The 40804-nt window shown below is 73.6% G+C and carries 36 protein-coding genes; 9 read left to right on the top strand and 27 right to left on the bottom strand.

From position 1 onward, the window contains the following. Positions 1-456: 456 nt before the first annotated feature. Positions 457-1464: a tryptophan--tRNA ligase gene (gene trpS / locus Sfr03f_RS28255; RefSeq protein ID WP_108957039.1), complete on the top strand. Its 1008-nt coding sequence runs from the start codon at positions 457-459 to the stop codon at positions 1462-1464. A gap of 72 nt (positions 1465-1536) precedes the next feature. Here the strand turns inward: trpS and proC are convergent, their stop codons facing one another. The 8 genes from proC to Sfr03f_RS28215 form a co-directional block, all read right to left on the bottom strand. After that, positions 1537-2349: a pyrroline-5-carboxylate reductase gene (proC, locus tag Sfr03f_RS28250; RefSeq protein ID WP_108957038.1), complete on the bottom strand. Its 813-nt coding sequence runs from the start codon at positions 2347-2349 to the stop codon at positions 1537-1539. A gap of 230 nt (positions 2350-2579) precedes the next feature. Beyond that, complete coding sequence (locus Sfr03f_RS28245; protein ID WP_108957037.1) at positions 2580-3332, bottom strand: ABC transporter permease; 753 nt, start codon at positions 3330-3332, stop codon at positions 2580-2582. Further along, positions 3329-4126, bottom strand: a complete 798-nt coding sequence (locus tag Sfr03f_RS28240) for an ABC transporter ATP-binding protein (protein ID WP_108957036.1) — start codon at positions 4124-4126, stop codon at positions 3329-3331. Before Sfr03f_RS28240 ends, Sfr03f_RS28245 begins: the two co-directional genes overlap by 4 nt. Positions 4127-4288: 162 nt before the next feature. Next, positions 4289-5116 (bottom strand): class I SAM-dependent methyltransferase, encoded by an 828-nt coding sequence (locus Sfr03f_RS28235; protein WP_108957035.1) that lies wholly within the window; start codon positions 5114-5116, stop codon positions 4289-4291. A 200-nt stretch (positions 5117-5316) separates the two neighbouring features. Next, positions 5317-7170, bottom strand: coding sequence for a dihydroxy-acid dehydratase (gene ilvD / locus Sfr03f_RS28230; protein WP_108957034.1), 1854 nt, complete (start codon positions 7168-7170; stop codon positions 5317-5319). A gap of 106 nt (positions 7171-7276) precedes the next feature. After that, entirely contained in the window at positions 7277-7924 is a 648-nt protein-coding gene (locus Sfr03f_RS28225; protein WP_108957033.1) for a TetR/AcrR family transcriptional regulator, read from the bottom strand. After that, positions 7921-8745, bottom strand: coding sequence for a sugar phosphate isomerase/epimerase family protein (locus Sfr03f_RS28220; RefSeq protein ID WP_108957032.1), 825 nt, complete (start codon positions 8743-8745; stop codon positions 7921-7923). The genes Sfr03f_RS28225 and Sfr03f_RS28220 overlap by 4 nt, the downstream gene beginning before the upstream one ends. 184 nt (positions 8746-8929) lie before the next feature. Then, positions 8930-9868 carry a Ppx/GppA family phosphatase gene (locus Sfr03f_RS28215; RefSeq protein ID WP_108957031.1) on the bottom strand — a complete coding sequence of 313 codons (939 nt, stop codon included), beginning with the start codon at positions 9866-9868 and terminating at the stop codon, positions 8930-8932. A 129-nt stretch (positions 9869-9997) separates the two neighbouring features. Here Sfr03f_RS28215 and Sfr03f_RS28210 point away from each other — a divergent pair, with 129 nt between their 5' ends. Next, entirely contained in the window at positions 9998-10837 is an 840-nt protein-coding gene (locus Sfr03f_RS28210; protein ID WP_108957030.1) for a DUF3109 family protein, read from the top strand. Positions 10838-10938: 101 nt separating this feature from the next. Here Sfr03f_RS28210 and Sfr03f_RS28205 read toward each other — a convergent pair whose 3' ends face one another. Further along, on the bottom strand, positions 10939-12780 hold the full coding sequence (locus Sfr03f_RS28205) for an RNA polymerase sigma factor (RefSeq protein WP_245967807.1): 1842 nt from the start codon (positions 12778-12780) through the stop codon (positions 10939-10941). 190 nt (positions 12781-12970) lie between these two features. On the opposite strand from Sfr03f_RS28205, the gene radA reads away from it, so the two are divergent. From radA to Sfr03f_RS28185, 4 genes are all read left to right on the top strand, one after another. Further along, complete coding sequence (radA, locus tag Sfr03f_RS28200; protein ID WP_108957028.1) at positions 12971-14383, top strand: DNA repair protein RadA; 1413 nt, start codon at positions 12971-12973, stop codon at positions 14381-14383. A gap of 81 nt (positions 14384-14464) precedes the next feature. After that, positions 14465-15589 carry a DNA integrity scanning diadenylate cyclase DisA gene (gene disA / locus Sfr03f_RS28195; RefSeq protein ID WP_108957027.1) on the top strand — a complete coding sequence of 375 codons (1125 nt, stop codon included), beginning with the start codon at positions 14465-14467 and terminating at the stop codon, positions 15587-15589. Between the two features lie 157 nt (positions 15590-15746). Continuing rightward, positions 15747-16547 carry a MerR family transcriptional regulator gene (locus Sfr03f_RS28190; RefSeq protein ID WP_108957026.1) on the top strand — a complete coding sequence of 267 codons (801 nt, stop codon included), beginning with the start codon at positions 15747-15749 and terminating at the stop codon, positions 16545-16547. Beyond that, on the top strand, positions 16544-17758 hold the full coding sequence (locus Sfr03f_RS28185) for a glycosyltransferase (protein ID WP_108957025.1): 1215 nt from the start codon (positions 16544-16546) through the stop codon (positions 17756-17758). The genes Sfr03f_RS28190 and Sfr03f_RS28185 overlap by 4 nt, the downstream gene beginning before the upstream one ends. A 21-nt stretch (positions 17759-17779) precedes the next feature. On the opposite strand, the gene Sfr03f_RS28180 is transcribed toward Sfr03f_RS28185, so the two are convergent. Then, complete coding sequence (locus tag Sfr03f_RS28180; RefSeq protein ID WP_108957024.1) at positions 17780-18655, bottom strand: hypothetical protein; 876 nt, start codon at positions 18653-18655, stop codon at positions 17780-17782. Positions 18656-18827: 172 nt separating this feature from the next. Between Sfr03f_RS28180 and Sfr03f_RS28175 the strand changes: the two genes are divergently transcribed. After that, the gene (locus tag Sfr03f_RS28175) at positions 18828-19784 is read left to right on the top strand and encodes an iron-sulfur binding domain-containing protein (RefSeq protein ID WP_108957023.1); all 957 of its coding nucleotides are present in this window, start codon (positions 18828-18830) and stop codon (positions 19782-19784) included. Between the two features lie 125 nt (positions 19785-19909). Here the strand turns inward: Sfr03f_RS28175 and Sfr03f_RS28170 are convergent, their stop codons facing one another. From Sfr03f_RS28170 to Sfr03f_RS28110, 12 genes are all read right to left on the bottom strand, one after another. Further along, positions 19910-20512, bottom strand: coding sequence for a M23 family metallopeptidase (locus Sfr03f_RS28170; protein ID WP_108957022.1), 603 nt, complete (start codon positions 20510-20512; stop codon positions 19910-19912). Positions 20513-20949: 437 nt separating this feature from the next. After that, positions 20950-23475, bottom strand: coding sequence for an ATP-dependent Clp protease ATP-binding subunit (locus tag Sfr03f_RS28165; protein ID WP_108957021.1), 2526 nt, complete (start codon positions 23473-23475; stop codon positions 20950-20952). A gap of 548 nt (positions 23476-24023) precedes the next feature. Beyond that, positions 24024-24359 (bottom strand): histone-like nucleoid-structuring protein Lsr2, encoded by a 336-nt coding sequence (locus tag Sfr03f_RS28155; RefSeq protein WP_108957019.1) that lies wholly within the window; start codon positions 24357-24359, stop codon positions 24024-24026. A 336-nt stretch (positions 24360-24695) separates the two neighbouring features. Further along, entirely contained in the window at positions 24696-25229 is a 534-nt protein-coding gene (locus tag Sfr03f_RS28150; protein WP_108957018.1) for an amino-acid N-acetyltransferase, read from the bottom strand. A gap of 9 nt (positions 25230-25238) precedes the next feature. After that, entirely contained in the window at positions 25239-25658 is a 420-nt protein-coding gene (locus Sfr03f_RS28145) for a BlaI/MecI/CopY family transcriptional regulator (protein ID WP_174721669.1), read from the bottom strand. 37 nt (positions 25659-25695) lie between these two features. Beyond that, on the bottom strand, positions 25696-25866 hold the full coding sequence (locus Sfr03f_RS28140) for a hypothetical protein (RefSeq protein WP_108957017.1): 171 nt from the start codon (positions 25864-25866) through the stop codon (positions 25696-25698). Between the two features lie 26 nt (positions 25867-25892). Beyond that, a complete protein-coding gene (locus Sfr03f_RS28135) occupies positions 25893-26693 on the bottom strand; it encodes a hypothetical protein (protein WP_108957016.1) in 801 nt (266 codons plus the stop codon). 199 nt (positions 26694-26892) lie between these two features. After that, positions 26893-27690 carry a type III pantothenate kinase gene (locus Sfr03f_RS28130; RefSeq protein WP_108957015.1) on the bottom strand — a complete coding sequence of 266 codons (798 nt, stop codon included), beginning with the start codon at positions 27688-27690 and terminating at the stop codon, positions 26893-26895. Positions 27691-27701: 11 nt separating this feature from the next. Next, a complete protein-coding gene (gene nadC, locus Sfr03f_RS28125) occupies positions 27702-28751 on the bottom strand; it encodes a carboxylating nicotinate-nucleotide diphosphorylase (RefSeq protein WP_245967806.1) in 1050 nt (349 codons plus the stop codon). Continuing rightward, entirely contained in the window at positions 28748-30493 is a 1746-nt protein-coding gene (locus Sfr03f_RS28120) for an L-aspartate oxidase (RefSeq protein ID WP_108957013.1), read from the bottom strand. The genes nadC and Sfr03f_RS28120 overlap by 4 nt, the downstream gene beginning before the upstream one ends. After that, complete coding sequence (gene panC, locus Sfr03f_RS28115; protein WP_108957012.1) at positions 30490-31536, bottom strand: pantoate--beta-alanine ligase; 1047 nt, start codon at positions 31534-31536, stop codon at positions 30490-30492. The genes Sfr03f_RS28120 and panC overlap by 4 nt, the downstream gene beginning before the upstream one ends. Next, complete coding sequence (locus Sfr03f_RS28110; protein ID WP_108957011.1) at positions 31533-32507, bottom strand: Rossmann-like and DUF2520 domain-containing protein; 975 nt, start codon at positions 32505-32507, stop codon at positions 31533-31535. Before Sfr03f_RS28110 ends, panC begins: the two co-directional genes overlap by 4 nt. A 179-nt stretch (positions 32508-32686) precedes the next feature. Between Sfr03f_RS28110 and Sfr03f_RS28105 the strand changes: the two genes are divergently transcribed. Continuing rightward, positions 32687-33841 carry a threonine aldolase family protein gene (locus Sfr03f_RS28105; protein ID WP_245967805.1) on the top strand — a complete coding sequence of 385 codons (1155 nt, stop codon included), beginning with the start codon at positions 32687-32689 and terminating at the stop codon, positions 33839-33841. 41 nt (positions 33842-33882) lie between these two features. Here Sfr03f_RS28105 and Sfr03f_RS28100 read toward each other — a convergent pair whose 3' ends face one another. The 3 genes from Sfr03f_RS28100 to Sfr03f_RS28090 form a co-directional block, all read right to left on the bottom strand. Beyond that, entirely contained in the window at positions 33883-34515 is a 633-nt protein-coding gene (locus Sfr03f_RS28100) for an AAA family ATPase (RefSeq protein ID WP_108957009.1), read from the bottom strand. Between the two features lie 81 nt (positions 34516-34596). Further along, complete coding sequence (locus Sfr03f_RS28095) at positions 34597-35277, bottom strand: response regulator (protein WP_108957008.1); 681 nt, start codon at positions 35275-35277, stop codon at positions 34597-34599. A 39-nt stretch (positions 35278-35316) separates the two neighbouring features. Further along, positions 35317-36516, bottom strand: coding sequence for a sensor histidine kinase (locus tag Sfr03f_RS28090; protein WP_108957007.1), 1200 nt, complete (start codon positions 36514-36516; stop codon positions 35317-35319). 145 nt (positions 36517-36661) lie between these two features. On the opposite strand from Sfr03f_RS28090, the gene Sfr03f_RS28085 reads away from it, so the two are divergent. Beyond that, positions 36662-37660 (top strand): SAM-dependent methyltransferase, encoded by a 999-nt coding sequence (locus Sfr03f_RS28085; protein WP_108957006.1) that lies wholly within the window; start codon positions 36662-36664, stop codon positions 37658-37660. Between the two features lie 41 nt (positions 37661-37701). On the opposite strand, the gene Sfr03f_RS28080 is transcribed toward Sfr03f_RS28085, so the two are convergent. Beyond that, entirely contained in the window at positions 37702-38853 is a 1152-nt protein-coding gene (locus tag Sfr03f_RS28080; protein WP_108957005.1) for an NADH-quinone oxidoreductase subunit D, read from the bottom strand. 83 nt (positions 38854-38936) lie between these two features. After that, positions 38937-40664 (bottom strand): hypothetical protein, encoded by a 1728-nt coding sequence (locus tag Sfr03f_RS30845; RefSeq protein WP_174721668.1) that lies wholly within the window; start codon positions 40662-40664, stop codon positions 38937-38939. Positions 40665-40804: the final 140 nt, after the last annotated feature.

Here is a 40804-nt window from a genome sequence, read left to right as displayed (position 1 = left end):
CCTTCCGGGCTGTTCGCCCTTCCGACCGGTGAGACATTAGCGGATTCATGGCCCCCGAAGCCAATCCGGGGTCTCGCTCTCGCGAACGAGAAGGAATCCTGCAATCCGCAATGCACGCGCCGGCACGCACGGCAGTGATACGCCGTGGCTGGCTGGTCGGTGTTTGTGGATTGGCTGTCCGGGGCCGACCGGAGTCGGTGCTCACGTCGGACAACTCGGAGAACCTTACGGATCGCGCCGGGCGCTGTCAAACCGCCTGCGCAGAGGCCCTCGAGGACCTAGCCTGTCCTCGTGACCACAGCGCATGCGTGCACCCAGAGCTGGTGGGCCGCCTGACGGCGGCCCGTCCTCACGCATGCGATCAGCAGCGGCCGCCGGGATCCGGCGGCCGTTTCTCGTATCTCCCTCCCGAGGCGGCCACCGGGACCGCGGCCCGGACGACCGGGAGGTCGAGCGATGAAGCGAGTGTTCAGCGGGGTCCAGCCGTCGGGGCATCTGACCCTGGGCAACTACCTCGGGGCCGTGCGCCGGTGGGCGGCCGTCGAGCAGCACCAGGCGGACGCGCTGTTCTGCGTGGTCGATCTGCACGCCCTGACCGTGGAGCACGACCCGGCGCGGCTGCGCCGGCTGACCCGGCAGACGGCCACCCTGCTGCTGGCCTCCGGTCTCGCCCCGGACGTCTGCACGCTCTTCGTGCAGAGCCACGTCGACGAGCACGCCCGGCTGTCCTACCTCCTGGAGTGCGTGGCCACCGACGGTGAGATGCGGCGGATGATCCAGTACAAGGAGAAGGCCCGGCGCCAGCAGGAGCGGGGGGCCGGTGTCCGTCTGTCCCTGCTCACCTATCCGGTGCTGATGGCGGCGGACGTCCTGGCCTACGCCACCGACGAGGTGCCGGTGGGTGAGGACCAGAAGCAGCACGTCGAACTGGCGCGCACGCTCGCGGAGCGGTTCAACCAGCGCTACGGCCACACCTTCGTCGTCCCGAAGGTCACGCTGCCCCGGGTCGGGGCGCGGGTGATGAACCTGCAGGAGCCCGGATCGAAGATGGGGAAGTCCGACGTGTCCGGGCAGGGGGTGGTGCGGCTGCTGGACGAGCCGGAGGTGGTGCGGCAGAAGGTGATGCGGGCGGTCACCGACAGCGGGCCCGGTGGCCGGCAGGTCGAGTACGACCGGGCGGAACGGCCCGGGGTGGCCAACCTGCTGGACATCCTCGCCGCCTGCACCGGGGAGGAGCCGGTCACGCTGGCCGGGAAGTACACCGGATACGGGCAGCTGAAGAAGGACGTCGCCGAGGCCGTCGTGGAGGCACTGCGGCCGGTGCGGGAGCGGCACGCCGAGCTGTGCGCGGACCCGGCGTACGTCGACGGCGTCCTGCGGGCCGGTGCCGAGCGGGCCCGGGCGATGGCGCGGCCCGTGGTGGACACGGCGTACCGGGCGATCGGGCTGCTGCCGGCTGCCTGAAGGCTGCGGGCGTCCCGGGGGGCGGACCGGTCGTCCGCCTCCCCGGACGCCGCAGTGGTGCGTCGGTGCGCGTCAGTTGCCGTTGCCGGAGGCGAGTTCGCGGCTTCGGTCGCGAGCGGCCTCCAGCGCGGCGATCAGGGCGGCGCGGACGCCGTGGTTCTCCAGTTCGCGGATGGCGCTGATGGTGGTGCCCGCGGGGGAGGTGACGTTCTCGCGGAGCTTCACGGGGTGTTCGCCGCTGTCCCGGAGCATGACGGCGGCTCCGATGGCGGACTGGACGATCAGGTCGTGCGCCTTGTCCCGGGGCAGGCCGAGCAGGATGCCCGCGTCGGTCATGGCCTCGACGAGGTAGTAGAAGTACGCCGGGCCGGAGCCGGAGAGGGCCGTGCAGGCGTCCTGCTGCGACTCGGGGACGCGGAGCGTCTGGCCCACGGAGCCGAAGATCTGCTCGGCGGTCTCGATGTGCGCGGCGGTGGCGTGGCTGCCCGCGGAGATCACGGACATGGCCTCGTCGACCAGGGCCGGCGTGTTGGGCATGACGCGGACCACCGGGACGCCGGCCGGGAGGCGCTCCTCCAGGAAGGCGGTCGTGATGCCGGCGGCACCGCTGATGACCAGGCGGTCGGCGGGGACGTGCGGAGCGAGCTCCTCGACCAGGGCGCCCATGTCCTGCGGCTTGACCGTCAGGATCAGGGTGTCGGCCGACTTGGCGGCCTCGGGGTTGCCGACCGGGGTGACGCCGTAGCGGGTGCGGAGCTCCTCCGCGCGCTCGGGGCGGCGGGCGGTGACCAGCAGGTCGGACGGGTTCCAGCCGCCCCGGATCATTCCGCTGAGCAGGGCTTCGCCGATCTTGCCGGTGCCGAGGACTGCGACTTTCTGGCTCATGTGGGTGGTGCCCTCCGGGGAGTTGCGCGTCGTCCCTGGCCATCCTCGCACCGGGGCCGGGGGAACACCGCGCACGTCCGCCAGGCGGAACGGCCGGGCGGACGTGCTCCCCCGAGCGGCGACGGCCCTCCCCGAGGTGGCGACCGCCTCCCCGAGGTGGCGACCGCCTGCCCGAAGCCGTGGCCGGCCCGTCCCGCACCGGTGGCCGGTCCTCCCCGCAGCGGCGCGCGTCAGGCCGTGCGGCGGCGGAGGGTCGCGGCGCCGACGGCGAGCACCAGGAGCGCGCAGCCCACCATGACGAGCACGTCGCGGACGAAGTCGCCGGTCACCCCGGCGTGCTGCTGGACCTCGTTCATGCCGTCGACGGCGTAGGACATGGGCAGCACGTCGGAGACCGCCTCGAGGACCGGCTGCATCTGGTCGCGCGGGGTGAACAGGCCGCACAGCAGGAGCTGGGGGAAGATCACGGCCGGCATGAACTGGACGGCCTGGAACTCCGAGGCGGCGAAGGCGGAGACGAAGAGGCCGAGGGCGGTGCCCAGGATCGCGTCGAGCAGGGCCACCAGGAGCAGCAGCCAGGGCGAGCCGGTGACGTCGAGGCCCAGGCCCCAGACGGCGAGGCCGGTGGTGAGCAGCGACTGGACGACGGCCAGGGTGCCGAAGGCGAGGGCGTAGCCGGCGATGAAGTCGGCCTTGCCGAGCGGCATGGCGAGGAGCCGCTCCAGGGTGCCGGAGGTGCGTTCGCGCAGGGTGGCGATGCTGGTGACCAGGAACATCGTGATCAGCGGGAAGATGCCGAGCAGCGAGGCGCCGATGTCGTCGAAGGTCTGCGGGCTGCCGTCGAAGACGTAGCGGAGCAGGAGCAGCAGGAGACAGGGCACCAGGAGCAGCAGGGCGATGGTGCGGGGGTCGTTGCGCAGCTGGCGCAGGACGCGGGCGGCGGTGGCGACGGTCCTGGCGGGGCTGAGGGGCGGGGTGCTCATCGGGACGTCTCCTGGCTGTGGGACCGGGTGGCCGCGGTGGCGGCTTCGGCGGCCTGGTCGATCAGGGTGAGGAAGGCCGCCTCGACGGTGTCGGCGCCGGTCCGGGCCCTCAGGTCGTCGGGGCTGTCCTGGGCGAGGATCTCGCCCTCGCGCATGAGCAGGAGCCCGTGGCAGCGCTCGGCCTCGTCCATGACGTGGGAGGAGATCAGCAGGCCGGCGCCGCGGTCGGCGGCGAGGGCGTGGAAGAGGTCCCAGAGGTCGCGGCGCAGCACCGGGTCGAGGCCGACGGTGGGTTCGTCGAGGACCAGGAGTTCGGGGGAGCCGAGCAGGGCGACGGCGAGGGAGACGCGGCTGCGCTGGCCCCCGGAGAGGTGGGCGGCCAGGGCGTCGGCGTGGCTGGTGAGGTCCACGTCGCGGATGGCGCGGGTGACGTTCTCCTCGCGGCGGGCGGCGGCGCGCCGGCCGGGGTCGAGGACGGCCGCGAAGTACTCCAGGTTCTGCCGGACGGTGAGGTCGGCGAAGACCGCGGGAGCCTGGGTGACGTAGCCGATGCGGGCGCGCAGGGAGGGGTGGCCGGCCGGCAGGCCGAGGACCCGCAGGTCTCCGGCGACCTTGGCCTGGGTGCCCATGACGGCGCGCATCAGGGTGGACTTCCCGCAGCCCGAGGGGCCGAGGAGGCCGGTGACGCGGCCGGCGGGCACGGTGAAGTCGAGGTCGCGCAGCACGGTGCGGGGGCCCCGGACGGCGGTCAGGCCGGTGGCCCGGATCGCCGGACCGGGCTCTTTATTCATCATGTGGTGAATAATTCTCCGCCGGTCCGGACACGTCAAGGCCGCCGCACGAGTTCACGCGGCGGCCTGGGGGTGAAGGTGGCGGGTGGACCTGGGGAGGTGGCACGGCGGGCGGGTCCCCGCGGCCCGGGTGTCGGGGCGCGCCCGGCTGCCCGTCCGGGGCACTCAGGGCGCGGTGACGACCAGGAGCAGGACGTCGTAGGTCTCCTCGACGACGCCGTCCGGGAAGGTCTCCTGGAGGCAGGCGCGCTCCTGGTCCAGGAAGGCCCGGGTCATTTCCTCACCGTGCAGGATGAAGAGGGAGTGGCTGGCGATGTTGGCCAGGTGGGTGTCGACCGGGACCCGGCGGCTCCAGCGCACGACGCGGCGGCCGATCCGGTCGGGGGCGGGCGGGAACGGGGCGCCGGCGAAGTGCATGCCGTTGCCGAGGGTGCGGGTGCCGCCGCCGGACTTGTTGGCGCGGGCGTCGCCGAAGTGCTGCCTGATGCGGTCGGCCTGCTCGGCGATCCACGGGATGTCCTGGGCGTCGGTGTTCCACCAGAGGGCGAGCGCGCCGCCGGGTCGCAGGACGCGCATGGCCTCGGGGAAGGAGAGCGCGGGGTCGGTCCAGTGCCAGGACTGGGCGTAGGTGATCAGGTCCACGGACCCGGAGGCCAGCGGGAGGTGGTTGCCGTCCCCCCTGACCAGCGGCGCGTCGGGGAGGGCGACGCGGAACTGGGCGGCCATGCCGTCGCCCGGCTCCACGGCCACGACACGGGCACCGCGGGCACGCAGGATCGTGGTGGAGATGCCGGTCCCGGCGCCCACGTCGGCCACATCGGCTCCCTCGACGGGACGGCCCGCCAGTTCTTCGACGGCGTCCAGCAGCGCGGGCGGGTAGGACGGACGCGCGGCGGCGTAGACGGCGGCCGCGCCGTTGAAGGAGCGGGCCCGCTCGGCGTGGGCCTGGACCAGGGAGTCGTGGGGCAGGGGGCGCGCGGTGGGCGAGGTCATGTGCCCATGGTGGGGAAGCCGGTGGGGGCCCGAGGCCGTTTTCCCGGGGTTGGGATGGCTGGGGCGGAAGTCTCGCAATTCCTGCGCGGGAATTCCTCATTCCGGATTCCGGCACATGACGCGCGCCGGGCCGGTGGGACGGGCCGGCGGGACGAACCGGCGGCGCGACCCCCTCCGGGAACCGCGCCGCCGGAACGGTGTCAGCCGAGGCGGGTGACGTCGCGGACGGCGCCCTGGTCGGCGCTGGTGGCCATCGCCGCGTAGGCGCGGAGCGCCGCGGACACCTTGCGGTCGCGGGCACGCGGCGCGTACCGCCCGCCCAGCGCCTCCTCGCGGCGGGCCAGCTCCTCGTCGGGGACGAGCAGCTCGATGGACCGGTTGGGGATGTCGATGCGGATCCGGTCGCCGTTCTGGACGAGGGCGATCGTGCCTCCGGACGCCGCCTCCGGGGAGGCGTGCCCGATGGACAGCCCGGAGGTGCCGCCGGAGAAGCGGCCGTCGGTGATCAGCGCGCAGGTCTTGCCCAGGCCGCGGCCCTTGAGGAAGGACGTCGGGTAGAGCATCTCCTGCATGCCGGGACCGCCCTTGGGGCCCTCGTAGCGGATGACGACCACGTCGCCGTCGGTGACCTGCTTGTTCAGGATCTTCTCGACGGCCTCCTCCTGCGAGTCGCAGACCACCGCGGGACCCTCGAAGGTCCAGATGGACTCGTCGACGCCGGCCGTCTTGACCACGCAGCCGTCGACCGCGAGGTTGCCGCGCAGCACGGCGAGGCCGCCGTCCTTGGAGTAGGCGTGGGCCGCGGAGCGGATGCAGCCGCCCTCCGCGTCGACGTCCAGCGCCTCCCAGCGCTCGGACTGGGAGAACGCCTCGGCGGAGCGGACGCAGCCGGGGGCGGCGTGCCAGAGCTCGACGGCCTCGGCGGACGGGGAGCCGCCCCGCACGTCCCAGGTCTTCAGCCAGTCGTCCAGCGACGGGCTGTGCACGGAGTGCACGTCCTCGTTGAGCAGACCGGCCCGGTGCAGCTCGCCGAGCAGGGCGGGGATGCCGCCGGCGCGGTGCACGTCCTCCATGTAGTACGTGCGGTCCTTCGCCACGTTCGGCGCGACCTTGGCGAGGCAGGGGACGCGGCGGGAGACGGCGTCGATCTGCTCCAGCCCGAACGGGACGCCGGCCTCGTGGGCGGCGGCAAGCAGGTGGAGGATCGTGTTGGTGGAGCCGCCCATGGCGATGTCGAGCGCCATCGCGTTCTCGAAGGCCGAGAAGGTGGCGATGCTGCGCGGCAGGGCCGTCTCGTCGTCCTGGCCGTAGTAGCGGTCCACCAGGTCCATCACCGTGCTCGCGGCCCTCTCGTAGAGGGCGCGGCGGGCGGTGTGGGTGGCGAGGACGGAGCCGTTGCCCGGCAGGGAGAGGCCGATGGCCTCGGTCAGGCAGTTCATCGAGTTGGCCGTGAACATGCCGGAACAGCTGCCGCAGGTGGGGCAGGCGGACTCCTCGATGCGCAAGATGTCCTCGTCGGAGACCTTGTCGTTGACCGCCTCGGAGATGGCGTCGACCAGGTCCAGGGTGCGCACGGTGCCGTCGACCAGGGTGGCCCGGCCGGACTCCATGGGGCCGCCGGAGACGAACACGGTGGGGATGTTCAGCCGCAGGGCGGCCATCAGCATGCCCGGGGTGATCTTGTCGCAGTTGGAGACGCAGATCATCGCGTCGGCGCAGTGGGCCTCGACCATGTACTCCACGCTGTCCGCGATCAGGTCGCGGGAGGGCAGGGAGTACAGCATGCCACCGTGGCCCATGGCGATGCCGTCGTCCACGGCGATGGTGTTGAACTCGCGCGGGATGCCGCCGGCCGCCTTGACGGCCTCACTGATGATGCGGCCGACCGGCTGCAGGTGGGTGTGTCCCGGCACGAACTCCGTGAAGGAGTTGGCGATGGCGATGATCGGCTTCCGGCCGATGTCCGCACCCGGTACACCGGAGGCCCGCATAAGGGCGCGGGCGCCCGCCATGTTGCGGCCGTGGGTGACTGTGCGGGACCTCAGCTCGGGCATCGTCGCTCGCTCCTTAGGGAAGTACTGGCCCTGACGAGAGTACGCCGGGCATCCACCGGTCGGACACGGTTGTCCGGAATGCGGGACGTGAGATGCGCCCGCCGGCTCAGCCGGCGGCCGGGCCGGCGCCGGTGGAGCCGGTGAGGTGGTGCTGGAGGACGGGGCCGAGGCGGGCGATCAGCTCCTCCGGGTCGGCGGAGGCGATCGGCTCGACCTTGATCACGTACCGCAGCATCACCACGCCGACCACCTGGGCGGCGGCCAGCTCGGCGCGCAGCTCCGCGTCGGGCGCGTCGAGCTCCTTGGCGACCTTGCTCAGCACCAGCCCGGCGACGAGCCGGCGGAAGATCGCGGCGGCGGCCTCGTTGCTGACCGCGGAGCGGATGATGGCGAGCAGCGGGGCCCGGGTCGCCGGGTTCTCCCAGATGCCGAGGAACATGCGGACGAACTGCTCCCCGGCGCGGTCCGGACGCAGCTCGGTCAGGGGCCGGGTGCGCAGCACGGGGGCGAAGGCGCCCTCCACGGCCGACTCGAAGACCTGCTCCTTGGTGCCGAAGTAGTGGTGCACCAGCGCGGGGTCCACGTCGGCCGCCTTGGCGATGCCGCGCACGCTGGCCTTCTCGTAGCCGCGCTCGGCGAACACCTCGCGGGCGGCGGCCAGGATGCGGTCGCGGGTGGCCGGGGTCTCGGCGGAGGCCGCGGCGCGGGGCGGGCGGCCACGGCCACGGCGTGGCCCGGTCGGCTGGGCGGTCACTGGCCCTTGACCCGCAGCGGGGAGGCGAGGTGGAGGCGGGTGAAGGCCAGCGCCTCGGCCAGGTCGGCCTCGCGTTCCGCGTTGGACATCGCGCGGCGGGTATTGACCTCGATGACGACGTGGCCGTCGAAGCCGGAGCCGGCGAGCCCTTCGAGGAGTTCGGCGCAGGGCTGGTCGCCGCGGCCGGGGACCAGGTGCTCGTCCTTGGCCGAGCCCTTCCCGTCGGCCAGGTGGACGTGACCGAGGCGGTCCCCCATGCGGCCGATCATCGCCATGGTGTCGGTGCGGGCCGTGGCGGTGTGGCTGAGATCGATCGTGAAGTGCCGGTAGTCCTCGTCGGTGGGGTCCCAGCCGGGGGCGTAGGCGAGCATCTCCCGGTCGCGGTAGCGCCAGGGGTACATGTTCTCCACGGCGAACCGGACGTCCGTCTCGTCGGCCATCCGCCAAATGCCGGAGACGAAGTCCCGCGCGTACTGGCGCTGCCAGCGGAACGGCGGGTGGACCACGACCGTGGTGGCGCCCAGCCGCTCGGCGGCCGAGCGGGCGCGCTGGAGCCGGACCCAGGGGTCGCTGGACCAGACCCGCTGCGTGATCAGCAGGCAGGGGGCGTGCACGGCGAGGATCGGGATCCGGTGGTGGTCGCTGAGGCGGCGCAGGCCCTCGATGTCCTGGCTCACCGGGTCGTTCCACACCATGACCTCGACGCCGTCGTAGCCCAGGCGCGCGGCGATCTCGAAGGCCGTCGCGGTGGACTCCGGATAGACGGAGGCGGTGGACAGCGCGACCTTCGCGTCGGGGATGCGGACGACTGGTTCTGCCACGGCAGCAAGAGTACGGGAGGTGCGCGGAAGCGGCGGGGGCTCGGGGGCGGTTCCCGGCCGCCCACGGGTCCGTTTCTCCGGTCGGGAGCCCGGGGAGCGGGACCCGGTCCTGGGTGAGGCGGGGCCGGTCTCGAGGGAGGCGGGGCCCGGTCTCGAGGAGAGGCGGGGTCCCGGGGAGCGGGCGTCAGCGGTCCAGGGGGTCGAGGTGGTCCAGGCGGCGCAGGATGACGCCCTCGCGCAGCGCCCAGGGGCAGATCTCCACCCGCCCGACGCCGAAGAGGTCCATGGCCGCCTCCGCCACCAGCGCGCCGGCGACCAGCTGGCCAGCCCGCCCCTCGGCGACACCGGGCAGTTCGGCACGCTCCTGCTCGGTCATCGCCGCCAGCTTGGGCACCCAGGCCTCCAGCGCGTCCCTGGTCAGCTCCCGCTGCACGTACAGGCCCTCGGCGGAGCGCGCGGCGCCCGCCAGGCGGGCCAGCTGGCGGAAGGTCTTGGAGGTGGCGACCACGTGGTCGGGGCTGCCGAGACGGGTGAACTCGCCCACCGTGCGGGCTATCTCGGTGCGGACGTGGCGGCGCAGTGCCCGTACCTCCTCGGGCGCCGGCGGGTCGCTCCGCAGCCAGGCGCCGGTGAGCCGGCCCGCGCCGAGCGGCAGCGAGACGGCGGCGTCGGGCTCCTCGTCGATGCCGTAGGCGATCTCCAGCGAGCCGCCGCCGATGTCCAGCACCAGCAGGCGCCCGGCCGACCAGCCGAACCAGCGGCGGGCGGCGAGGAAGGTGAGTTTCGCCTCGTCCTCCCCGGACAGCACCCGCAGGCTCACGCCGGTCTCCCGGTGCACGCGCTCCAGCACCTCGTCGGCGTTGCGGGCCTCGCGCACGGCGGAGGTGGCGAAGGGCAGCAGCGCCTCGACGCCCTTGTCCTCGGCCGCGCGGGCCGCGTCCCGGACCACCCCGATCAGCCGGTCGACGCCCGTGGGACCTATCGCCCCGTCGCCGTCGAGGAGTTGGGCGAGCCGGAGCTCCTCCTTCACCGAGTGGGCGGGGAGCGGGCACGCGCCGGGGTGGGCGTCGACCACCAGCAGGTGGACCGTGTTGGACCCCACGTCGAGCACACCAAGTCGCATACCGGGAAACGTAACCGGCCGCCGGTCCGGCAATCGTCCGAACTGTGGAGGAGGCGACTGTGAGGAACCCGACGTTTCGCGCAGCGCGGGGCCAGTGCGGTCGTGACGGCTCCACTTACTCTTGAACGCGTGCCCAAGACGAAGAAGGCGAAGGACCACAAGGCGGCCACGGCCAAGGCCTCGAAGCGGACGGCCCTGCCGCTGATCGAGGTGCCCGTCGCCGAGGACGACGAGAAGGGGCTCGACTTCCCGCGCGCGTGGGTGGAGTTCCCCGACCCGGCGGACGACGAGCAGGTCTTCCGCTGCGACCTGACGTGGCTGACCTCGCGCTGGAACTGCGTCTTCGGCAGCGGCTGCCACGGCATCCAGGCGGGCCGCGCCGCGGACGGCTGCTGCTCGCTGGGGGCGCACTTCTCCGACGAGGAGGACGAGCAGCGGGTGGCCGGATTCGTCGAGCGGCTCACCCCGGACATCTGGCAGCACCACGCGGAGGGCGTCCTCGGCGGCTGGGTCTCCGAGGACGACGAGGGCTCCCGGCAGACCCGGCCCTTCGAGGGCTCCTGCATCTTCCAGAACCGCCCCGGCTTCGAGGGCGGCGCGGGCTGCTCGCTGCACATCCTGGCCCTGCGCGAGGGGCGCGAGCCGCTGGAGACCAAGCCGGACGTGTGCTGGCAGCTGCCGGTGCGGCGGACCTTCGAGTGGATCGACCGGCCCGACGACACGCGGGTGCTGCAGGTCTCCATCGGTGAGTACGACCGGCGGGGCTGGGGGCCGGGCGGGCACGACCTGCACTGGTGGTGCACGTCGGCGACGTCGGCGCACGGGGCGGGGGAGCCGGTGTACGTCTCCTACCGGGCGGAGCTCACGGAGCTGATGGGCAAGGCGGGGTACGACCGCCTGGTCGAACTCTGCGAGGCCCGCCTCGCCGCCCCGCTCTTCGCCCCCCACCCGGCGGACCCGACGGTCTGACCCCGCCTGACGGACCCGACGGTCCGACCCCACCCGACGGACCCGGCCGACCGGCGGACCCGGCGGTTCGACGGCCTGCTACACCCGCCGACGCCGTTCGGTCAGCCGGGGGCCGTCGGGGCCTGGTCGGACGGGGCTGGTGGGGAGGAAGGCGGGGTCGGGGTGTCCTCCGGGGGTGGGCCGGAAGGGGACGGCGATGGTGCGGAGGGGTCGGGGGAAGAGGGCGTCGGGTCCGGGTCGACGGGAGGTGGCGGCGACGTCGGCCCCGGCGAGGACGGCGGCGGCTCCTCCGGCGGACGCCCGGGCCCCGGCTCCTCCGGAACAGGCCCCGGCCCCGGCGACATCGCCCCCGCCCCCCGGATCACGACCACCGCGTCCCCCGGCTCGACCCCCACCACGGCCCGCCACGCCCCGGCCGGCTCCCGCAGCGCGTCCACGTGGACCCGGACCGTCACCGACTCCCCCGCCCGCAGCACGCCCGAGGAACGGCTCAGGTACAGCCACGGCACCCCCGTGGACACCCGCCACCGCACCGAGGCGGCCCCCCGCCCGCCCCGCTCCGGCGCCGTGAGCGTGACGTACGTGACGTCGCCCGCGCCGACCACGGAGACCCGCAGCCCGCCCGCCGCGGCCCCCGCACCCGCGCCGCCGCCCGGCCGGCCCGGCGCCGGGGAGCCGATCACCTCGACCGAGACGTCCGGGCCCTCCTCCGGCGTGGCCGCCCCGCTGCCCGGCACCGCGTTGGCGGTGTTCGCGTAGCCGCGGTCGTCCGCCGCGCCGGCGCCCCCGGGGCCGGAGTCCGCCGCCGTGGCCGTCCGGCCGTCGGGGCTGCCGAAACCTTCCTCCACCCCTGCCGGGGACCCCCTGCCGGCTGCCCACATCGCGAGAACGGGCGCCGCCACCACCGTGGCGACCACCGTCGTGGTCACCGCCCGCGCCCGCATCCGGTGCCGGCGCGCCTCGCGGTCGGGAGGAGCGAGCGGGAACCCTCGCCGGTCGAACCGAGGGCCGCCGCCCGCCCCGCGCCGTCCCCCGGCGGCCCGCGCCGCCGCGTAGAGGGCGTCCCTCGGCGCCCGGAGCACCGGCAGCCGCTCGGGGGTGACCGAGGTCCCCGGCCAGCGCCCCGGCACCGCCCGCTCGGCGGCCCGGCGGCACCGCGGACAGTCGTCGACGTGACGGACCAGTTCCGTGCGCAGCGCCTCGCTCAGCACCCAGCCCTCGTCCTGCCCGGTCAGCCGGACGACGCCCGGGCACCGGCCGGACTCCGCGGCGCCCACCGCGGCGCGGGTGCGCTCCACCTCACAGGCGGCCGAGGCGAGCAGGTCCTGCGCGGCCGCCGGGGCGAGGCCCAGCACCGTGGCCACCTCCTCGGCGGTCAGCCCGTGCCGCACCGACAGCTCCAGCGCCTCGCGCTGCTCCGCGGAGGCGCCGGCCGCCTCGGGCCAGGCCAGCCGGGCCAGTTCGGCGCGGCGCCGCTCGCGCTCCTCGGGCGACGGCTCGCCCGCCGGCGTTCCGGCGACGGGCGCCGCACCCCGGCGGGCGCCGCGGTGCCCGTGCCGTCGCTTCTCGGTCAGCTCCCGCAGACAGGCCCAGCGGGCCAGCGCGTAGAGCCAGGCCCGCCGGTCCCCCTCGGGCGCCCGGCCGCCGCGCCGCTCGGCGACGGCGAGGACGGCGCCGACGGCCAAGACCGCCGCGTCCTGGTCGCAGAGCACCGACAGGCTGTACGTGTACAGCCCGTCCAGGTGCGGCTCGCACACCTGCGGGAAGGAGGCGTCCGCCCGGCGCGCGGGGAGACGCGGAGCGTCCACCCCTGCGTCCACCCCGCCGTCCGTCCCGGCGCCCGCCCCGCCGTCCGCCGCGGAGGGCACGGCCCGGTCGCGCTCCTCGCCGTGCGCCGGGTGCGCGCCGGTGATGCGGGTGGGGGTCTCCGGCCTGCTGCTCATCACCCGTGCGACCGTAGGGGCCCACGGACGACCGTTCCTGCGACCTTGAGCACTTTTAATCCATTCGGGTGAAACGATCCCTCATAAGGGGACGTGCGTTTACGTTTCTTCGCACCCTGCCCGACCGTTCCTGCCCGTTCGTGAACACGGCCGCACGGTGTTGTCGGTGCCGCCGGTTACGGTGTGCGGCATGGCTGCCCGTACCAAGTCGACCAAGGACCGTCCCTCCTACCGCTGCACCGAATGCGGCTGGCAGACGGCCAAATGGCTGGGCCGCTGCCCCGAATGCCACGCCTGGGGGACGGTCGAGGAGTACGGCAGCGCCCCCGCGGTCCGCACCACCGCCCCCGGCCGGGTCACCACCTCCGCCGTCCCCATCGGCCAGGTGGACGGCAAGCAGGCCACGGCCCGCACCACCGGCGTGCCCGAGCTGGACCGGGTGCTCGGCGGCGGCCTGGTCCCCGGTGCCGTGGTGCTGGTGGCGGGCGAGCCGGGCGTCGGCAAGTCCACGCTGCTGCTGGACGTCGCGGCCAAGTCGGCGAGCTCCGAGCACCGCACCCTCTACGTGACGGGTGAGGAGTCCGCCAGCCAGGTCCGGCTGCGCGCCGACCGCATCCACGCCATCCACGACGACCTCTACCTCGCCGCCGAGACGGACCTGTCCACGGTGCTCGGCCACATCGAGGCGGTCCAGCCGTCGCTGCTGATCCTCGACTCGGTGCAGACCGTCGCCTCCCCGGAGATCGACGGCGCGCCCGGCGGCATGGCCCAGGTCCGCGAGGTCGCGGGCGCGCTGATCCGCGCGTCCAAGGAGCGCGGCATGTCCACCCTGCTGGTCGGTCACGTCACCAAGGACGGCAACATCGCCGGCCCGCGTCTGCTGGAGCACCTGGTGGACGTGGTCCTCAACTTCGAGGGCGACCGGCACGCCCGGCTCCGGCTGGTGCGCGGCGTGAAGAACCGGTACGGGACGACCGACGAGGTGGGCTGCTTCGAGCTGCACGACGAGGGCATCACCGGCCTGGCCGACCCCTCCGGTCTCTTCCTCACCCGTCGGGACGAGCCCGTCCCCGGCACCTGCCTGACGGTCACGCTGGAGGGCCGCCGTCCCCTGGTCGCCGAGGTGCAGGCACTGACCGTGGACACCCAGATCCCCACACCGCGGCGCACCACCTCGGGCCTGGAGACCTCCCGGGTCTCGATGATGCTGGCCGTGCTGGAGCAGCGCGGCCGGATCAAGGCGCTGGGCAAGCAGGACATCTATTCGGCGACCGTGGGCGGGGTGCGGCTCTCCGAGCCCGCCGCGGACCTGGCGATCGCCCTCGCGCTGGCCTCCGCGGCCAGCGACACCCCGTTGCCCAAGAACCTCGTGGCGATCGGCGAGGTGGGCCTGGCCGGAGAGGTGAGGAGGGTCACCGGCGTGCAGCGGCGTCTGGCCGAAGCGCACCGCCTCGGATTCACCCATGCGCTGGTCCCGGCCGATCCGGGGAAGGTTCCTCAGGGAATGAAGGTGCTCGAAGTGGCCGACATGTCGGACGCGCTGAGGGCTCTGCCGCGCTCGCGTCGGCGAGAGCCCCGGCAGGAGGGTGAGGACCGCCGGTAGACTTTGCCCCGGTCTCGCCCGTCCGTGCGAAGTGTGTGCGTCGCGGGAGCGCCTGAAGAAGTCTGCGACCGGAGGAGAGCAGTGGCAGCCAACGACCGGGCCTCAGCTCCCGGAAAGTCCGGTGGGAGCTCCGGCGCCGACGGGCTGATGCGCGCCTCGCTGAGCGCGGTCGCGCCCGGCACCGCGCTGCGTGACGGCCTCGAACGGGTGCTGCGGGGCAACACCGGCGGCCTGATCGTGCTCGGCTTCGACAAGACCGTCGAGACGATGTGCACCGGCGGTTTCGTCCTGGACGTCGAGTTCAGCGCGACGCGGCTGCGTGAGCTGTGCAAGCTCGACGGCGGCATCGTGCTGTCGACGGATTTCTCGAAGATCCTGCGGGCGGGCGTGCAGCTGGTGCCCGACCCGACCATCCCCACGGAGGAGACCGGCACCCGGCACCGCACGGCGGACCGGGTCAGCAAGCAGGTCGGCTTCCCCGTGGTCTCGGTGTCCCAGTCGATGCGGCTGATCGCGCTGTACGTCGACGGACAGCGGCGGGTCCTGGAGGACTCGGCCGCCATCCTCTCCCGCGCCAACCAGGCGCTGGCCACGCTGGAGCGGTACAAGCTCCGCCTGGACGAGGTCGCCGGGACGCTTTCCGCGCTGGAGATCGAGGACCTGGTGACGGTGCGGGACGTCTCCGCGGTCGCGCAGCGGCTGGAGATGGTGCGCCGGATCGCCACCGAGATCGCCGAGTACGTGGTGGAGCTGGGCACCGACGGGCGCCTGCTGGCGCTGCAGCTGGACGAGCTGATCGCCGGCGTCGAACCGGAGCGGGAACTGATCGTCCGGGACTACGTGCCCGAGCCGACGCCGAAGCGGTCCCGCACGGTGGACGAGGCGCTGTCCGAGCTGGACGCGCTCGGGCACACGGAGCTGCTGGACATCGCGACGGTGGCGCGGGCCCTGGGGTACACGGGGTCGCCGGAGGCGCTGGACTCCGCGGTCTCGCCGCGCGGCTTCCGGCTGCTGGCGAAGGTCCCCCGGCTGCCGGGGGCGATCATCGACCGGCTGGTCGAGCACTTCGGGGGGCTGCAGAAGCTCCTCGCGGCGAGCGTCGACGACCTGCAGGCGGTGGACGGGGTGGGTGAGGCGCGGGCCCGCAGCGTCCGCGAGGGCCTCTCCCGCCTCGCCGAGTCCTCCATCCTCGAACGCTACGTCTGACCGCCCTTCCCCGGGGCGGGGCCTGCACCGCCCTCCCCCGGGGCGCGGTCGCCGTGGCACGGGCTGCCCGTCGGCCGCCCCGAGCGCGGGTTGACCCTCTCCCTACGTCAGGCCCGAGGCTGTGTGCCGGCGCAAGGGCGGACGAAGGGGCGGGTGGATGAGTTACTCCGTGGGGCAGGTCGCGGCGTTCGCGGGGGTGACGGTGCGGACCCTGCACCACTACGACAAGGCCGGACTGCTGTCGCCGGGGGAACGCAGCCACGCCGGGTACCGCCTGTACGGCGAGGGGGACCTGGTCCGGCTCCAGCAGATCCTCTTCTACCGGGAGCTCGGCTTCCCCCTCGACGAGATCGCCACGATCCTCGAGGATCCGCAGGCGAACGCCCTGGAGCGGCTCCGGGAGCGGCAGCGGCAGCTGGGTGAGGAGATCGCCAGGCTGCAGCGGCTGGCCGAGGTGGCGGAACGGGCGATGGAGGTCCAGGCGACCGGGGTGTCGCTGACTCCCGAGGAGCGCTTCGAGGTCTTCGGCGAGGTCGCCTTCGACCTGAGTTACGCCACCGAGGCAGAGCTGAGGTGGGCGCGGTCGGAGGGACGGCGCGAGGCGATGGCACGGGCGGCGGCCCACACCAAGGAGGACTGGCGCCGGCTCATGGGGGAGGCCGCCGCCTGGCGCGCGGAGCTGCTCGCGGCCTTCGACGAGGGCTGTCCGAGCGACGGCGAGCGGGCCATGGACCTCGCCGAGGAGCACCGCCTGCACATCGCCCGCTGGTTCACCGCCTGCCCGCCCGACATGCACCGGCGCATCGCCGACGACTTCGTCGCCGACCCGCGCGCCTTCGCCCTGGTCGTACCGCCGTCGCAGCAACGCCCGGGCCTGGCCGCCTACGCGCGCAAAGCGGTCCACGCCAACGCGGCCCGCCTCGCGGGCACCGCTACCGCGGGCGAGGAGGGCCGATGAGGATCCTGATCGCCGCGGCCGGGTCGCGCGGTGACATCGCGCCCTACACGGGCCTGGGCGCCGAGCTGCGCCGGGCCGGGTACGACGTCACCCTCGCCGCCACAGAGGCCTTCGCACCCCTCGCGCAGGCGGCTGGTCTGGCGTTCCGCCGTCTGCCCGCCGACACACGGGGGCGCGGCGGCGGCACCGGCAGACGCGACCTGATGCGGACCGCTGCCGCGTTCGTCACCGATCTGGGCCAGGGCTTCGCCGACGCGGTGGACGACGACACGGATCTGCTCCTGCTGTCGACCACCACGGCCCCGCTCGGCTGGCACCTCACCGAGGCCACGCGCATCCCGAGCATCGGCGTGTACCTCCAGCCCACCGCACCGACCGGCGACTTCCCGCCCGTCGTCACCGGCTCCCGCTCGCTGGGACGTCACGTCAACCGGGCAGCGGGAGGCCTCGCGCTGCGGATGACCGACCGCCTCTACGCACCGGCGGTCGCGACGCTGCGGCACCGCCTCGGGCTGCCCCCGGCCTCTCCTTCCGAGACGCGTCGGCGACAGGAACGGGCGAACTGGCAGATCCTGCACGGCTTCAGCACCGCCTTGGTGCCCCGTCCGTCCGACTGGCGCTCCGGCCTCCAGGTCGTGGGCAACTGGTGGCCCCATCACGATCCGGCCGAACGGCTGCCCGCCGAGATCGAGGAGTTCCTGTGCGCTGGACCCCGGCCGGTCCTCATCGGCTTCGGGAGCATGGCGTCCGGCCACGGGGAGCGGCTGGGCGAGATCGCCGCGCGGGCCCTGCGCCGCGCCGGGCTGCGGGGGATCCTCCAGGCCGGCAGCGCCGCTCTCGCCGCCGACGGGGACGATGTCCTCACCATCGGGGACGTGCCGCACGCCCTGCTGTTCCCACGGCTGGCCGCGGTGGTCCACCACGGCGGGGCCGGCACCTCGGCCACCGCGCTGCGCGCCGGGGTGCCCGCGGTCACCGTGCCGGTGACCGCCGACCAGCCGTTCTGGGCGGGCCGGCTCGCCGCCCTGGGCGCGGCCACCGACCCCATCCCCTTCCCGTCCCTCACCGTCGAGCGGCTTGCCGACGCACTCGGGTCAGTGGTGCGGCAGCCGGCGTACGGCCGGGCCGCCGCGAGAGCGGCGGCGCACATGGGGACCGAGGACGGGGCGGGCCGGACCCTCAGGACCGTCCAGCGGCTGGTCGGCGGATGACGCCGGTCCGCTCCCGCCAGGTCAGTCGGACTTGAGGGTGAAGGTGGCCTGGACGGGGCTGGACGTGGCCCCGCTCTTGGCGACGACCAGGTACGTCCCCGCCCCCGCACTCCCCTTCGGCTTCGCCTCGCACTTGCCGGCGTCGCTCGGCTTGCGGTCCCACTCCACCTCGTAGGTGATCGCCCCGCCCTTCGGCACACGGAACAGCAGCGCCCCGCTGTCCGGGCAGTCCGCCGAGGACCAGTACGTCTCGTCGTCGTCGGCGTTCGCCTTGGTGATCTTCAGGACGGCGGCACGCGGCCCCAGGTCGATCCGGCAGTCGCTGCCCGACGTGTTGGTGACCGTCAGCCGCAGCACCGGCTTCTCGTCGTCCTCGTACGACTTCTGCACGCTCCGCAGCGACATCCGCACGTCGTTCCGCCCGCACGCGGCGAGCGAGGTGTCGCCGGGCAGCCGGTTCACCGAGCTGGTCCAGCCCTTCCCGGAGCTTCCCGACCCGCTGCCGCCGGAGCCCGGGGCGCCGTCCGTCTCCCCGCCGCCGTCACCGGAGCCGCCGTCCGCGCCGTCACCCCCGCCGTCCGCACCGGACGTGCCGCCCCCGTCGGCGCCCGAGGTCCCGCCGGAGGACGCGCCGTCGGAGGAACCGCCCGTGCCGGACCCGCCCTCGCCCGGGGGGTCGTCGATCGCGGGACCGGACCCGGAAGGGCCCGGGGTGATCGAGGGTGCCGGGTTCTTGCCGTCGGGACCGCCCGCCGAGTCGTCCGACCTGCCCCCGCCACCGGCGAACAGCCATGCGGCCAGTCCCGCCAGCGCGAGCAGCACGACAAGGAAGACAGCCCTCCGTCGCCAGTAGATGGAGGAGGGAAGCGGCCCGACCGGATTGCGCAGTGATCCCACGGCGCAAACTGTACGAGAGATCGACGTCACTCAAGGCGGCACCCGCCGTGCGGACGACAACTTTTCCGGATCATCATCCCGGTATCCGGTTGCCGCACCCTGAGCCACTTCCAACGGGTGACGAATTGCGCACATCGGGTGACGGCGGGGTCGTGGCAGGATCGATGACGTCATGACCGCACCCACACAGCCCGAGCCGTCCGCCCCGCGGGACACCGCGGCGCGGACCGCCCTCCGCACAGACGCCACCGACACCCTTCCCCTCCACACCCCCGTCATCGCCTGGTTCGAGGCGAACGCCCGCGACCTGCCGTGGCGCCGCCCCGAAGCCGGCGCGTGGGGGGTGATGGTCAGCGAGTTCATGCTCCAGCAGACCCCGGTCAACCGGGTGCTGCCGGTGTACGAGCAATGGCTGGCCCGCTGGCCCCGCCCCGCCGACCTGGCAGCCGAGGCGCCGGGCGAGGCGGTGCGGGCCTGGGGCCGGCTCGGCTACCCGCGCCGCGCGCTGCGCCTGCACGGCGCGGCCGTCGCCGTCACCGAGCGGCACGGCGGCGAGGTCCCCTCCGACCACGCCGAACTGCTCGCGCTGCCCGGCGTCGGCGAGTACACCGCCGCCGCCGTCGCCTCCTTCGCCTTCGGCCGGCGTCACGCCGTGCTCGACACCAACGTCCGCCGGGTCCTGGCCCGCGCCGTGACCGGCGTGCAGTACCCGCCCAACGCCACCACGGCGGCCGAGCGCCGGCTGGCGGTCTCCCTGCTGCCGGCCGAGGAGGGCACGGCGGCGCGGTGGGCGGCGGCCTCGATGGAACTGGGCGCGCTGATCTGCACCGCGCGCAACGAGAGCTGCCACCGCTGCCCGATCGCCGCCCGCTGCGCCTGGCTGAGGGCCGGGAAGCCCGAACACGACGGGCCGCCGCGCCGCGGCCAGACCTACGCGGGCACGGACCGCCAGGTGCGCGGCAAGCTCCTGGCGGTGCTGCGCGCGGCGGAGGTGCCCGTTCCGCAGGCGGCGCTGGACGCGGTGTGGGAGGAGCCGGTGCAGCGGGCCCGGGCGCTGGACGGCCTGGTGGCGGACGGCCTGGTGGAGCCGCTGGCGGACGGCATGTACCGCCTGCCGGGCCGGCCGTAGGCCCGGTGCCGGGAACGCGGAAGGCGGTACCGGAAACGCGGAAACGCGGAAGGCCCCGGCAGCGATGCTGCCGGGGCCTTCCGCATGTTCACTCCGTCGCGCCTGGGCGCGTCACCCGCGGGTGGTCAGACCTTGACGCCCTTGGCGGCGAGGAACTGGACCGGGTTGACCGCGGTGCCGTAGTTGGCGCTGGTGCGGATCTCGAAGTGCAGGTGGGGACCGCTGGAGTTGCCGGTGTTGCCGGACAGGGCGATCTGCTCGCCGGTGTTCACCTTCTCGCCGACGCTCACCTGCACCTTGGAGAGGTGGGCGTACTGCGAGTAGGTGCCGTTGCCGTGCTTGATGACGACGGCGTTACCGTAGGCGGGGCCGTCACCGGCGCCCCAGCTGCCGGCCTTGACCACGGTGCCCTCGTGGACCGCGAAGACCTTGGTGCCGGTCGGGACGGCGAAGTCCTGGCCGGAGTGCTTGTGCGCCCACATGCCGCCGTTCTGCGCGAAGCTCGCGGACAGCTTGTACTTCTGGACCGGGTCGACCCAGGCGTTGCCCGCGGGCGCCTTGGTGTTCACCTGCGCGGCGGCCGCAGGCGTGCCGGCGGTGGGGGCGCCGGCAGCAGTCGCGACTCCGGCACCGAGGACGACCGAGGCTCCGAGGCCGGCGGCCACGACCGCGGCGCGGGTGCGGAGGGTGGTCGAACCGGAGGTGCGGAGCGAGACGTGCTGGAACATGAAGAACCCTTTGTTCGGGGACGGGATCGCCGCGGGGTGAGAACCGGAGGAGGTCCGGTCTCGCCGTCGGCCATACCTTGGTAACCCGATCGGGTCAGTCCTGACAATCGTGTGATCTACGACGATGCGTAGTATCCGCCATGAATGTGTACTTACAGGACAAAGGGTTCACATAGTTGCTATTCGGACTCGTGGCAGGTGAGAGGCATCGCCACGTCGCTCCTCGCGCTCGCCAGGCGGGCCGGGCGTCTACTAGGCGGCTTCGTACGTGACCTGGGTCGCGTGCCCCACCTCACCGGCAGGCCCTCCTCGGGAGCCGCCGACTGTGGCCCCGGGCACAGCAGTTGGGGCCCCGCGCACAGCGGTCGGGAACGCCGAAGGGCCGGTGCGGAAGCTCCGCACCGGCCCTTCGGGTCACTCGGGTGACGCGCCGGGTGTTACGCGTCCTTGCTCAGGTTCGTGCTGCCGCCCGCGGCCTGCTCGACCGGCGGGACGTCCGGCAGCGCGGCCTTCTCCTCGCCGCGGAAGGTGAAGGTCTGCTCGTCGCCCTCGCCCTCCGTGTCGACGACCACGATGTGGCCGGGACGCAGCTCGCCGAAGAGGATCTTCTCCGAGAGGGTGTCCTCGACCTCGCGCTGGATGGTCCGGCGCAGCGGCCGGGCGCCCAGCACCGGGTCGTAGCCCTTCTTCGACAGCAGCTCCTTGGCGGACTGGGAGAGCTCGAGGCCCATGTCCCGGTCCTTCAGGCGCTCGTCCACCTTGCTGATCATCAGGTCGACGATCCGCAGGATGTCCGCCTGCGTGAGCTGCGGGAAGACCACCACGTCGTCGACGCGGTTGAGGAACTCGGGACGGAAGTGCTGCTTGAGCTCGTCCGAGACCTTGTTCTTCATGCGCTCGTAGTTGGTCTTCGTGTCGCCCTGGGCGGCGAAGCCCAGGTTGAAGCCCTTGGAGATGTCCCGGGTGCCGAGGTTGGTCGTCATGATGATGACCGTGTTCTTGAAGTCCACGACCCGGCCCTGGGAGTCGGTCAGGCGACCGTCCTCAAGGATCTGCAGCAGCGAGTTGAAGATGTCCGGGTGGGCCTTCTCGACCTCGTCGAAGAGGACCACGGAGAACGGCTTGCGGCGGACCTTCTCGGTCAGCTGGCCGCCCTCCTCGTAGCCCACGTATCCGGGCGGGGAACCGAAGAGACGCGAGACCGTGTGCTTCTCGCTGAACTCCGACATGTCGAGGGAGATCAGCGCGTCCTCGTCGCCGAAGAGGAACTCGGCGAGCGCCTTGGACAGCTCGGTCTTACCGACACCGGACGGACCGGCGAAGATGAACGAGCCACCGGGACGCTTCGGGTCCTTCAGACCGGCACGGGTACGGCGGATCGCCTTGGAGAGCGCCTTGACGGCGTCGTCCTGACCGATGACCCTCTTGTGGAGCTCGTCCTCCATGCGGAGCAGGCGGCTGGACTCCTCCTCGGTCAGCTTGAAGACCGGGATGCCCGTGGCGGTGGCGAGGACCTCGGCGATCAGGTCGCCGTCGACCTCGGCCACGACGTCCATGTCGCCGGCCTTCCACTCCTTCTCCCGCTTGGCCTTCGCGGCGAGGAGCTGCTTCTCCTTGTCGCGCAGGGAGGCGGCCTTCTCGAAGTCCTGCGAGTCGATCGCGGACTCCTTGTCGCGGCGGACGCCGGCGATCTTCTCGTCGAACTCGCGCAGGTCCGGCGGCGCGGTCATCCGGCGGATGCGCATCCGGGATCCGGCCTCGTCGATCAGGTCGATCGCCTTGTCCGGCAGGAAGCGGTCCGAGATGTACCGGTCGGCCAGGGTGGCGGCCTGGACCAGCGCCTCGTCGGTGATGGAGACGCGGTGGTGCGCCTCGTACCGGTCGCGCAGGCCCTTGAGGATCTCGATGGTGTGCGGCAGCGACGGCTCCGCGACCTGGATGGGCTGGAAGCGGCGCTCGAGGGCGGCGTCCTTCTCCAGGTGCTTGCGGTACTCGTCGAGCGTGGTGGCGCCGATGGTCTGGAGCTCACCGCGGGCCAGCATCGGCTTGAGGATGCTGGCGGCGTCGATCGCGCCCTCGGCGGCACCCGCACCCACGAGCGTGTGCAGCTCGTCGATGAACAGGATGATGTCGCCGCGGGTGCGGATCTCCTTGAGCACCTTCTTCAGGCGCTCCTCGAAGTCACCGCGGTAGCGCGAGCCGGCGACCAGGGCGCCGAGGTCCAGGGTGTAGAGGTGCTTGTCCTTGAGGGTCTCGGGCACCTCGCCCTTGACGATGGCCTGGGCGAGGCCCTCGACGACGGCGGTCTTGCCGACGCCGGGCTCACCGATCAGCACCGGGTTGTTCTTGGTGCGGCGGGACAGCACCTGCATGACCCGCTCGATCTCCTTCTCGCGCCCGATGACCGGGTCGAGCTTGGACTCACGAGCGGCCTGGGTGAGGTTCCGGCCGAACTGGTCGAGGACCAGGGAGGTCGAGGGGGTGCCCTCGGCGGGACCGCCGGCGGTGGCGGCCTCCTTGCTCCCCGAGTAGCCCGACAGCAGCTGGATGACCTGCTGGCGGACACGGTTGAGGTCTGCGCCCAGCTTGACCAGGACCTGGGCGGCGACGCCCTCGCCCTCGCGGATCAGGCCGAGCAGGATGTGTTCCGTGCCGATGTAGTTGTGGCCCAGCTGAAGGGCCTCGCGGAGCGACAGCTCCAGGACCTTCTTGGCACGGGGGGTGAAGGGGATGTGGCCGGACGGGGCCTGCTGGCCCTGGCCGATGATCTCCTCCACCTGCTGGCGGACCGCCTCGAGCGAAATCCCGAGGCTCTCCAGGGCCTTAGCGGCGACACCCTCACCCTCGTGGATCAGGCCCAGGAGGATGTGCTCGGTGCCGATGTAGTTGTGGTTGAGCATCCGGGCTTCTTCCTGAGCCAGGACGACAACCCGCCGCGCGCGGTCGGTGAACCTCTCGAACATCGTTAATCGCTCCTCAGAGCGGTCAGGCAGTAAGGGGGCTGTCCCCTTCCTGTCCTTCCGCAGCTTAGTCCCGCAAGCGGGGACCGCTCATTCCAACTGCCGACACCGTCCTTGGCCTCCTGACCCGGAACGCCGACATCTGCTCCAACCCGATGGTGCGAGACGATGTTCCCGCAGGCCAGGCACTTACGTCCTTCACCAGTACGCCGATGGCGAACGGAAGGCCGCCTGTCCTGCGTGTCGCCCCCTCCCACTAGGGATGTCTTACCCGCTTCGACCGACAGTCCATGCGGCGCACCCCGGTCCCCTCCGCTACGGGCGAACAACCTTGCGCCGCTCCGCCGACCTGAGCGCCCCCGTTCCGGTTACACAGCGCGTTCGAAACGCCTTCCGTGGAAACGGTCCGTGAGGGGGCCGGAGGCCGGGCGAGGCCGGAGAGGCGACGCTGCGATGCCGGGAAGGCAACGGCGCGGGGCCCGCAACGGCAGAGAGCCGCGCGAGGGCGGCTCTCCGGCATGCGACGGGACCTTCAGCCATGGGTGGGCCGATCAGCCGTTGGCCTTCTCGTAGGCCTCACGGATCTTCGCCGGGACACGGCCGCGGTCGTTGACCTCGAGACCCTGCTCCTTGGCCCAGGCACGGATCTGGGCCGTCTCCTGGCTGCTGCCGGCCGCCGCACGCGTCTTGGTACGGCCGCCGGTGGAACGGCCACCGGTGCGGCGTCCGCTCTTCACGTAGGGCTCGAGCAGGCCGCGCAGCTTGTCCGCGTTGGCGGTCGTGAGGTCGATCTCGTAGGTCTTGCCGTCCAGCGCGAACGTCACCGTCTCGTCCGCCTCGCCGCCGTCGAGGTCGTCGACAAGAAGGACCTGAACCTTCTGTGCCACCGCTTTTCCTTTCATCGATAACCCTGGGGCGGCTCCGGGCGGAGCCGTTTCGCCGTCCCTTGTTATATGCAGTACTGCAGTACGCCGGAAAGCAAACCGCTTTTGCCTGAAAAACACAAACCCCCGGGAGAGACCGGCGCCCGCGAACGCGCCCGAAAACCGGCCCGTTCCGGACATAGGGAACCTGCGTAGAGCGGGGAAGGCGCCGGGAAGAGCCGGAAGAGGACCGAGCGGCAAGAGCCGGGAAGATGGGGAAGAGGGGCAAGAGGGGGCCGCCCGGAATACCTCACACCGTGAAGACGGGGAGAAGACCGGGCGGCCGGAGCCCGAAGAAGATCACAGGTGCAGAAGCATCCGACTGTTGCCCAGGGTGTTCGGTTTCACTCGTTCGAGTCCGAGGAACTCCGCGACGCCCTCGTCATAGGAACGCAGCAGCTCGGCGTAGACATCGGTGTCGACAGGAGTCTCACCGATCTCGACGAAGCCGTGACGGCCGAAGAACTCGACTTCGAAGGTGAGACAGAAAACCCGGCGCACACCGAGCCAACGGGCGGTCTGCAACAGCTTCTCCAGCAACTGGTGACCCACGCCGGCACCCTTCAGCGCCGGGTTCACGGCGAGAGTGCGCACTTCGGCGAGGTCCTCCCACATCACGTGCAGCGCACCGCAGCCGACCACCTCGGCGTCGTCGTCGCGTTCCGCCACCCAGAACTCCTGGATGTCCTCGTAAAGCGTGACGGTCGCTTTGTCGAGCAACGTGCCGTCACGGGTGTACGCGTCGAGGAGTCGCCGGAGAGCCGGAACATCGCCGGTCCTGGCCCGGCGCACGGTGAAAGCCTTGCTGCTGACTTCGGAACGCTCCACTGACATGTCCGGACGTTATCTCCCGGAACCGTCCTCCGCCGAGCCGGGGGTGTTCTCCTCGTCCGGGGCGGCCTCGGGGCCGTGCGCGATGCGCAGTGCGTCACGGACCATCCCGCGCTGGTCCTCGTTCATCATCCCGAAGAAGGCCACCAGAGCGGCGGTGGGATTGTCGCTGCGGGACCAGGCGTCGTTCATCAGCGCGGCGGCGTAGGCGGCACGGCTGGAGACCGCCTCATATCGATAGGCCCGGCCCTCCGCGTGCCGCCGGACCCAGCCCTTGCGCTGGAGATTGTCGAGAACGGTCATCACCGTGGTGTAGGCGATGGACCGTTCCTTCTGGAGGTCTTCCAGGACTTCCCGAACGGTCACGGGCCGGTTCCACTTCCAGATCCGGCTCATGACCGCGTCTTCGAGTTCTCCCAGGGGTTTCGGCATGGAAGAACGTTAGTCCCGAATCACCCCGTGAAGGGCGTCAGGACTCCTCGCGGCGGGGGGTGGCCTGAGCCTGGGCCAGGGCCGCGTCCACCGCGGCGTCCTCCTTGGCCTTGTTGGCCCCGCCCTGGGTCTTGATGATCACCCGGATGACGCCGATGAAGAACGCGGCCATCACGAAGGGGGGCAGAAGCGCGGAGACGTAGTCCATGGCTCCAGGGTAGCCACCCCCGCCGGTCACCCCGCCGCCAGCCGCCCCTGCGACGGCCCCTGTGGCGGGGAGGACGGGGACGAGGAGGGCTTGCGACGCGGGAAGACCTCACCCGGCGTGGGGATCGGCCGCCCCGGCGCCGGCTGCCCGGGGCGCTGCGGGTCGGGCGAGGGGGACGGGCCGGGACGCTCGTCCGGTCCGTCGCCCTCGCCGTCGCCCTCGGCGCTCAGTCCGCCCGGCAGGGCCAGCAGCCGGGTGCGCGCCGCGGGGACGACGTGGTGCACGGCCGGACCGGGGAGGCCGGCCGGCTCGGCCGCCGGGCGCCGACCGGCGGGAACCGTGGCGGTGGCCGGGACCGGGACGAGTTCCGGGCGGGCGGCGGTGGCCGGCTCGGTGCCCTGGGCGGGCAGGACCGGCACGGACAGGGGGGTGGGCGCCGCGGCGGTCAGCGGGGCCCGGACGGCGGGCGGGTCGCACCGCCGCAGCAGTGCGGCGGCGAGGGGGTTGCCGCTCAGGGCGCGGAGCGCGGCCAGGTCCTCCCGTTCCGGGCGGTGACCCGCGTCCAGTGCCTCGCGCAGGAGGCGGAGGTAGCCGGTGACGGTGCCCGGGAGGGCGGCGCGGTAGCGGACCAGGTCGGCCAGGAGGAAGGCGCGCTGCCGGGCCGCCTCCCGCGTCACCTCGTCGACCGCGTCGGCGAGGCGCAGGCAGTCCTGGACCTCCTGGGGGGAGGCGGGGCGGGGGTGCAGGGCGAGGGCGAGGGCACGGCGGAGCACGCGCAGCTCTTGCGGGCCGAACGCCATGCCGCGGGATCCGTAGGGCGTGGGCATGACGTGACCATACGCGCCAATCAGACAATCATGGACATATTTCCATCGGCGCGCCGCCCGAGCGCGTCCGACCGGGGGGCATGCCCCGCACGGGCCGCGCCCCACGCCCTCGCGGCAGGGCCCGCCCCCTGTTCCCCTCCCGGGAAAGGACCGCGCCCCGGTCCTGGGAGGGGAACGGGGCGCGGCGCGGAACGGGGGGTCAGGGGCGGTTGACGTTGCGCTCGTAGACGAGCCGGAGCCCTATCAAGGTGAGCCACGGCTCGTGCTCGTCGATCACCGTCGACTCGCCCAGCACCATCGGCGCCAGGCCGCCCGTCGCGATCACCGTCACGTCGTCGGGATCGTCCGCCAGCTCCCGGGCCATCCGCTCGACGACCCCGTCGACCTGCCCGGCGAAGCCGTACACGATGCCCGCCTGCATGGCCTCGACGGTGTTGCGTCCGATCACGCTCCGCGGCCGGGCGACCTCGATCTTGCGGAGCTGGGCGCCCTTGACGCCCAGGGCCTCCACGGAGATCTCGATGCCCGGCGCGATGACGCCGCCGATGTACTGGCCCTTGGCGCTGACCGCGTCGAAGGTGGTGGCGGTGCCGAAGTCGACCACGATGGCCGGCCCGCCGTAGAGCTCGGCGGCGGCGACCGCGTTGATGATGCGGTCCGCCCCGACCTCCTTGGGGTTGTCGGTGAGGATGGGCACGCCCGTCTTGACGCCCGGTTCGACGATCACCGCGGGCACGTCGCCGTAGTAGCGCCGCGTCACCTCACGCAGCTCGTGCAGCACGGACGGGACGGTGGCGCAGATGGCGATGCCGTCGATGCCCTCGCCGAGTTCGCCGCCGAGCAGCGGGTGCGCCCCCATCAGGCCCTGCATCAGCACGGCCAGCTCGTCCGCGGTGCGGCGCGGGTCGGTGGAGATGCGCCAGTGCTCGATGATCTCGGCGCCGTCGAACAGCCCCAGCACGGTGTGCGTGTTGCCCACGTCGATCGTCAGAAGCATGGCCGCTGCCCCTACTCCGAGTCGTTCTGGTCGGCGCCCTGGGCCTCACGGAGGTCCAGGCCGATGTCCAGGATCGGCGAGGAGTGCGTGAGCGCGCCGACCGCCAGGTGGTCGACGCCGGTGTGGGCGTAGGCCTTGGCGTTCTCCAGGGTGAGGCGGCCGGACGCCTCCAGCTTGGCCCGGCCCGCGGTGACGGCGACCGCCTCCGCGCACTCGGCGGGCGTGAAGTTGTCCAGCAGGATCAGGTCGGCGCCCGCGTCCAGCACCTCGCGGAGCTGGTGCAGGGTGTCCACCTCGACCTCGATCGGCAGCTCGGGGAAGCGCTCGCGCACCGCCCGGAACGCCTCGGCCACGCCACCGGCGCCGACCACGTGGTTGTCCTTGACCAGGGCGGCGTCCGAGAGCGACATCCGGTGGTTGACGCCGCCGCCGCAGCGCACCGCGTACTTCTCCAGGGAGCGCAGCCCGGGCGTGGTCTTGCGGGTGTCCCGGACCGTCGTGCCGGTGCCCTCCAGGACGTCGGCCCAGGCGCGGGTGGCGGTGGCGATGCCGGAGAGGCGGCACAGGATGTTGAGCGCGCTGCGCTCGGCCGTCAGCAGGTCACGCGTACGGGTGGTCACCGACAGCAGCTTCTGCCCGGCCGCGACGCGGTCGCCGTCCTCGGCGTGCCGCTCCACCTCGAACTCGTCGGAGGCGACCACCGAGATCACGGCCTCCGCGATCCGCAGCCCGGCCACCACTCCCGCCTCACGGGCGGTGAAGTCGGCGGTGGCGACGGCGTCCTCGTCGATGGTGGCCCAGGTGGTGACGTCCACGCCGCCGTCGAGGTCCTCGGCCACCGCCATGGTGGCGATGTCCTCGACCTCGGCCGGGTCGAGACCGGCGTCGGTCAGCAGCGCCGCGAGGGCGGGGTCGAGGCCGCACTCGTAGTCGTCGAACTCGTGGCCGTCACCGGAGCCGCAGGCGCAGCCGTCGCCGCAGCCGCCGCCGTCGGCGAGGGAGAGGCCGGCGCCGGCCGGATCGGAGGGGGCGGTCGGGTCGGAGGGGGCGGAGGCGCTCACTTCTTCACTGCTCCTGTGGGAGGGGTGACCGGTGCGAAGCCCGGTCCGTCGGTGGTGTGCACGGCGAGCGTACGGCCCTCGCCGAGGCGGACGACGATGTGGCGGCGCCATCCCTCGTCGTCCCGGTCGGGTCGGTCCTCGCGCCAGTGGCAGCCGCGGGTCTCCTCGCGGCGGCGGGCCGCCTCGACGAGGACCCGGGCGACCAGCAGGAGGTTGGCCGTCTCCCAGGTCTCGGTGCCCGGCACCGGCCGCTTGCCGGTGCCTTCGGCGGCCGCTGTGTGCAGCGCGGCCAGTTCCTCCGCGGCCCGTCGCAGGGAGTCCGCGGAGCGGAGCACGCCGGCGCCGTCGGTCATGGCGCGCTGGACGGCGAGCCGGTCCTCGGCGGCGGGCAGCGGCTGGGTGGGAGCCTCCGGCACGACCGTCTCCGGCGCGGCGGTCCCCGGCACGACCGTGTCCGGCACGACGGTGTCCGGCGCGCCGGCTGCCGTGCGGGCCTCGGACGTGATGTCCGCGGCGATGCGCTCGGCGTAGACCAGCCCCTCCAACAGCGAGTTGGAGGCGAGCCGGTTGGCGCCGTGGACGCCGGTGCAGGCGACCTCGCCGCAGGCGTAGAGACCGGGCACGGTGGTGCGGCCGGCGGCGTCGGTGCGGACGCCGCCGGAGGCGTAGTGGGCGGCCGGGGCGACCGGGATCGGCTCGGTGACCGGGTCGATGCCGTGCGCCCGGCAGGCGGCCAGGATGGTCGGGAAGCGGTGCTCCCACATGTCGGCGCCGAAGTGGCGGGCGTCCAGGTACATGTGCGCCGCGCCCGTCTCGCGCATGCGGCGCATGATGCCCTTGGCCACGATGTCCCGCGGCGCGAGCTCGGCCAGCTCGTGCTGACCGACCATGAAGCGCACGCCGTCGGCGTCGACCAGGTGGGCGCCCTCGCCGCGGACCGCCTCGGAGACCAGCGGCTGCTGGCCCTCGGCGTCCGGGCCGAGGAAGAGGACGGTCGGGTGGAACTGGACGAACTCCAGGTCGCTGACCTCGGCGCCGGCCCGCAGCGCGAGCGCCACGCCGTCGCCGGTGGACACCGACGGGTTGGTGGTCGCCGAGAACACCTGGCCCATGCCGCCGGTGGCGAGGACCACGGCGGGCGCGCGGACGGCGCCGACGCCGTCGTGGGCGCCCTCGCCCATCACGTGCAGGGTGACGCCGGCGGTGCGCCCCTCGGCGTCGGTGAGCAGGTCGAGCACCAGCGCGTGCTCGATGGTGCGCAGGCCGCGGGCCTGGACCGCCTCGACCAGGGCGCGGGATATCTCCGCCCCGGTGGCGTCGCCGCCGGCGTGCGCGATGCGGCGGCGGTGGTGGCCGCCCTCACGGGTCAGCGCGATCTCGCCGGCCGCGTCGGTGTCGAAGCGGGCTCCGGTGGAGATCAGGCGGCGCACCGCGGCCGGGCCCTCGGTGACCAGCAGGCGCACGGCCTCCTCGTCGCACAGCCCGGCCCCGGCGACCAGGGTGTCGTCGAGGTGCTGCGCGGGGGTGTCGCCCTCGCCCAGCGCGGCGGCTATGCCGCCCTGCGCCCAGCGGGTGGACCCGGCGTCGAGCCGGGCCTTGGTGACGACGACGGTGCGCAGCCCGGCGGCCTCGCAGCGCAGCGCGGCGGTCAGGCCGGCCACGCCGGAGCCCACGACCACCACGTCGGCGTCGATGGACCATCCGGGGGCGGGGGCGGGCAGGCGTATCGCGGTGCGGGTCACGGGGCGTCTCCGTCTTCCGGGCCGGGCTCGCGGCCGCCGTCGGGGGCGAAGGTGAGCGGCAGGTTGTCGATCAGCCGGGTCGAGCCGACCTTGGCGGCGACGGCGAGCACGGCCTCGCCGGTGTGGTCGTCGGCGACCTCGGTGAAGTCCGCGGGGTCGACCAGGGCCAGGTAGTCCAGCTCGATCGGCGGTTCGGCCTTGGCGGCCTCGTCGAGCACCAGGCGGGCGGCGTCCCGGACGGCGGCGGGCCCGGAGGTCCTGCCGCAGGCGGCGGCCAGCGCGTGGGCGTCGGCGGCCTCCCGGGACTCGCCGAGCCGTTCCAGCGCGGCGGCGCGGGCCTCGGTGGAGGGGACCTCCTGGGCGCGGGCGCGCAGCGCCTCCAGGGCGGCCAGCCGGTCCCGGCCGGCGAACAGGGCGCGGGACAGGGCCAGGGCGGTGCGCCGCTCGCCGGCGGACAGGTACCGGTTGCGGCTGGAGAGGGCCAGTCCGTCGTCCTCGCGGACGGTGGGCACGGCGACGATCTCCACGCCGAAGTTCAGGTCGCGGACCATGCGCCGGATGAGCGCCAGCTGCTGGGCGTCCTTCTGCCCGTAGAAGGCGACGTCCGGGCGGGTGAGGTGGAGCAGCTTGCCGACGACGGTGAGCATCCCGTCGAAGTGGCCGGGCCGAAAGGCGCCTTCCAGGCGGGCGCCCATCGGGCCCGCGGTGATCCGGACCTGGGGTTCGCCGCCGGGGTAGACCTCGTCGACCGACGGCGCGAACACCACGTCGGCGCCCGCGGCGGCCGCGATCCGCACGTCGGAGTCCAGGGTGCGCGGGTAGCGGTCGAGGTCCTCGCCCGCCCCGAACTGCAACGGGTTGACGAAGACGGTGACCACGACCTCGCCCTGCGGCCCGGCGGCCCGGCGGGCCGTGCGGACCAGAGTGGCGTGGCCGTCGTGCAGGGCGCCCATGGTCATCACGACGGCCCGGCGTCCGGTGCGCGGGCGGGCCGCCAGCTCGGCGGCGGTGTGCAGCAGCTCGGGCTTGCCGGCCTGGGTCATCGGTCGTCCTCCCCGTCGTCGCCGGTGGCCCCGCCGGTTCCCCGGGGGCCGTCGGTGCGGTCCGTCGTGTCCTCGCCGAGTACCCCGAGGAGCTCCTCGGCGAGTTCGGGCTTGAGCAGTCCGGCGGCCAGCGCCCGGTCGGCGGTGGCGCGGGCCATGGCCAGGTAGCCGGGCAGGGTCTGCGGGGCGTTGCGGCGCAGCTGCTCGATGTGCGCGGCGACCGTGCCGGCGTCACCGCGGGAGACGGGGCCGGTGAGGGCGGCGTCGCCGGAGCGCAGGGCGTTGTCCAGGGCGGCGCCCAGCAGCGGGCCGAGCATCCGGTCGGGGGCGCCGACCCCGGCGGCGGCGAGCAGCTCCATGGACTGGGCGACGAGGGTGATCAGGTGGTTGGAGCCTAGGGCCAGGGCCGCGTGGTAGAGCGGACGGTTCTGCTCCTCGATCCACTCGGGCTCCCCGCCCATCTCGACCACCAGCGCCTCGGCCGCCAGCCGGAGCTCTTCGGGGGCGGTGACGCCGAAGGAGCAGCCGGCCAGGCGCTGCACGTCGACCGCGGTGCCGGTGAAGGTCATCGCGGGGTGCAGGGCGAGCGGCAGGGCCCCGGCGCGCAGCGCGGGCTCCAGGACGCCCACGCCGTACCGGCCCGAGGTGTGCGCGAGGAGCTGGCCGGGACGGACCGCGCCGGTCTCGGCGAGGCCCTGGACGAGTCCGGGCAGGACGTCGTCGGGGACCGTGAGCAGGACCAGCTCGGAGCGGGCCAACACCTCGGCGGGCGTGACCAGGGGGACGTCCGGCAGCAGTTCGGCGGCCCGGCGGCGGGAGGCGTCCGAGACGCCCGACACGGCCACCGGGCGGTGCCCGGCCAGCTGGAGCGAGGCCGCCAGCGCCGGGCCGACGCGGCCGGCGCCCACGACGCCGACGGCCAGCCGCGCGGGGCGGTCCCTGGGGTCGGGGGGGTGGAGGTGTGTGGTCACGCGAGGAGAACCTTCCCGTTCCAGTCCGCTCGGGGTACCGGACGATTTCTCGTCATGTTAACGCGATCCCTCGCGCCGGGTCCGGTTATCCACAGGCTGCCTCCGGCTTCTCCTCGTCCTCCGCGGAGGGTTTTCCACAGGCTCGGCACGCGCGTGCGCCGGGAGGGATGATCGCTTCCATGAACGACAGTGCGAAGGACCAGGCGGCGCGGAGATCCCGGCGTCTGGAGTTGTTCCGGTCCCCCGTCCGCGTGCTCGCCCGGCCGGCCCACGCCGCCACGCTGCGGGAGCGCCTGGACGACCTGGTGAGGGAGGCGGGCGCGGTCCACGACCTGGAGGAGCCCGCCGACGTCTACGGCGACGGCGTGGTCGAGGCCCTGGAGGGCCGGGTGGCGGGCCTGCTCGGCACGGAGGCCGCCGCGTTCTTCCCGACGGGGACCATGGCGCAGCAGGTGGCGCTGCGCTGCTGGGCCGGGCGGACGGGCGACCGGGCGGTGGCCCTGCACCCGCTGGCCCACCCCGAGGTGCACGAGCGGAACGCGTTCGGTGAGGTCAGCGGTCTGCGGACGCTGCGGCTGACGGACGAGCCCCGGCTGCCCACGCCGGAGGAGATCCACGACCTCGGCGAGCCGTTCGGCGCGCTGATGCTGGAGCTCCCGCTGCGGGACGCCGGCTTCGTGCTGCCCACCTGGGAGGAGCTGACGGCCACCGTGGCGGCCGCCCGGGAGCTGGACGCGGTGGTCCACCTCGACGGCGCCCGCCTGTGGGAGTCGACGGTGCACCTCGGCCGGCCGCTGGAGGAGATCGCCGGCCTCGCGGATTCGGTGTACGTCTCGTTCTACAAGTCGCTGAACGGCCTCTCGGGTGCGGCGCTGGCCGGTCCGGCGTCGCTGGTGGCGGAGGCCAAGGTGTGGCGGCACCGGTACGGCGGGCTGGCGTTCCACCAGTTCCCGGCCGCGCTGTCGGCGCTGATCGGGCTGGAGCGGGAGCTGCCCCGGCTTCCCGAGTACGTGGCGCACGCCAAGGTGGTGGCCGAGGCGCTGGCGGAAGGGCTCGCGGAGGGCGGGCTGCCCTGGGCGCGCGTGCATCCGCGACCGCCGCACACCCACCAGTTCCAGGTCTGGCTGCCTTACCCGCCCGAGGTGCTGGAGGATGCCGCCCTGAGCCAGGGCGAGGAGACCGGGCGGATGCTCTTCGCGGGCTCCTGGAGGACACGCGGGCCCGGCATCGCGCTCCACGAGACCACGGTGGCCTCGACGGGCCTCGAGTGGGACGCCGAGGAGGTGCGCGAGGCGGCCGGGGACTTCGGGCGGCGACTGCTCGCCGGGGGCTGAGGTCCCCCGGCGGGTGCGGAGACGACGGTCCGGCGGGCCGGTCAGTCGAAGCGGATGTGCCGCAGTCCGACCCTGGCCCGGCGCCAGCGGTCGGCCAGTGCTCCGCCCCGGTTGGGGCGGAGCGTCAGGCCGGCCAGCACGGCGATGCGGTCCGCCGTCTTCGGGACGGTGAAGTCGTCCGTCCACAGGTGCTCGGCGAACTCCGGCTCCTTCAGGCGCTCCAGCGTGTCGTCGAGCCGCCGCACCGCCCAGCTCTCGGTCAGCCGGAGCTTGCGCGGTCCCGCCAGGCGCCCCAGCAGTCGTCCGAGACCACGCTCGCGCAGCCGCCGCAGCACGGTCTCCCGTTGTGCGAGGAGGGTGAAGTGCTGTACGTCATGGCCGAGTTCGGCGAGCCGTCCGACGGTCTGCGCGAAGTACTCGGGGTCGGTCACGGTCATCGGGACGATGACCACGCCCTCCTGCCGGGTGAGGGCGAGGTCGAGCACCTCCACCACACCCTGCCGCCAGGAGGCCAGGTCCTGGAAGTCGCCGCGCAGGCCGGGGGGCGTCATCCGGTGCAGCCCGAAGCCGAGGTGCTCGGGGTCGCAGATCACACTGCCCGGCAGCCGTCGGTGGATCTCGTGTGCGGTCTGTGTCTTGCCGCCCCCGAAAGGGCCGTTGATCCACAGGAGCATGGGCAGAATCTAGTGGCCACGCGCCCGGCGCGGGCCCGGTCGCGACAATCCGCGCCCCGCCGTCCGCCCCGGCATCCCGCCTCAGCCGGCCCCGCCCGCCCGGACCAGACCGGTCTCGTAGGCCAGGACCACCACCTGGACCCGGTCCCGCAGGCCGAGCTTGGTGAGGATGCGCCCCACATGCGTCTTCACGGTCGCCTCGGACAGGACCAGGCGGGCGGCGATCTCCCCGTTGGACAGCCCCTGGGCGACCAGGACCATCACCTCCCGCTCGCGCGCGGTGAGCCGGGCGAGCTCCAGCTCGCGGGCCTGCGACCGTTCGTCCCGGGCGCCCGGCAGCATGGGCGCGAACCGGTCGAGGAGCCGGCGCGTGGTGGACGGCGCGACGACGGCGTCGCCGCTGTGCACGGCCCGGATGGCGGCCAGCAGGTCGCCCGGCGGGACGTCCTTGAGCATGAAGCCGCCGGCGCCCGCCCGCAGCGCGGAGAACGCGTACTCGTCCAGGTCGAAGGTGGTCAGGATCAGCACCTTGGGCGCGCCGGGCTCCGCGCAGATCCGCCGGGTGGCCTCGACGCCGTCCATGCGCGGCATCCGCACGTCCATCAGGACCACGTCGGGCCGCGCCCCGGCCAGCTCCCGCAGCGCCTCCTCCCCGTCACCGGCCTCGGCGACCACCTCCATGTCGGGCTGCGCGTCCAGCACCATGCGGAAGCCGGTGCGCAGCAGCGCCTGGTCGTCGACGAGCATCACGCGGATCGGCATCGGGTCCTCGGGTTCCGTGAGGGGTCTGGCTGCGGTGGGTCAGAGTGCGGGCCGGAGGGGGAGCAGGGCGCTGATGCGGAAGCCCCCGCCGGGCAGCGGCCCGGCGTCCAGGGTGCCGCCGACCATGCCGACGCGCTCGCGCATGCCGATCAGTCCCTGCCCCTGGCCGTCCGCGCCGCCGGCGACGCACAGTTCGAGCGGCGCGCCCCGGCCGTCGTCCTCGACCAGCAGGCCCAGCCCGTCGTCGAAGTAGACCAGCCGCACGCCCGCGCCCGCCTCGGGGCCGGCGTGCTTGCGGACGTTGGTCAGCGCCTCCTGCACGATGCGGTAGGCGGTGAGCTCGACACCGCTGGGCAGCGGGCGGGGGCTGCCCTCCACCTTGAAGCTGACGGTCAGGCCCGCGCCCCGGCACTGCTCGACCAGGTCCTCTATCTGGGCCACGTCCGGCTGCGGCACGTACTCGCCGCTCTCCGGCTGTTCGCCGGTGCGCAGCACGCCCAGCAGGCGCCGCATCTCCGCCAGCGCCTGGCGGCCGGTGACGGAGATGGTCTCCAGGGCCTTCTTCGCCTGGTCCGGGGCGGCGTCCATCACATAGGCGGCGCCGTCGGCCTGGACCACCATCACCGACACGTTGTGCGCCACCACGTCGTGCAGTTCGCGGGCTATCCGGGCGCGTTCGGCGGCCACGGCGATCTTGGCCTGGCTCTCCCGTTCGCGCTCCAGCCGGGCGGCCTTCTCCTCCAGCTGCGCGAAGTAGGCGCTGCGGGTGCGGCGGGCGTCCCCGAGGAGCCACACGAACAGGAGCGGCACGGTCTGGAAGATGACGATCACCACGTTGCCCAGCAGCGTGGAGCGCTCCTCCGGCCAGCGGAGCTGGACCAGGGGTGCGGCCAGCAGGGCCACCACCAGGGTGAGCCGCGAGGCCCGCACGCTCCCGGCCACCGCGACCGCGTAGATCGTCAGCAGCAGCGCGAAGTCGGCCGGGAAGACGGGTACGCCGAACACCAGCTGGAGGGCCCCGGTGCCCGCGGCCAGCGCCATCATCCGCTCCGGCATGCGGCGCCGCAGAGCCAGCGCGACGCCGAACGCCAGGGTCAGCGGCACGACCAGCACCCGGTCGACGTGCGCGGAGTCCGGGGCGGATGTCGCCGAGATCAGCGACATGAGGACGAGCAGAACCGCCCAGAAGCCGTCCACCCATGGCTGGTGGGAGCGGAAGAAGTCGTAGAGGCGCTGCACCAGTACAGGGTAGGGATGTCCGCGGCCTCCCGGAGTCAGCCGGGCGGCCGATCCCCGCAGGCCGGGCGTACACCCGCAGGGGGACCCGGCCCCGTCCCGGGCAGGGGGCCGCCTAGCCTGGCCGCATGACGAGGACGGAACGGCGATGAGGCCGCAGGGCGACCCGCCGGACGGGGCGCGCGGCTGGCGGGAGGCGGCTCACCAGGCGCTGTACGGTCCGGGCGGCTTCTACCGGCGGCCCGAGGGTCCGGCCGGTCACTTCCGGACCTCGGTGCACGCCTCCGCGCTGTTCGCGGCCGCCGTGGCCCGGTTGCTGTGCCGGGTGGACGAGGCGCTGGGCCGGCCCGCGGACCTCGCGTTCGTGGACATGGCGGCCGGACGGGGCGAGCTGGTCACGGGGGTGCGGGCCGCGCTGCCGTCGGACGTGGCCGCCCGTACCCGGTTCTGCGCGGTGGAGGTGGCGGACCGCCCCGCCGGGCTGCCGGAGCAGGTCGAGTGGCTGGGGACGCCTCCGTGCGGGGTGCGCGGGCTGCTGTTCGCCAACGAGTGGCTCGACAACGTGCCGGTGGACGTGGTGGAGGTCGACGGCTCCGGTGTCCCGCGGCGCGTCCTGGTCCGCCCGGACGGGTCCGAGCTGACGGGCGGGCCGGTCGACGGCGAGGACGCCGCCTGGCTGGAGCGCTGGTGGCCGCTGCCCGCCGAGGAAGGGCTGCGCGCCGAGATCGGCCTCCCCCGCGACCGTGCCTGGGCCGAGACCGTGGGCTGCCTGGAGCAGGGGCTCGCGGTCGCCGTGGACTACGCGCACACCGTGGACGCCCGCCCGCCGTTCGGCACGCTGACCGGGTTCCGCGAGGGGCGCGAGGTGCCTCCGGTGCCGGACGGCACGCGGGACCTGACCGCGCACGTCGCGCTGGACTCCTGCCTGCTGCCGGGCGGCCGGCTGCTCCCCCAGCGGGAGGCGCTGCGCGCCCTGGGCGTCACGGGGGCCCGGCCGCCGCTCACGCTGGCCTCGTCCGACCCCGCCGGATACGTGCGCGCCCTGGCCGCGGCCTCGGAGGCCTCCGAGCTCACCGCTCCCGGCGGGCTCGGCGGCTTCGGCTGGCTCCTCCAGCCGGTCGGCGTCCCCGACCCGCTGGCGCGTTGACGGCGTGCGGCTCGGCGTGCGGCTCGGCGGGAGGGCGCCGGCTACTTGTCGATGTCGCCGACCACGAAGAAGAGCGAGCCGAGGATGGCGACCATGTCGGCCACCAGGGTTCCCGGCAGCAGTTCGGTGAGCGCCTGGATGTTGTTGTACGACGCCGACCGCAGCTTCAGCCGGTACGGCGTCTTCTCCCCCCGCGAGACCAGGTAGTAGCCGTTGAGGCCCAGCGGGTTCTCGGTCCACGCGTAGGTGTGGCCCTCCGGGGCCTTCAGCACCTTGGGCAGTCGCTGGTTGACGGGCCCCGGGGGCAGTTCGGCGAGCCGGTCCAGGCAGGCGTCGGCGAGCGCCAGCGAGTTGTGGGTCTGCTCCAGCAGGCACTCGAACCGGGCCAGGCAGTCGCCCTCCTGACGGGTGACCACCTTCAGCACGTCACCGAGCTCGCCGTACGCCAGGTACGGCTCGTCGCGGCGCAGGTCGAAGTCGACCCCGGAGGCGCGGGCGATCGGCCCGCTCACGCCGTAGGCGTGCACCGCCTGCGGGCTGAGCACGCCCACGCCGCGGGTGCGGCCGCGGAAGATCTCGTTGCCGAGCACCAGGTCGTCGAAGACGTCCATCCGCGACCGCGCGGCGGCCACCACGGCGCGGACCCGGTCCGTCCAGCCGAGCGGCAGGTCCTCCTTGAGGCCGCCGACGCGGTTGAACATGTAGTGGATGCGCCCGCCGGAGACCTCCTCCATGACGTGCTGCAGGTCCTCGCGCTCGCGGAACGCGTAGAACATCGGCGTGATGCCGCCGAGTTCCAGCGGATAGGAACCGAGGAACATCAGGTGGTTCAGCACCCGGTTGAGCTCGGCGAGCAGCGTGCGGATCCAGACCGCCCGCTCCGGGACCTCCATGCCGAGCATCCGCTCCACGGCGATGACCACGCCCAGCTCGTTGGAGAAGGCCGAGAGCCAGTCGTGACGGTTCGCCAGCATGATGATCTGCCGGTAGTCCCGCGCCTCGAAGAGCTTCTCCGCGCCGCGGTGCATGTAGCCGATCACCGGCTCGGCGCTGGTGATCCGCTCGCCGTCCAGCACCAGGCGCAGCCGCAGCACGCCGTGCGTGGAGGGGTGCTGGGGGCCGATGTTGAGCACCATGTCGGTGGTCTCGGCGGCGGCGCCGATGCCGACGGTGGTCTGCGTCGTGGACGTCATGGCTTCAGTCTGGCCTACGGCGGTGGCGGGACGGTGGGGCAGGGCGGAACGGGCGGCCCCGTGCACGGGGCCGCCCGGGAGTGTCAGGACGCGGCGTGCAGGTCGTCGTCCTGGCCGTCGACGTCGATCACCCGGCCGACGTCGGCCCGGTGCTGGGCCTGCTGCGACCGGAGCAGCGGCTGGGGCTGCGGCTCGGGGCCCGCCACCGCGGGGCCCGACGCCGCGGGGGTGGCCTGCGGGGGCTCTGCCGACCGCGCGGGCTGGGCCGACTGCGGGGGCTCTGCCGACCGCGCGGGCTGGGCCGACTGCGGAGGCTCTGCCGACCGCGCGGGCTGGGCCGACTGCGGAGGCTCTGCCGACCGCGCGGGCTGGGCCGACTGCGGGGCCGGTGAGGGCTGCAAGGACTGCGGGGACCGCGGGGCGGGTGTGGGCTGCCGACGGTCGTGGTCCGCCGTGCGGCCGGTGTCGCCGTCCGCGCCGTGGTCCGTCCGCTGGTTGCCGAAGAAGTCGAAGCTGCCCTCGGCCGCCGGACGGCGCGGTGCGGGGGCACCGGGGACGACGGCGACGGCGGTCGGCACGGTGAAGTGGCCTCCGGAGGGGCGGACCGGCTTGACGGTCGTGGCGCCGGAGACCGTGGACCCGCCGGGCTCACCCTCCGTGCCGCGTGCCTCGGGTTCCTCGGCCGGGCCGGCGGCCGCGGACACCCCGCCGTCCGTAGCGGCCCCGACGTCCGCAGCGGCCGCCGAGCTGTGCGGAGCGGCCTCGCCGTGCGGAGCGGCCTGGTCGGGCGTGACCTCCGCGTGCGCCGCCGGTGCGGCGCCCTGTGCGGTCCGGGGCCCCTCAGCGGTGTGCGTGTCCCGCGCGCCGAGCGCGCCCCGTTCCTTCGGCCCGTCCTGAGGGCCGTCCGTGTCACGCGTGCCGCCCATGACCGGCGGAACCTCTGCGGTCTCACCGTTCCCGGCACCGGCCGTGGTCTCCGGCTCGGCCGGCGCAGAGCCCGGTTCGGCGACGTCGACGCCGGCGTCGTACCCGAGCGGCGCATCGACGGCGCGCCCCGTCGTCTGCTCCTCGGCCTCCCCCACGACCGCGGCACCGTCCACAGCCGAACGCGCGTCCACAACCAAGCCCGCGTCCGCAGCCGGACCCGCGTGCCCGACCACGCCCGCGTCCCCGATCACATCCGCGTCAAGATCCGCGTCCGCGTCGACGACACCCTCGCCCCCGGCCACGGCCACGGCCCCGGCGCCCGGGTCGAGGTCGCCCTCACCGGCGCCCGCCGCGGCCTGCAGGGCCTCCAGCGAGTCCAGCGCCTCCACGGCCTGACGGAACAGTCCCCCGCCCGCCGGGGAGAACGGGCTCACCGGCTCCGGCGCGGGGGCCGGCCCGAGCGCTCGGGTCTCGCGGGCCGGAGGCAGCTGCGGAACCGGGTCGGCGGCCTCGAGCTCGAGCAGCCGCCGCCCCTCCAGGGCGCTGGCCCGCTCCGTCTCCGCCGTGGCGTAGCGTCGCAGCAGCGAGGCGTGCTCGTTGCGCAGCGCCGCCAGTTCGGCCCGCTTGGACCGCAACCGCTGCTCCAGCTTGACGCGGAGCTCGCGGCCCTCCTCCAGGTCGGACTCCAGCTCGGCCACGCGCTCCTCGTGCTGCCACTCGGCACTCGCCCGCGCGCGCTTCAGCTCCGCGACGTTCAGTCCGGCCGCCGCGTCCCAGCGGCGCAGCGTGACGGCGGCGGCGACGCCGACGGCCGCCGCGACGGCGGTCGTCAGCCGCAACAGCAGCGGCTCCCCGACGAACCACGGAACCACCGCACAGGCCACGGAGACAGCAGCGAACGCCGACGGGGGCAGGAGCCTGTGCAGAGGGGGTGAATGGCGGTGACGTCCTCGTGGCATGGCCAGAAACTTACCGCGCGTACGCGGCCGAAGAAGCGCGGGAAGGCAAAATCGGCGCTCGCTTT

It is taken from the genome of Streptomyces fragilis, from assembly GCF_003112515.1.
Classification (GTDB): domain Bacteria; phylum Actinomycetota; class Actinomycetes; order Streptomycetales; family Streptomycetaceae; genus Streptomyces; species Streptomyces fragilis.
The sequence above is the reverse complement of the archived record's forward strand: the minus strand, read 5'-3'. Positions and strand labels throughout refer to the sequence as shown.

Bases quoted from the DNA above. Each gene is read 5' to 3' on its own strand.
- trpS (WP_108957039.1), top strand. From the start codon at position 457: ATGAAGCGAGTGTTCAGCGGGGTCCAGCCGTCGGGGCATCTGACCCTG.
- proC (WP_108957038.1), bottom strand. From the start codon at position 2,349: ATGAGCCAGAAAGTCGCAGTCCTCGGCACCGGCAAGATCGGCGAAGCC.
- Sfr03f_RS28245 (WP_108957037.1), bottom strand. From the start codon at position 3,332: ATGAGCACCCCGCCCCTCAGCCCCGCCAGGACCGTCGCCACCGCCGCC.
- Sfr03f_RS28240 (WP_108957036.1), bottom strand. From the start codon at position 4,126: ATGATGAATAAAGAGCCCGGTCCGGCGATCCGGGCCACCGGCCTGACC.
- Sfr03f_RS28235 (WP_108957035.1), bottom strand. From the start codon at position 5,116: ATGACCTCGCCCACCGCGCGCCCCCTGCCCCACGACTCCCTGGTCCAG.
- ilvD (WP_108957034.1), bottom strand. From the start codon at position 7,170: ATGCCCGAGCTGAGGTCCCGCACAGTCACCCACGGCCGCAACATGGCG.
- Sfr03f_RS28215 (WP_108957031.1), bottom strand. From the start codon at position 9,868: ATGCGACTTGGTGTGCTCGACGTGGGGTCCAACACGGTCCACCTGCTG.
- Sfr03f_RS28205 (WP_245967807.1), bottom strand. From the start codon at position 12,780: ATGAGCAGCAGGCCGGAGACCCCCACCCGCATCACCGGCGCGCACCCG.
- radA (WP_108957028.1), top strand. From the start codon at position 12,971: ATGGCTGCCCGTACCAAGTCGACCAAGGACCGTCCCTCCTACCGCTGC.
- Sfr03f_RS28190 (WP_108957026.1), top strand. From the start codon at position 15,747: ATGAGTTACTCCGTGGGGCAGGTCGCGGCGTTCGCGGGGGTGACGGTG.
- Sfr03f_RS28185 (WP_108957025.1), top strand. From the start codon at position 16,544: ATGAGGATCCTGATCGCCGCGGCCGGGTCGCGCGGTGACATCGCGCCC.
- Sfr03f_RS28175 (WP_108957023.1), top strand. From the start codon at position 18,828: ATGACCGCACCCACACAGCCCGAGCCGTCCGCCCCGCGGGACACCGCG.
- Sfr03f_RS28170 (WP_108957022.1), bottom strand. From the start codon at position 20,512: ATGTTCCAGCACGTCTCGCTCCGCACCTCCGGTTCGACCACCCTCCGC.
- Sfr03f_RS28165 (WP_108957021.1), bottom strand. From the start codon at position 23,475: ATGTTCGAGAGGTTCACCGACCGCGCGCGGCGGGTTGTCGTCCTGGCT.
- Sfr03f_RS28150 (WP_108957018.1), bottom strand. From the start codon at position 25,229: ATGTCAGTGGAGCGTTCCGAAGTCAGCAGCAAGGCTTTCACCGTGCGC.
- Sfr03f_RS28145 (WP_174721669.1), bottom strand. From the start codon at position 25,658: ATGCCGAAACCCCTGGGAGAACTCGAAGACGCGGTCATGAGCCGGATC.
- Sfr03f_RS28140 (WP_108957017.1), bottom strand. From the start codon at position 25,866: ATGGACTACGTCTCCGCGCTTCTGCCCCCCTTCGTGATGGCCGCGTTC.
- Sfr03f_RS28135 (WP_108957016.1), bottom strand. From the start codon at position 26,693: ATGCCCACGCCCTACGGATCCCGCGGCATGGCGTTCGGCCCGCAAGAG.
- Sfr03f_RS28130 (WP_108957015.1), bottom strand. From the start codon at position 27,690: ATGCTTCTGACGATCGACGTGGGCAACACGCACACCGTGCTGGGGCTG.
- panC (WP_108957012.1), bottom strand. From the start codon at position 31,536: ATGACCCAGGCCGGCAAGCCCGAGCTGCTGCACACCGCCGCCGAGCTG.
- Sfr03f_RS28105 (WP_245967805.1), top strand. From the start codon at position 32,687: ATGAACGACAGTGCGAAGGACCAGGCGGCGCGGAGATCCCGGCGTCTG.
- Sfr03f_RS28100 (WP_108957009.1), bottom strand. From the start codon at position 34,515: ATGCTCCTGTGGATCAACGGCCCTTTCGGGGGCGGCAAGACACAGACC.
- Sfr03f_RS28095 (WP_108957008.1), bottom strand. From the start codon at position 35,277: ATGCCGATCCGCGTGATGCTCGTCGACGACCAGGCGCTGCTGCGCACC.
- Sfr03f_RS28085 (WP_108957006.1), top strand. From the start codon at position 36,662: ATGAGGCCGCAGGGCGACCCGCCGGACGGGGCGCGCGGCTGGCGGGAG.
- Sfr03f_RS28080 (WP_108957005.1), bottom strand. From the start codon at position 38,853: ATGACGTCCACGACGCAGACCACCGTCGGCATCGGCGCCGCCGCCGAG.